Origin of the sequence: Candidatus Rubrimentiphilum sp., from assembly GCA_035710515.1 — a bacterium.
GTDB lineage: Bacteria > Vulcanimicrobiota > Vulcanimicrobiia > Vulcanimicrobiales > Vulcanimicrobiaceae > Rubrimentiphilum.
The window spans coordinates 630,874-688,317 of the sequence record DASTDE010000004.1 but is presented as its reverse complement, the minus strand read 5'-3'; the positions used below and the strand labels follow the sequence as shown (position 1 = coordinate 688,317).

58 protein-coding genes (2 of these 58 cut by a window edge) are annotated in these 57,444 nt (G+C 62.9%); 36 read left to right on the top strand and 22 right to left on the bottom strand.

Features of this window, described 5'->3' with window-relative positions:
• Positions 1 to 1,433, top strand: partial view of a cytochrome b N-terminal domain-containing protein gene (locus VFO29_12435; protein HET9394315.1) — the 3' portion only. Its footprint begins 7 nt before the window's first position; the window shows 1,433 of its 1,440 coding nt (coding positions 8-1,440); its start codon lies beyond the left edge, outside the window; its stop codon occupies positions 1,431 to 1,433.
• An 8-nt stretch (positions 1,434 to 1,441) separates the two neighbouring features.
• Complete coding sequence (locus tag VFO29_12430) at positions 1,442 to 2,173, top strand: phytanoyl-CoA dioxygenase family protein (protein ID HET9394314.1); 732 nt, start codon at positions 1,442 to 1,444, stop codon at positions 2,171 to 2,173.
• On the opposite strand, the gene VFO29_12425 is transcribed toward VFO29_12430, so the two are convergent.
• Entirely contained in the window at positions 2,170 to 3,825 is a 1,656-nt protein-coding gene (locus VFO29_12425) for a glycosyltransferase family 39 protein (GenBank protein ID HET9394313.1), read from the bottom strand. The two genes, VFO29_12430 and VFO29_12425, sit on opposite strands and share 4 nt — an antisense overlap.
• Positions 3,826 to 3,869: 44 nt before the next feature.
• On the opposite strand from VFO29_12425, the gene hemC reads away from it, so the two are divergent.
• From hemC to VFO29_12385, 8 genes are read left to right on the top strand one after another with little or no spacing between them, the layout of a single operon-like run.
• Entirely contained in the window at positions 3,870 to 5,747 is a 1,878-nt protein-coding gene (gene hemC / locus VFO29_12420; GenBank protein ID HET9394312.1) for a hydroxymethylbilane synthase, read from the top strand.
• On the top strand, positions 5,744 to 6,730 hold the full coding sequence (gene hemB / locus VFO29_12415; protein ID HET9394311.1) for a porphobilinogen synthase: 987 nt from the start codon (positions 5,744 to 5,746) through the stop codon (positions 6,728 to 6,730). Before hemC ends, hemB begins: the two co-directional genes overlap by 4 nt.
• On the top strand, positions 6,711 to 7,298 hold the full coding sequence (locus tag VFO29_12410) for a molybdenum cofactor guanylyltransferase (GenBank protein HET9394310.1): 588 nt from the start codon (positions 6,711 to 6,713) through the stop codon (positions 7,296 to 7,298). Before hemB ends, VFO29_12410 begins: the two co-directional genes overlap by 20 nt.
• A complete protein-coding gene (hemL, locus tag VFO29_12405; GenBank protein ID HET9394309.1) occupies positions 7,295 to 8,599 on the top strand; it encodes a glutamate-1-semialdehyde 2,1-aminomutase in 1,305 nt (434 codons plus the stop codon). The genes VFO29_12410 and hemL overlap by 4 nt, the downstream gene beginning before the upstream one ends.
• A complete protein-coding gene (locus VFO29_12400) occupies positions 8,596 to 9,288 on the top strand; it encodes a redox-sensing transcriptional repressor Rex (GenBank protein ID HET9394308.1) in 693 nt (230 codons plus the stop codon). Before hemL ends, VFO29_12400 begins: the two co-directional genes overlap by 4 nt.
• A complete protein-coding gene (hemA, locus tag VFO29_12395; protein ID HET9394307.1) occupies positions 9,279 to 10,565 on the top strand; it encodes a glutamyl-tRNA reductase in 1,287 nt (428 codons plus the stop codon). Before VFO29_12400 ends, hemA begins: the two co-directional genes overlap by 10 nt.
• On the top strand, positions 10,552 to 12,051 hold the full coding sequence (gene cobA / locus VFO29_12390) for a uroporphyrinogen-III C-methyltransferase (GenBank protein ID HET9394306.1): 1,500 nt from the start codon (positions 10,552 to 10,554) through the stop codon (positions 12,049 to 12,051). The genes hemA and cobA overlap by 14 nt, the downstream gene beginning before the upstream one ends.
• Positions 11,943 to 12,824: a DUF92 domain-containing protein gene (locus tag VFO29_12385; GenBank protein ID HET9394305.1), complete on the top strand. Its 882-nt coding sequence runs from the start codon at positions 11,943 to 11,945 to the stop codon at positions 12,822 to 12,824. The genes cobA and VFO29_12385 overlap by 109 nt, the downstream gene beginning before the upstream one ends.
• On the opposite strand, the gene VFO29_12380 is transcribed toward VFO29_12385, so the two are convergent.
• A complete protein-coding gene (locus VFO29_12380; protein ID HET9394304.1) occupies positions 12,806 to 13,063 on the bottom strand; it encodes a glutaredoxin in 258 nt (85 codons plus the stop codon). The genes VFO29_12385 and VFO29_12380 overlap by 19 nt on opposite strands.
• A 69-nt stretch (positions 13,064 to 13,132) precedes the next feature.
• On the opposite strand from VFO29_12380, the gene VFO29_12375 reads away from it, so the two are divergent.
• A complete protein-coding gene (locus VFO29_12375; protein HET9394303.1) occupies positions 13,133 to 13,894 on the top strand; it encodes a hypothetical protein in 762 nt (253 codons plus the stop codon).
• A 120-nt stretch (positions 13,895 to 14,014) separates the two neighbouring features.
• On the opposite strand, the gene rocF is transcribed toward VFO29_12375, so the two are convergent.
• Both rocF and VFO29_12365 read right to left on the bottom strand, forming a co-directional pair.
• Complete coding sequence (gene rocF / locus VFO29_12370; protein ID HET9394302.1) at positions 14,015 to 14,887, bottom strand: arginase; 873 nt, start codon at positions 14,885 to 14,887, stop codon at positions 14,015 to 14,017.
• Complete coding sequence (locus tag VFO29_12365; GenBank protein HET9394301.1) at positions 14,884 to 16,539, bottom strand: AI-2E family transporter; 1,656 nt, start codon at positions 16,537 to 16,539, stop codon at positions 14,884 to 14,886. The genes rocF and VFO29_12365 overlap by 4 nt, the downstream gene beginning before the upstream one ends.
• Positions 16,540 to 16,614: 75 nt before the next feature.
• Between VFO29_12365 and VFO29_12360 the strand changes: the two genes are divergently transcribed.
• From VFO29_12360 to VFO29_12335, 6 genes are all read left to right on the top strand, one after another.
• Positions 16,615 to 17,643: a BMP family ABC transporter substrate-binding protein gene (locus VFO29_12360; GenBank protein HET9394300.1), complete on the top strand. Its 1,029-nt coding sequence runs from the start codon at positions 16,615 to 16,617 to the stop codon at positions 17,641 to 17,643.
• Between the two features lie 41 nt (positions 17,644 to 17,684).
• Complete coding sequence (locus VFO29_12355; protein HET9394299.1) at positions 17,685 to 19,085, top strand: ABC transporter ATP-binding protein; 1,401 nt, start codon at positions 17,685 to 17,687, stop codon at positions 19,083 to 19,085.
• Positions 19,082 to 20,125, top strand: coding sequence for an ABC transporter permease (locus VFO29_12350; GenBank protein HET9394298.1), 1,044 nt, complete (start codon positions 19,082 to 19,084; stop codon positions 20,123 to 20,125). The genes VFO29_12355 and VFO29_12350 overlap by 4 nt, the downstream gene beginning before the upstream one ends.
• Positions 20,122 to 21,024: an ABC transporter permease gene (locus VFO29_12345; GenBank protein HET9394297.1), complete on the top strand. Its 903-nt coding sequence runs from the start codon at positions 20,122 to 20,124 to the stop codon at positions 21,022 to 21,024. Before VFO29_12350 ends, VFO29_12345 begins: the two co-directional genes overlap by 4 nt.
• Before the next feature lie 52 nt (positions 21,025 to 21,076).
• Complete coding sequence (locus VFO29_12340; GenBank protein HET9394296.1) at positions 21,077 to 22,696, top strand: hypothetical protein; 1,620 nt, start codon at positions 21,077 to 21,079, stop codon at positions 22,694 to 22,696.
• 170 nt (positions 22,697 to 22,866) lie between these two features.
• Positions 22,867 to 23,862, top strand: a complete 996-nt coding sequence (locus VFO29_12335; protein HET9394295.1) for a serine hydrolase — start codon at positions 22,867 to 22,869, stop codon at positions 23,860 to 23,862.
• Here the strand turns inward: VFO29_12335 and VFO29_12330 are convergent.
• The gene (locus VFO29_12330) at positions 23,852 to 24,799 is read right to left on the bottom strand and encodes a branched-chain amino acid transaminase (protein ID HET9394294.1); all 948 of its coding nucleotides are present in this window, start codon (positions 24,797 to 24,799) and stop codon (positions 23,852 to 23,854) included. The genes VFO29_12335 and VFO29_12330 overlap by 11 nt on opposite strands.
• 119 nt (positions 24,800 to 24,918) lie before the next feature.
• Here VFO29_12330 and VFO29_12325 point away from each other — a divergent pair, with 119 nt between their 5' ends.
• Both VFO29_12325 and fdhD read left to right on the top strand, forming a co-directional pair.
• On the top strand, positions 24,919 to 27,222 hold the full coding sequence (locus VFO29_12325) for an alkaline phosphatase family protein (GenBank protein HET9394293.1): 2,304 nt from the start codon (positions 24,919 to 24,921) through the stop codon (positions 27,220 to 27,222).
• 9 nt (positions 27,223 to 27,231) lie between these two features.
• On the top strand, positions 27,232 to 28,071 hold the full coding sequence (gene fdhD, locus VFO29_12320; protein HET9394292.1) for a formate dehydrogenase accessory sulfurtransferase FdhD: 840 nt from the start codon (positions 27,232 to 27,234) through the stop codon (positions 28,069 to 28,071).
• Here fdhD and polX read toward each other — a convergent pair.
• The gene (gene polX, locus VFO29_12315; GenBank protein HET9394291.1) at positions 28,061 to 29,791 is read right to left on the bottom strand and encodes a DNA polymerase/3'-5' exonuclease PolX; all 1,731 of its coding nucleotides are present in this window, start codon (positions 29,789 to 29,791) and stop codon (positions 28,061 to 28,063) included. The two genes, fdhD and polX, sit on opposite strands and share 11 nt — an antisense overlap.
• A gap of 29 nt (positions 29,792 to 29,820) precedes the next feature.
• Between polX and VFO29_12310 the strand changes: the two genes are divergently transcribed.
• The 5 genes from VFO29_12310 to VFO29_12290 all read left to right on the top strand — a co-directional run bounded on the left by VFO29_12310 (position 29,821) and on the right by VFO29_12290 (position 32,889).
• A complete protein-coding gene (locus VFO29_12310) occupies positions 29,821 to 30,927 on the top strand; it encodes a hypothetical protein (protein ID HET9394290.1) in 1,107 nt (368 codons plus the stop codon).
• A complete protein-coding gene (locus tag VFO29_12305; GenBank protein HET9394289.1) occupies positions 30,927 to 31,487 on the top strand; it encodes a hypothetical protein in 561 nt (186 codons plus the stop codon). The genes VFO29_12310 and VFO29_12305 overlap by 1 nt, the downstream gene beginning before the upstream one ends.
• Complete coding sequence (locus VFO29_12300) at positions 31,487 to 32,083, top strand: hypothetical protein (protein HET9394288.1); 597 nt, start codon at positions 31,487 to 31,489, stop codon at positions 32,081 to 32,083. Before VFO29_12305 ends, VFO29_12300 begins: the two co-directional genes overlap by 1 nt.
• Before the next feature lie 93 nt (positions 32,084 to 32,176).
• Complete coding sequence (locus VFO29_12295) at positions 32,177 to 32,656, top strand: DUF2975 domain-containing protein (GenBank protein ID HET9394287.1); 480 nt, start codon at positions 32,177 to 32,179, stop codon at positions 32,654 to 32,656.
• The gene (locus tag VFO29_12290; GenBank protein HET9394286.1) at positions 32,656 to 32,889 is read left to right on the top strand and encodes a helix-turn-helix transcriptional regulator; all 234 of its coding nucleotides are present in this window, start codon (positions 32,656 to 32,658) and stop codon (positions 32,887 to 32,889) included. Before VFO29_12295 ends, VFO29_12290 begins: the two co-directional genes overlap by 1 nt.
• 5 nt (positions 32,890 to 32,894) lie before the next feature.
• On the opposite strand, the gene VFO29_12285 is transcribed toward VFO29_12290, so the two are convergent.
• The 3 genes from VFO29_12285 to VFO29_12275 are packed head-to-tail and all read right to left on the bottom strand — an operon-like array spanning position 32,895 to position 34,747.
• Positions 32,895 to 33,458: a type 1 glutamine amidotransferase domain-containing protein gene (locus VFO29_12285; GenBank protein ID HET9394285.1), complete on the bottom strand. Its 564-nt coding sequence runs from the start codon at positions 33,456 to 33,458 to the stop codon at positions 32,895 to 32,897.
• Between the two features lie 33 nt (positions 33,459 to 33,491).
• On the bottom strand, positions 33,492 to 33,983 hold the full coding sequence (locus VFO29_12280) for a hypothetical protein (GenBank protein HET9394284.1): 492 nt from the start codon (positions 33,981 to 33,983) through the stop codon (positions 33,492 to 33,494).
• Positions 33,980 to 34,747, bottom strand: coding sequence for an SDR family oxidoreductase (locus VFO29_12275; GenBank protein HET9394283.1), 768 nt, complete (start codon positions 34,745 to 34,747; stop codon positions 33,980 to 33,982). Before VFO29_12275 ends, VFO29_12280 begins: the two co-directional genes overlap by 4 nt.
• A gap of 56 nt (positions 34,748 to 34,803) precedes the next feature.
• Between VFO29_12275 and VFO29_12270 the strand changes: the two genes are divergently transcribed.
• A complete protein-coding gene (locus VFO29_12270; GenBank protein HET9394282.1) occupies positions 34,804 to 35,208 on the top strand; it encodes an acyl-CoA thioesterase in 405 nt (134 codons plus the stop codon).
• On the opposite strand, the gene VFO29_12265 is transcribed toward VFO29_12270, so the two are convergent.
• Positions 35,194 to 35,958 (bottom strand): 3-hydroxyacyl-CoA dehydrogenase, encoded by a 765-nt coding sequence (locus VFO29_12265; GenBank protein ID HET9394281.1) that lies wholly within the window; start codon positions 35,956 to 35,958, stop codon positions 35,194 to 35,196. The two genes, VFO29_12270 and VFO29_12265, sit on opposite strands and share 15 nt — an antisense overlap.
• A gap of 149 nt (positions 35,959 to 36,107) precedes the next feature.
• Here VFO29_12265 and rpsO point away from each other — a divergent pair, with 149 nt between their 5' ends.
• Entirely contained in the window at positions 36,108 to 36,377 is a 270-nt protein-coding gene (rpsO, locus tag VFO29_12260) for a 30S ribosomal protein S15 (protein HET9394280.1), read from the top strand.
• A 6-nt stretch (positions 36,378 to 36,383) separates the two neighbouring features.
• On the opposite strand, the gene VFO29_12255 is transcribed toward rpsO, so the two are convergent.
• The gene (locus VFO29_12255; GenBank protein ID HET9394279.1) at positions 36,384 to 36,980 is read right to left on the bottom strand and encodes a hypothetical protein; all 597 of its coding nucleotides are present in this window, start codon (positions 36,978 to 36,980) and stop codon (positions 36,384 to 36,386) included.
• A 97-nt stretch (positions 36,981 to 37,077) separates the two neighbouring features.
• On the opposite strand from VFO29_12255, the gene VFO29_12250 reads away from it, so the two are divergent.
• Positions 37,078 to 38,472, top strand: coding sequence for a carotenoid oxygenase family protein (locus VFO29_12250; GenBank protein ID HET9394278.1), 1,395 nt, complete (start codon positions 37,078 to 37,080; stop codon positions 38,470 to 38,472).
• Here VFO29_12250 and VFO29_12245 read toward each other — a convergent pair.
• On the bottom strand, positions 38,466 to 39,503 hold the full coding sequence (locus VFO29_12245; protein HET9394277.1) for a hypothetical protein: 1,038 nt from the start codon (positions 39,501 to 39,503) through the stop codon (positions 38,466 to 38,468). The two genes, VFO29_12250 and VFO29_12245, sit on opposite strands and share 7 nt — an antisense overlap.
• 94 nt (positions 39,504 to 39,597) lie before the next feature.
• Between VFO29_12245 and VFO29_12240 the strand changes: the two genes are divergently transcribed.
• Positions 39,598 to 39,930 carry a DUF3566 domain-containing protein gene (locus VFO29_12240; protein HET9394276.1) on the top strand — a complete coding sequence of 111 codons (333 nt, stop codon included), beginning with the start codon at positions 39,598 to 39,600 and terminating at the stop codon, positions 39,928 to 39,930.
• On the opposite strand, the gene VFO29_12235 is transcribed toward VFO29_12240, so the two are convergent.
• From VFO29_12235 to VFO29_12190, 10 genes are all read right to left on the bottom strand, one after another.
• A complete protein-coding gene (locus VFO29_12235; GenBank protein HET9394275.1) occupies positions 39,931 to 40,899 on the bottom strand; it encodes a transketolase C-terminal domain-containing protein in 969 nt (322 codons plus the stop codon).
• On the bottom strand, positions 40,896 to 41,744 hold the full coding sequence (locus VFO29_12230) for a transketolase (protein ID HET9394274.1): 849 nt from the start codon (positions 41,742 to 41,744) through the stop codon (positions 40,896 to 40,898). Before VFO29_12230 ends, VFO29_12235 begins: the two co-directional genes overlap by 4 nt.
• 43 nt (positions 41,745 to 41,787) lie before the next feature.
• Positions 41,788 to 42,702, bottom strand: coding sequence for a HAMP domain-containing sensor histidine kinase (locus tag VFO29_12225; GenBank protein HET9394273.1), 915 nt, complete (start codon positions 42,700 to 42,702; stop codon positions 41,788 to 41,790).
• On the bottom strand, positions 42,699 to 43,367 hold the full coding sequence (locus VFO29_12220) for a response regulator transcription factor (protein ID HET9394272.1): 669 nt from the start codon (positions 43,365 to 43,367) through the stop codon (positions 42,699 to 42,701). The genes VFO29_12225 and VFO29_12220 overlap by 4 nt, the downstream gene beginning before the upstream one ends.
• A gap of 4 nt (positions 43,368 to 43,371) precedes the next feature.
• Positions 43,372 to 44,502, bottom strand: a complete 1,131-nt coding sequence (locus tag VFO29_12215; protein HET9394271.1) for a hypothetical protein — start codon at positions 44,500 to 44,502, stop codon at positions 43,372 to 43,374.
• Positions 44,492 to 44,944 carry a plastocyanin/azurin family copper-binding protein gene (locus VFO29_12210; protein HET9394270.1) on the bottom strand — a complete coding sequence of 151 codons (453 nt, stop codon included), beginning with the start codon at positions 44,942 to 44,944 and terminating at the stop codon, positions 44,492 to 44,494. Before VFO29_12210 ends, VFO29_12215 begins: the two co-directional genes overlap by 11 nt.
• Positions 44,941 to 45,504 carry an SCO family protein gene (locus VFO29_12205; protein ID HET9394269.1) on the bottom strand — a complete coding sequence of 188 codons (564 nt, stop codon included), beginning with the start codon at positions 45,502 to 45,504 and terminating at the stop codon, positions 44,941 to 44,943. Before VFO29_12205 ends, VFO29_12210 begins: the two co-directional genes overlap by 4 nt.
• Positions 45,498 to 46,121 (bottom strand): hypothetical protein, encoded by a 624-nt coding sequence (locus VFO29_12200; GenBank protein ID HET9394268.1) that lies wholly within the window; start codon positions 46,119 to 46,121, stop codon positions 45,498 to 45,500. The genes VFO29_12205 and VFO29_12200 overlap by 7 nt, the downstream gene beginning before the upstream one ends.
• A gap of 63 nt (positions 46,122 to 46,184) precedes the next feature.
• Entirely contained in the window at positions 46,185 to 47,003 is an 819-nt protein-coding gene (locus tag VFO29_12195; GenBank protein HET9394267.1) for a tetratricopeptide repeat protein, read from the bottom strand.
• Positions 47,004 to 47,007: 4 nt separating this feature from the next.
• A complete protein-coding gene (locus VFO29_12190) occupies positions 47,008 to 47,253 on the bottom strand; it encodes a hypothetical protein (GenBank protein HET9394266.1) in 246 nt (81 codons plus the stop codon).
• A gap of 34 nt (positions 47,254 to 47,287) precedes the next feature.
• On the opposite strand from VFO29_12190, the gene VFO29_12185 reads away from it, so the two are divergent.
• From VFO29_12185 to VFO29_12150, 8 genes are all read left to right on the top strand, one after another.
• On the top strand, positions 47,288 to 49,084 hold the full coding sequence (locus tag VFO29_12185; protein ID HET9394265.1) for a carboxypeptidase-like regulatory domain-containing protein: 1,797 nt from the start codon (positions 47,288 to 47,290) through the stop codon (positions 49,082 to 49,084).
• The gene (locus tag VFO29_12180; protein HET9394264.1) at positions 49,081 to 50,874 is read left to right on the top strand and encodes a carboxypeptidase-like regulatory domain-containing protein; all 1,794 of its coding nucleotides are present in this window, start codon (positions 49,081 to 49,083) and stop codon (positions 50,872 to 50,874) included. The genes VFO29_12185 and VFO29_12180 overlap by 4 nt, the downstream gene beginning before the upstream one ends.
• On the top strand, positions 50,871 to 52,301 hold the full coding sequence (locus VFO29_12175; GenBank protein ID HET9394263.1) for a choice-of-anchor tandem repeat GloVer-containing protein: 1,431 nt from the start codon (positions 50,871 to 50,873) through the stop codon (positions 52,299 to 52,301). Before VFO29_12180 ends, VFO29_12175 begins: the two co-directional genes overlap by 4 nt.
• Positions 52,302 to 52,341: 40 nt before the next feature.
• Positions 52,342 to 53,592, top strand: a complete 1,251-nt coding sequence (locus tag VFO29_12170; protein HET9394262.1) for a DEAD/DEAH box helicase — start codon at positions 52,342 to 52,344, stop codon at positions 53,590 to 53,592.
• 79 nt (positions 53,593 to 53,671) lie between these two features.
• Positions 53,672 to 55,891 (top strand): polyribonucleotide nucleotidyltransferase, encoded by a 2,220-nt coding sequence (gene pnp, locus VFO29_12165; GenBank protein HET9394261.1) that lies wholly within the window; start codon positions 53,672 to 53,674, stop codon positions 55,889 to 55,891.
• Positions 55,892 to 55,993: 102 nt separating this feature from the next.
• A complete protein-coding gene (locus tag VFO29_12160; protein ID HET9394260.1) occupies positions 55,994 to 56,461 on the top strand; it encodes a hypothetical protein in 468 nt (155 codons plus the stop codon).
• Positions 56,458 to 57,294, top strand: coding sequence for an SDR family oxidoreductase (locus VFO29_12155; GenBank protein HET9394259.1), 837 nt, complete (start codon positions 56,458 to 56,460; stop codon positions 57,292 to 57,294). Before VFO29_12160 ends, VFO29_12155 begins: the two co-directional genes overlap by 4 nt.
• Position 57,295: 1 nt before the next feature.
• Positions 57,296 to 57,444, top strand: partial view of a menaquinone biosynthesis decarboxylase gene (locus tag VFO29_12150; GenBank protein HET9394258.1) — the start only. 1,333 nt of this gene lie beyond the right edge of the window; the window shows 149 of its 1,482 coding nt (coding positions 1-149); its start codon is at positions 57,296 to 57,298; the stop codon falls past the right edge of the window.

Genomic DNA, 57,444 nt, shown 5'->3' with positions numbered 1-57,444 from the left:
ATTGGATAGACCGCCGCACCGGGTTCGTCACCATGGCGAAAGATTTTCTCACCGAGGACGTCCCCGGCGGCGCCAGCTATTGGTACGTCTTCGGCAGCGCGACGCTCTTTGCGATGATCGTGCAGATCGTCACCGGCATTTTCCTGACGTTCTTCTACGCGCCATCGGCGATGACGGCGTGGGAATCCACCAAGTACATTTACGCACATCCGTTCCAGCACACCGTGCTGAGCATTCACTACTGGGGCGCGTCCGCGATGATTGCCCTGCTGTTCCTGCACTTACTGCAAGTGGTGATTTGGGGCGCGTACAAGTCGCCGCGCGAGATCCAGTGGATCGTCGGCGTGCTCTTGCTGCTCACGACAATGGTGCTCGGCCTCACCGGCTATCTGCTCCCGTGGGACATGGACGCGTACTTTGCGTCGCAAGTCGCCATCAATCTCACGCTCAACGTACCGTTCATCGGCGGCTGGATTCAACAGTTCGCGCAGGACGGCACTACGATGGGAACGCTCACCATCAACCGGTTCTTCGGTTTGCACGTCTGGCTGATGCCGGCGGCGCTGGTTGCGCTGGTCGGCGCGCATCTGGCGATCTTCCGCCACAACGGGCCGGCCGGTCCGCCGGTCGAGGATCCGCGGCCGTTGCGCAAGGGCCGTTTCTGGCCGGATCAGCTCTTCATGGACACGGTCGCATCGCTGCTCGTCTTGATCTTTATCGTTGCGCTGGCCACGTTCTGGCCGCCGTTCCTGGACGCAAAAGCCGATCCAACAGTGGCGTTCACGCCGTACCCGGCTTGGTATTTCCTCGATCTCTTCGGCTTGCTCAATATCGTTCCAGGCAATTTGGAGATCATCGGCGCGATCATCATTCCGGGCTTTGCAACGACAGTACTGTTTCTTTTGCCGTGGATTGACCGGAGCACGACACGCGTCTTAGGCTCGCGCAAGTTTATTTTATGGGTGCTCGCCGTCTCGCTCGCGATCATCTGGGGGTTGACGATTTGGAGTCAGCTCTCGATCATGGGCAAACAGTCCCAAGCCGCGGCCAGCGCACCGCCGGCGGCCGCTAACGCGCCGGTTAGTACCTCCGCGAGCGTGAGCCCCGCTGCCAAAGCCGGACAGAAAGTCTATACGACAAACTGCAGCTCGTGCCACGGCGCCGCGGGCGCGGGAATGCCCAACGTTGCTCCGCCGCTGGCCGGCAACGCGTTCGTCACGGGCGATCCTAAGCAAGTGATTCTCACCGTACTCAACGGAAAAAACGGCGCAATCCAAGTCAACGGCCAGAATTACAACGGGATAATGCCGCCATGGAAGGCGACGCTCTCGACGAACGACGTCGCCAATGTCGTTACGTACATCCGCTCGGCACTTGGATCGAACAGCGCGAGCGCGGTCAGCGCGTCGGACGTAGCGAAACTCAAAAAGTAAACCGCGGCATGGAGAGCGCCGAGACCGAGGCGTTGCTGCGCTCGCTGGGCGCCGATGAATCGCAACTGACGGATGCCGAACGGGCCACGCTGGATACGGACGGCTACGTTATTGTCGATCTCTTGAATGCCGAGCAGCTCGCTAAGGTTCGAACCGCGATCGACAGACTGATCGCGCAAGCCAGGCTCGATCCGACGTGGCGCGCCGGAGGTACGCTGCATCTGATCGACCTCGTCAACGATCCCGCGTTCGACCCGGTTTGGAAGTCGCCGCGGCTGCTGGCTGCAATCGCACATATTCTCGGCTACGATCTGAAAATCGGTTCGTTGGCCTACCGCGCGCCCAAGCCCGGCTACGGCGCGCAGACGCTCCATGCGGATTACATGCAAGTGCACAGTGGCGAATATATGGCGGCGACGGCGATCGTCGCGCTCGTCGATTTCACCGCGGAAAACGGCCCGACGCGCATCGTTCCGGGCTCACACCGGCAAAGAAATACCCCGACGCCGGCCGATGCCGACACGCCGCATCCGAGCCAACGTCTCATGCAATGCAAGGCCGGATCGGCCATTGTTTTTAACGGCCACGTGCTGCACTCCGGCACGCGCAACGTGTCGAACGAGACGCGCCACGCGTTACAGATTACCTTTGCAAAACGCGGCGCTGCAATCGCCGGCACCGCGCGGATCGAAAACCCCACGCTCGAACGCGTGGGCGACGCCGCATTCCTTTTCCTTTAGCTACACGCCGGCCCGTCGTACAAGTACAGGTTCGCCTCACCCCAATTGGAGACGAGGTGCCGCGCACGTCCGAACGTCTGCGAGGTGAACGGCCGGTGCCGCGGAGCGACCAGCCAGGTGCGGGGCGATCCGCAGATCACGTTGCGCGGATCGGCGCCGTCGTCGGCGCGGCGCGCATCGGGCGACGCCAAGACGTACACCACCGGCTGCGTATAGAACACGAGGGCATTGCCGCCGGAGAAATTTTGTATCGCCACGGCGTCCCCGGGTTGACGATCGCGATCGATGACGGCGGCGAGATGCGGCACGGGCTTGAACTGCTCGGCTTGCGGCAGAACCAGCAGCCCGAGAAAGCCCAGGGCAAAAACCATTGAGACTGCCAGCACGTACGGCGCCGCTTCCGCACGCTTGCGATTGAGCAGGACGATGAAGGCCGCGATCGATCCCGCGAAGATCGCCGCGCCCACCCAGATCAAACTCCGCGCCGCCACATAGAGCTCCGTTGTCAAACGGTTGTCGCGCGAAAACCAGACGATCGCTATCGCGAGCAGCAGAATCGTCAGTGGTACGGCGGATGTCGAGATCAACGCCGAGCGGCTACGTACGCGCTCGACGACGGATTCAAAATAAAGCGCTACCAGCAGTGCAAAGGCCGGAAGTTCCAGCGCGACATAGTTCGGCAGCTTCGTGCGCGCAAAGCTAAAGAAAATAAACGGCACCAGCACCCAGACAATGGAGAGCCGGACGAGCTGCTGCAAACCTCGCTCGGGAGTCGTCGCGGCCGGTTCGCGCAACTGTTTGATTCCAAACGCGAGCGCCGACGGAAAGAATGCGATCCACGGAAAGAATCCCAGGATCAGCACGGGCACGTAATACCAAAGCGGACCGCCTTGGTTTTCGATCGTGCCCGTGTAACGGCCGAACGTGTAATGCCCGAGCAGTTGCGCGACGGCGCCGCCGCCCGCGCGCATCCACAGCGCGGCAAACCAAGGTGCAACGATCACCACAAAAATCGCCAAGCCCGCAGCCCACGCGCGCCAGCTCGGCGGCCGCGCATGCGTAGCGCGGCGCTCCCACAGGTAATATGGAACCATCACGAGCAGCGCGGCAACCGGCGCCACCGGGCCCTTCGCCAGAAAGCCGAACGCCGCCGCGATCCATCCATAGATGAAATAACTGTCGCGTCCCGTTTGCACCGCGCGGAACCACCAGAAGATCGCCGCCGCGACGCCGAGGTCCAGGAGCGCGTCCATGATCGCCAGCCTGCCGACGATCGCTTGCATCAGGCACGTGGAAAGAATGAGGCTCGCATAGACGCCGGCGCGTGCGCCGGCTTGGCGCGCCACCGCATACGCCGTCATCGCGCCCATGGCAATGGTCGCCAGAGCAGCAGGCAACCGCAACGCAAAAGTCGTGACGCCGAAGATTTTCGCGCAGATCGCCGCCAGCCAAAAATAGAGCGGCGGCTGTACGAACCACGGCGAGCCGTTCAGATGTAAAACGACCCAGTCGCGCGCCAGGAAGATCTCCCGGGCCACCTCGCCGTAGGCGGTCTCGCTGTTATCCCAAAGCGTGCCGCTGCCGAGTCCGGGGAGGGTCGCCAGTGCGGCGATAGCCGCTCCTATTAACGCGGCGCGGACGGGAGGTCGCATGCGCTGCAGTTTTGGGCAGTCATCCAGCGAAGTCATGCGCACCGATGTCGTTTCCGATCACACTTTACGTTCGCGGCCGCCTGGCAGTGGTGGCCGGCGGCGGCGAGGTGGCGCGCAAAAAGAGCGCGGCGCTTCACGCGGCCGGCGCGCGCTTGCGCGTGGTCGCGCCCGATATTGCAGACGATCTGCGCAAATCGGCGGCGCAACATGGGTTCGAGCTGCACGAGCGCGCCTACGCCGTGGGCGATCTGGAGGGAGCATTTTTGGCCATCGCCGCGACCGGCGACGATGCGGTCAACGCGGGAATCTGCGCGGACGCGCACCGGCTCGGTGTCCTCGTCTGCGATGCGTCCAAACCCGAACGCGGCGACTTCGCGATGTCGGCAACGGTACAGATCGGCGACCTGACGTTTGCAGTCGACACCGGCGGTGCAGCTCCGGCGTTTGCCAAGCGGCTGACGGGCGAACTGCGCGAGCATTTCGGCGAATCGTATGCAGCCGCCATAAAAACGCTTGGACGGATGCGCGAGTACGTCAAATCCGAAGTACCAAAAGACGAACGCGCCGGCGTGCTGCGCGCACTGGCGGAGCTTCCGGTCGAACAGCTTGCGGCGATGAGCGTCGACGCGGTAGTCTGCGCCACACGCGGCAGTACGCTCGCCATGATACAAGCGCGCACGGTCGCCGCCAAACTCGCGCAGCGCGGCGTCGCAACCACGTTCTTGAACGTCACGACGACCGGCGACCGCATTCGCGATCGATCGTTTGCCGACATAGGCGCGGAGAATTTATTCGTCAAGGAACTCGAAATTGCGCTGCGCGAGCGGCGCGCGCGGTACGCCGTTCATTCCGCCAAAGATCTGCCCAGCTCGATACCGGACGACATGCAGCTCGCCGCGATCTCTTCACGCGAAGATCCACGCGACGTCTTCTGCAGCGAACGTTTTGAAACGTTCGACGCGCTGCCGGCAGGCGCGCGCGTCGGTACGTCAAGCCTTCGGCGGCGCGCGCAACTCGCTGCGTTGCGCAGCGATCTGCAGTACGTCGATCTGCGCGGCAATGTGGATACACGTCTTCGCAAGTTGCGCGAGGGCGAGTATGAAGCAATCGTCTTGGCAGCCGCAGGTTTGCAGCGCTTGCACGCGACAGCCAAACATATGCGGCCGTTCACGATCGCGCAGATGGTGCCGGCCGCGGGTCAAGGCGCGCTCGCGGTCGAGCTGCGGACAGACGACGAGCTTGCGCGCGAGGTCCGGGCCGCCGTCAACGATCCGCAAGCCGAACTCGCGATCGTGTGCGAGCGTGCCGCGCTGCGCGCACTGCGCGGCGGTTGCCAGGCTCCAATCGGCCTTCATGCGCGGTTCGAAGACGGACAGCTGGAAGCGACCGGCGCGGTGGCGGCGCTCGACGGCTCGCGTATTATTCGGACGCAGCTGCGCCGGCCGGTCGAAACGGTTCCGCAAGCTGAAACGCTGGGGGCGGATGTGGCCGCCGCGCTCGAGGCGCAAGGCGCGTCCGAAGTCCTCGGCGCGCAGCGTGCGGAGCAGCCGCTACGCGGCAGGCTCGTGGTTCTGCCGCGCACACAGGAGCAAGCCAGCCGGATTGCCGCCGCCTTGCGGGCGGATGGGGCGGAAGTGGTCGAGATGCGCTCCGGTGAAGCGGAACCTTCGGGCCTGGGCGAACGCGAACCGGATATGATCGTTTTCGCCTCGAGCGGCTCGGTGAGCGCCGCCTCGGCGTACTTGGCGCGAGTCCACCGTTTCGAACGGCGGCCGGCCATCGCCGCGATGGGCCCGGCCAGTTCGGCGGCCGCGCACGCCGCCGGCTTCACCCCGGACCTGGTTGCGCCCGAGGCGGAAATCGACGCGCTCGTCGGCGCAATCCGCTCGCACTTGAACTCCAAGGAGCATTCCATTTCATGATTCGCACGAAACTGCGGCAAGCGATCCGCCCGCGCAGACTGCGCCGCAGCAGCGCCATGCGCGCACTCGTGCGCGAGCACCGGATCGATCCGGAGCAATTGATCCAGCCGCTGTTCGTCGTGGAAAACAGCAATGACGCCGGACCGATCGCATCGATGCCGGGCATCGAGCGCTTCACCGTGGAAGGCGCCGTTCGCGAGGCGTTGACGCTTGATGCACTCGGACTGGGCAGCGTCTTGCTCTTCGGGATTCCCGAAACCAAAGATGCGAAGGCAACGAGCAACTACGATCCCGACGGCGTCGTCCAGCGTGCCGTGCGTGAAATAAAGCGTGCGCTACCACATATGGTCGTGATTGCCGATCTGTGCAACTGCGAGTACACCGACCACGGCCACTGCGGGATCATCAACGAACGCGGCGACGTGGACAACGATGCGACGGTCGAACTGCTCGTGCGCACGGCGCTCACGTATGCGCGCGCCGGCGTCGACGTCGTGGCGCCGTCCGACATGATGGACGGCCGCGTGCGCGCGATCCGTGAAGCGCTGGACGGCGAAGATTTCGAGGAGACCGCGATCATGGCGTACAGCGCCAAGTACGCGTCCGCATTTTACGGGCCGTTCAGGGACGCAGCCGGCTCGACGCCGCAGTTCGGCGATCGACGCACGTATCAAATGGATCCGTCCAACGTGCGTGAGGCGATGCGCGAGATGGCGCTGGATGTCGAGGAAGGCGCCGACATTTTAATGGTAAAGCCCGCGCTGGCCTACTTGGACGTCGTTCGCGCGGCGCGCGAGCGCTTCGATCTGCCGCTCGCGGTGTACAACGTCAGCGGCGAGTACTCGATGATCAAGGCCGCCTCGCTCAACGGCTGGATCGATGAAGAACGTGCCGTGCACGAGATGCTCGTCGGCTTTGCGCGTGCCGGCGCGGACATCGTCATCACGTACTTCGCCAAAGAGTATGCGGCCCGCAGCCGATAGCATCGCAGTCGTTATCTTAGCCGGGGGGCAAGCATCGCGTTTTCCGGGCAAGTTGGAGAGCGACGCCGGCGGCGTCCCGCTGCTGCTGCGCGTCTATCGCAACGTTCGATCGATCGGCCCGGTGTATGTTTCGGCCAACGCTCCCTTCGGCGAGGCGATCGCACGCGAACTCGATTGCCCGGTCGTCGCCGACCGGCGGCCCGGTCTCGGACCGTTAGGCGGACTCGTCTCTACCTTTGAAAAGGTTCCGCAAGCGCGCTGCTTTGCGGTTGCCGGCGACGCTCCGTTCCTCGACGGGGAGGCGCTCGGCGAGCTGCTGGCGGCATGGGAAGACGGGCTTGAAGCCGTCGTGGCCGAGCGCGACGGACGGGTCGAGCCGTTGTGCGGCCTGTACGCTCGCGCAGCCTTTCTGCGTGAGGGCGTCCGCGAACTCGAAACGGGCTCGGGAGCCGTGAGCGCGGTCGTCGAAAGACTGCGACACCGGCGCGTTCGCCTTTCCGACGAACGGCGGCTGGCCAATGTCAACACCAGCGCCGATCGCGATGCACTTTTAGGACTTTATCGTTGAGATTAGAACGGTCGATTTCGGCTTTCGCGCGCGCGCGCGACATTATCGCAGGCGGCGTTAACTCGCCCGTGCGCGCATTTCGCGCAGTCGGCGGGTCGCCGGTCTTCATGCAGCGTGGCTCAGGCCCATTTCTGTACGATCTGGATGGCCACGAGTATGTCGATTACGTCCTCTCGTGGGGAGCGTTGCTTCTCGGACACGCTCCGCCCGGCGTCGTCAAAGCGATCGTCCAAGCCGCCGGGCGCGGCAGCTCGTTCGGCACGCCGACCGAGGCCGAATCCGAACTCGGCGAGCTGATCGCGAGCATGATGCCGTCGATCGAGCGCATTCGTTTTACCTCGAGCGGCACGGAAGCGACGATGAGCGCGAGCAGACTGGCGCGCGCATTCACGGGACGCGACAAGATCGTCAAGTTCGCCGGCTGTTATCACGGACACGCCGATACGTTTCTGATCGCCGCCGGCAGCGGCGCGCTTACCAACGGCATTCCGAATTCACCGGGAATCACGACCGGCGTTGCGCACGACACGATCGTGCTACCGTTCAATGATGCGGACGCCGTCGCGCGCGCCTTCGATGCGAATACGGGAAAAATTGCGGCAATCGTCGTCGAGCCGTACGCGGGCAACATGGGTTTCGTTCCGGCGGCGCCCGGTTATCTGCGGATGCTGCGCGACCTCTGCGATACGCATGGCGCGCTGCTCGTCTTCGATGAGGTGATGACCGGTTTTCGCGTTGCGCGCGGAGGCGTGCAAGAACGCGAAGGCATCGTGCCGGATCTGACGACACTCGGCAAGGTGATCGGCGGCGGGCTTCCGATCGGTGCGCTGGGCGGTCGCGCCGAGATCATGGCCGAGCTCGCACCGGAGGGCGCAGTCTACCAAGCCGGCACTCTTTCGGGGAATCCGCTGGCGATGGCCGCGGGTATCGCAACGCTGCGCACGATCGCCGGCGATCCGACGCTCTATGAACGTCTCGAAGTGCTGACCAAACTTTTATGCGACGGCCTCGGTGAAGTCTTCGCAAAGCACGGCGTCGCTCAGTACAGCACGTATTCGGGCTCGATGCTCTGCACGTTCTTCACGCCCGGTCCCGTCACCGATCTAGAAAGTGCGATGCGTTCGGATACGGCAGCATACGCGAAGTATTTTCACGCGATGCTCGATCGCGGCATCTATCTGGCGCCCTCGCAGTTCGAGTCCACGTTCGTCTCCACCGCGCACACGACACGCGAGATTCAGCGAACGATTTCGGTGGCCGACGAAGCGCTCGCTCACCTCGCCACGGCGGCGGTTCGATGATCGATCCGATTCGCGCTCCGGTTCTCAAGGCCGGCGCGCTGCGGCTGGCCCAAAGCGAGGTCGCAATCCCGCGCCTCTTCGCCTACCATCGCGCGCTGGCGCAGGCTGCCGCGGACGGAAAGACCGTCATCACGTCGATCGGCCTGGCCGACTTGCTGGGGCATACTATATCGTCGACGCAGATCCGCAAGGATCTCTCGGCGCTCGGACCGCTGGGACGGCGCGGACAGGGCTATGCGATAAAACCACTGGTAGACCAGCTAGCCCTTGTCTTAGGATTGGAACGGGACTGGCGCATTGCGATCGTCGGCTTTGGGTACCTGGGACACGCGTTCGCCACGTTTTTGGCGGCGCGCGAGGAACGGTTCAAGGTTGCGGCAATTTTTGACAATTCGGCGGCAGTCGTCGGACAGATCTGGCAAGGAGTTTCCGTGGAGGACGTAGCCGGTTTGGAGAGCGCACTCGCGCGCATTGATGCGAATATCGGCGTTATTGCCGTTCCGGCCGAAGCCGCGCAATCGATCGCGGACCGCTTGGCCGGGAACGGCGTGCGCGCGCTGCTGAATTTCGCGCCGGTCTCGCTGCGCATGCGTCATCCGGTGATCGTTCGCAATATCGACCTTGCCGGCGAGCTCTCGATTCTCACGCATCGCCTGTCGTTTGCCGCAGCGGAGAACGAATGCCGTTAGTCTGTCTCGGCCTTTCGCACAACACGGCGCCGGTGGAAGTCCGCGAGCGTCACGTCTTTCCGGTTTCGCGGATGGGCGAAGCGCTGGTCGCGCTGCGCGACTACGAAGCCGTGCGCGAAGCGATGATGCTGCAGACATGCGGACGGCTCGAGATCTACGCGGAGCTTGACGACTACGAAGCCGGCGTCACGCAGCTCAAGTCTTTTCTGCAAAACTTCCGGCACTCGTCCGTCGATTACGATCTGGAATCGTACTTATATACGCTGCTGGGCCGCGAAGCGGTCGAGCATCTCTTCCGCGTCTGCACCGGACTCGATTCGATGCTGATCGGCGAAGCGGAGATTCTCGGGCAAGTCAAAGACGCATACGCGGCCGCGCAAGATGCTCACGCGATCGGCGAGACGCTGCACAAACTGCTGCGCGAAGCGATGAGCGCGGGCAAAGCTGCGCGCACGCAGACGCGCATCGGCGAAGAGTCGCCGTCCGTTGCTACCGCAGCGATAGAGCTCGCGAAGCGGCGGCTCGGATCGCTCGAAGGACGCGACGTGTTGGTGATCGGCGCCGGCAAGATGGGCAGCACCGCGGCCAAACGTTTCCGCAGCGAAGGTGCGCGCAATCTCGCCGTGCTCAGCCGGACCGTCAAGCGAACGCAGGAAGTGATCGCGCAGATCGGCGCCGGCGAGGCGCTCGAACCGGGCGAGCTGATCGCCGCTCTCGCAGCGGCGGACATCGTCGTCACCTCCACCGGCGCTTCGCATTTCGTGCTGACGCCGGAGAATGTAGGCGCGGCCATGGCGCACCGCCCGCAGCGGCCGCTTTTCGTCATCGACATCGCGGTGCCGCGCGACGCGCATCCGGGCATTGCGGAGATCCCGGGCGTTACGCTGGTGGACATCGACGGCCTCAAATCACACGTTGATGAAAAACTTGAAGTGCGCCGTGCCGCCATCCCGCAGGTCGAGGAGATCGTCGCCGAATACGTCGATCGTTTCCGGCAGTGGTATCGGGGACGCGCGACCGTTCCGGTCATTGCATCGCTCACGCAAAAAGCGGAGTCGGTGCGGTCCGCGGAATTAGATCGCCTCTTCGCGCGCTGCCCCGAATTGAGCGAGCGCGAAAAGATGCTGATCACCGGAGCGTCGCTCACGATTATCTCGAAGTTGCTGCACACGGTCGTGACGAGATTGCGCGAGAAGGCTTCGCTGAACAGCTCTGAGGCGATAGCGCACGCGCGTTTGCTCGAGGAGCTCTTCGAACTCGACGTTGCCGACCGGTAAGGTCTTTCTGGCGGGAGCCGGACCGGGCGACCCTGGGCTGCTCACCGTGCGCGCTCACGAAGTTCTGAAAACTGCGGACGTCCTGGTGTACGACGCGCTGGCTGCCGACGCAATTGTCGCGCTCGCGCCCGAATCGTGCGAGCGCATCTACGCCGGCAAACGCGGCGGCGATCACACCATGCCGCAGGACGAAATCGAAACGCTGATGATCGCCAAGGCCCGCGAGGGCAAACGCGTCGTGCGTCTCAAAGGCGGCGATCCGTTTCTCTTCGGCCGCGGCGGCGAAGAGGCGCAAGCGCTCCACGCCGCCGGCATTCCATTCGAAATCGTTCCCGGCATCAGTTCCGCACTGGCGGCTCCCGCGTACGCCGGCATTCCGGTAACGCATCGCGACCATAACACCATTCTGACGATCGTCGCCGGCCACGAAGATCCAACGAAGGACCGATCCGCGATCGACTGGTCGCGCCTCTCCGATCCGCAGCAAACGCTCGTCTTTCTGATGGCCATGGGCAATCTGCGCGACATCGCCGCGCAACTGATCGCAAACGGTTTGCCGTTGACGCAGCCGGCTGCCGTCATTCAGGATGGAACGCGGCCGTCGCAGCGCACTGCCACCGGCACGCTTGCGACCATTGCGGATGAAGCGGAACGTGCGGGTCTGCAAGCGCCTGCGATCGTCGTCATCGGCAGCGTGGTCGGATTGCGTTCGCAGATTGCCTGGTTCGAAAAGTTTCCGCTCTTCGGCAAACGCGTGCTGGTGACGCGGCCGGCGGGCCAAAACGACGACATGGTGCGCGAGTTGTTCCGCCACGGTGCGCAGCCGGTCGTCGCGCCCACGATCGCCATCGCGCCGCCCGACGATCTCCGCGCCGCCGAACAAGCCACCGTCAATCCCTCACGCTATGCCTGGGTGATCTTCACCAGCGCGAACGGCGTGAAGGCGTTCTTCGATCACCTCGATGCGCGCCGCGACGACGCGCGGACTCTGGGCGAAGCAAAGATCGCAGCTATCGGGTTAAAGACCTCGCAAGCGCTGCTCCAACGAAACATCTACGCGGACGCGGTGCCGCAGCGCTATGTTGCCGAGGATCTCGCCGATCTGCTGATCGCGTCATCGTGCAAGGGCGATGGTATGCTGCTGTACCGCGCGGCCGAAGCGCGCGACGTGCTTCCCGAGCGTCTAACCGCCGCCGGACGTCCGGTAGAGGTCGTGGCCGCGTACAAAACAGTTTTTACCGACGACCCGCTCTTCGCGCAGCGCGTGCAGCAGAGCGACATTTTGACGTTCACCAGCGCGAGCACAGTGAAGGGCTTCATCCACAACTTGGGCGGAGCTGCGAACGCGCGCGAAGCCAGCGACGGAAAGATCGTCGCTTGCATCGGCCCCATCACCGCGCAAGCCGCGCGCGATCAGGGCTTGGCCGTGCACGTCGTCGCCGAAGAGTACACCGCGCAAGGGCTCGTGGCCGCATTACAGTTGTAATTGCGATTGGGTTTGCCGGCGCCGTCGCGCTCGCCGCATGGCGCGCCCAGGCGCTGACGCTCGACGGAGCGTTCGCGGCTTGGTTTGTCGGCGCAGCCGTATTTGCGTCCGGGGACTGGCCCTTTGCGGTTGTCCTCTTTGCATTCTTCATCCCGGCGATCGCGCTCTCGCGTTCCGGAAAGCGGTTTAAAAAAGCGTTGGTTGACGTAGACAAACGCGGCGCGCGCGACGCGCGGCAGGTCTTGGCGAACGGCGGAATTGCCGCCGTGTGCGCGATCGGGTACGCATTCACGCATTCGATAGTGCTCGCGGCCGCATTCGGCGGCGCATTTGCGGCTGCCGCCGCCGACACATGGGGGACGGAGCTCGGCACGCTCGCGCGATCGCTGCCGCGATCGATTCTGGGATTCCAAACGGTCCCGCGCGGACTCTCCGGTGGCGTAACGCTCGCCGGCACGCTGGCCGAAGCCGGCGGAGCTGCCGTTGTCGGACTGTTCGCCTACGCGGTCGGCGTTGCGCCGCTGTGGATCGTTGCGCCCGCCGGTTTCGCGGGTGCGATCGCCGATTCGATCCTCGGTGCGAGCGTACAGGCCTTGTACTACTGCGCGCGCTGCCAACGCCGCTGCGAAACGAGCCCGCACGTATGCGGAAACAGGACGTCATTGGTACGCGGTTTGCGTTGGATCGACAACGATGCCGTCAACGCGCTTGCAACTTTAGTAGGCGCGCTCATCGCGGGATCGCTGGCGGCGGTTTACTTGACCGCCGTCTGACCGTAGGTTTCTTCGAGATACGGGATGATGACATCGTCGTCATCGAGTACGACCTTACCATCCACTAGCACCGGGACTCCCGTTTGTCCGGAAATCTCGCGCACGACGGTGCGTTGCGCGTGGCTGTCCGGAACGTTGACGATTTTGTACTCCAACTGCAGTTCGGCGAGTTTGTCCCGCACGCGGGTGCAGTATGGGCACCAGTCGGTTTGATACAGAACGATATCGGTCGGTCGCACGAGCGTTTCTCCAGAAAGGTCCCCGTCACAGAGCGGGTCGTATTCTCATTGACTCGAGTGTAAGGGGCTGTGATGCTTCAAACTGCCGGTTCCGGCCAAACGTTGCGGCGCGCGTTCGCCGCGTCGCTCGGCATCCATCTGGTCGTAGCCTTCCTCATTCCCATGTGGCCGGCGCTATTACCACAGGGCCCGGAAGCGGTCGAGACACTCTCCTTTGCGCGCATCGCGCACATTCACATCGAAAAGCATGCCGACGCGCGGCCGCTTCCCGTCGCGATGCCGCGAACGAACCGCCGCTCACCTACGGTGTCGTTCGAGCGGCGACACAGCGAGCTCTCGGCGAAGAATCATAATCCGCGCTCGCGTCCGACACCCGTGAACGGTCCGCAAGGCCGGGTCGCGGCGGCGCCGCGCCTGGTGCCGGCGCGGCAACCCGTGCCGCTGGTGGCGCGTGCGCCGGGAACGCGTCTACCGAAGGAACCGACGCTTCAGCGCGAGCCCGGAATCGTGCCGAACCCGCAAGGCACGGCCAACGTCACCATCGCGGGCAGCGGCGTGAACGATCGCGGCGGCGTCTCACCCTTCGGCGCCGAGCAACCGCCGGTGCTCGATCCGCGCGTCAAGACTGCGCTGATGCAACGCTTCAACGTGCACGTCACGTTGGTTATAACGGTCGACGAAGACGGCCACACGAAGAAAATCGAATTTCATCCGCCGCTCGACGATCAGACTCAAAAAGCTATTCAAACGATGCTGGCGGCTGCGACATGGGATGCCGCGGTGTGCGGCGGCGGCGTCAGTTGCGAAGGCGTCGCAACAATAAAACTATAGTATAGCTTTCGGGTCTAACCGGCGTATCCGCGCTGCGCGCTCCACGCCCCCCATCGGCAAAGCCGATGGGGTCCCCCGCCTTCGGCCTCCGCATCACGCACAAACAAAAGCGGTCTTTCGTTATAAAATCGCTTTACCAAGACCCGAGCTTATGAGCCCGACCGCAAGCAATGCGGTTTGATTGCGCGTGTCGAGAATCGGATTGATCTCGACCATTTCGATCGATCCGAGTTTGCCCGACTCCGCCAGCATCTCCATTGCAAGGTGCGCTTCACGGAAACTCAGGCCGCCTTTGACCGGCGTGCCGGTCCCGGGCGCTTCGCGCGGGTCGATCGCATCCAGATCGAACGAGACGTGCAGCGGCGTGTCGCCGGCGCCTGCAATCGCGATCGTTTCCTCCATGACGCGCGTCATCGTCATTTTGTCGACGTCGCTCATCGTAAATGCTTTGACGCCGGAACTGCGCAGGTTCTCTTTTTCGGAAGCTTCGAGATCGCGCAGGCCGATCTGGACCGTGCGCTTTGGATCTGCATAGCCGCGCTCCAGCGCAAACCACAGCGGCATGCCGTGCACGTTTCCGGAGTGCGAGCTCTTCGGACTGTTGATGTCGCCGTGCGCGTCGATCCACACCAAGCCCGCGGGCTTGCCGCGCGCCCGTTTCAGTCCGTCCAAGGTGCCGATGGCGATGGAATGGTCGCCGCCCAGAATAACCGGGAAACCGCCCGCACGAACCGAGCGCTCTACCAGCTCGGCCAGCTCGCCGCAGATCCTGTCGATCACGTCGAGGTACTTGGCGTGCTTGTCGTGCGGGTCGACCGCCTCGCGAATCGGCACGTGCAAGTTGCCGTGATCCTCAATGCGCTCGATGCCCAGCGCACGCAGCTGTTCGTGCAATTGCGCGTAGCGCACCGCATAGGGTCCCATGTCCACGCCGCGCCGGCTGGCGCCCAAATCCATCGGAACGCCGATGATGTCAACGCGCGGACCGCTCATGCTTGCGCCTGCGCGTCGGCTTCGACGGTCTCTTGCGACTCTTTGGTCAGGACAGGCCGCGCTTCTTCGCGGCTCACCGAACCCGGAATGACGTGCAGCAGCAAGACGCGGATGATTCCCGCGATCGGTACAGCGATGAACATCCCCGGCACGCCGTAGAGCTCGCCGCCGATAAGCACCGCCACAACGATCGCGCTGGGCGACAGTTTGATCGTACGGCTGACGATATTCGGCGCGATCACGTGGCCCTCGAGCTGATTAGCGATGAGAAACACGACGGCGACCTTCACCGCCATGCCCGTCCCGCCCGCCGAGAAGCCGATAATGAGCGCCGGAATGAAAGCGATCACCGGCCCGATGTACGGAATGAGATCCAGCGCGCCGGCCCCTGCGCCGATCAAAATCGCATAAGGCACTCTGAAGATCATCAAGCCGGCTGCGATGATTATCCCGATCGTCGCGCCGACCAGGAGCTGCCCGCGAATGAATCCGCCCAGAACTTCTTCCAGCTCGGCGAGCAAACCCAATGTAGCCTCGCGCCGCCGTTCCGGCACGAATCCCATGAAGAACCGTTTGATGATCTCCGAATCGAATAATAGATATGCGGCCAAGACCGGAATTGCGATGAGCGAGCCCAAAAAAGCCGCGGTACCGAGGATGACGGTAACGGCCCCGGCAGCCGCGCCGCCGCCGTGCTGCTGAAACCAGGTGACGGCCTGAGCCGGCAGCTGCGCGAGTTCCCGGCGAATCGAGTCGGGCGCACTTCCAAGCACAGGCGTCGACGGGCTTGTCAGAAAGTCCCGGGTTTTTGCAAGAATCATCGGCCCGTCATGCGTGAGTCTTGTGAGCTCTCCGGAGATCGCCGGAATGCCGTACGATAAGCCGATCGCGACGACCGCCGCAAAAATGGCGTAGACGACCAGGATGGCGAGAATCAGATGCAGCTTTCTGTTGAGCCATCGCACGAGCGGATAGATCAAGTACGCAAAAAAGATCGCGCCGATGATGATGAACGCGACAAATCCGATCCGTTCGACGAAATGGATGGCATAGTAAAGCATTACGCCGATCAAAACGATCGAAAGCAGAATCTTCCAGGCCATGTCGACGTTTTGCGCGGTGAGCCAGCGATAGGGTTCTTCGTCGGTGCCGCTTGCAGCCGCCGCACGTTCGCCGGCTTTTTGCGCTTCGATCTCTAAACCGATGAGCGACGCTTCCGCCGGCCAGCGATAGCGGATGTAGTGTGTTTCGAGGCGGGTCAGCATGTGCACGAAACCACGTATTGGCCGCAAAGCCGCGTTATGGCCGTCGTCGAGATCGATTAAGAAAAGCAGCGATCGATGACGCAACGGCAGACGTTCGCTCCACTTGCGCGCGCGCTCGACTCCTTCGGGCACGCGTTTCTGTAACGCCGCCAGCACGGCATCGTCGTCATCGCCCGCGGCGCGCACGATGCCGGTGAAATCCCGGTACGTTAAACCCAAAGCGCGCAGTAATCCGCGGTCGATGGGACTCTGACCGTAGAGATAGTCGCCGAGCGATCCCGCGATTGCCGCGCGCGCCTTGTCGATCAGGCGCGGCAGCCAGCGAATCCCGCCGAGTTCCTCCGACCAGCGCCGCGGCGCAGTTGTGTTCAGGTCTTTGGCGTGCACTCAGTTGCCCTTCGGGAGGCCTCTGACGGCCTCCGTTCGGAGGCTTCGGCCTGCGGTTGTGCGTACGATACCCCGATGAAGCACAAGGCGATCGTTTCTTTCGCTGTCGCTGCGGCGTTGCTGACGCTGGCCGCCTGCGGCCGCCACGGCGTGGGCGCGGCCCGGCCCGGACAACTCACGCTCGGTATGGTGACGGACATCGGCGGCCTAGGCGACAAGTCGTTCAACGACTCGGCCTACCGCGGATTGTTGGAGGCCGAGAAGTCGCTCGGCGCACAGAAGCAAGTGCTGCAGTCGCGTTCGGCCTCGGACTATCAGCCGAACCTGACCGCGCTTTCGGAAAAACATCTGGATATGATCTACGCGATCGGGTTCCTGATGAACAAAGATCTCGACCAGATCTCCAAGCAGTATCCGAAACAGCACTACGCGATTATTGACGCAGTGGTGCCCGATCCAAACGTCGTCTCGGCTACCTTTAAAGAGGAAGACGGGTCGTTCTTGGCCGGCGCGCTGGCAGCGCTCGTCAGCAAAACCCACCACATCGCGTTTCTCGGCGGCCAGGACATCCCGCTGCTTCGCAAGTTTGAAGTCGGCTACATCGCCGGCGCGCACCAGATCGATCCGTCAACGAAGGTTGACGTGAAGTACGTCGGATCGTTCGAGGACGTCGCGGCGGGCCAAGAACTCTCCAACGTGCTCTTCAACGGCGGCGCGGACATCGTGTACGCCGCGGCCGGCAAAGCGGGCATCGGTGCGATCGACGCGGTGAAGACGCGCGCCAACGCGTTCGTCATCGGCGTCGACTCCGACCAGGACAGCATGGCGCCCGGCAAAGTGCTGACGTCGATGGTCAAGCACGTTGACGTCGCGGTTTTCGATATCGCCAAAGCCGTTCAACAGAAAAAAGGGCTGCAAGGCCACCTGATCTTCGGTTTGAAAGACGACGGCGTCGGGCTGACCGACTTCAAATACACTCGCGCGATCATCGGCAGAGCGAACATCGAGAGAGTTGACGCAATCCGCCAGGACATCGTCAACGGAAAGATCTCGCCGCCCTCGACGCGTGAGGAGCTCGCGACCTGGAAACCGGCCAAGCTCTAAATCTTTCGGAGGCCGCGCTTCGCCTGCGCGGCATTCGAAAAGTGTACCCCGGCGTCGTCGCAGTGGACGGCGTCGACCTCGATCTGCTGCCCGGGGAGATCCATGCGCTGGTGGGTGAAAACGGCGCCGGCAAATCGACGCTCGCGAACATCGCCTTCGGAGCAGTTAAGCCCGACGCCGGAACCATCGAGGCCAACGGCACCGTCGGCTTAGTTCATCAGCACTTCGAACTCGTCGGCCGTCTGCGTGTGTGGCAGAACATCATGCTCGGCCGCGAACCGCGCAAAGGCGCGGTGGTGGACGTCGACAAGGCGCGGTCACGCGTCGCCGAACTCGCCGAACGCAACGGCTTGGCCATCGATCCTGACGCATTCGTTGAAGAACTGCCCATCGGCGTCCAGCAGCGCGTCGAACTGCTGCGCGAACTCGAGCGCGAGCCATCGGTACTGCTGCTCGATGAGCCGACCGCCGCGCTTGCGCCGGCCGAGATTGCAACGCTTTTCGCCACCGTCGTGCAGCTCGCCAAGCGCGGAACCGCGATCCTCGTCGTCACGCACAAATTGCAAGAAGTGATCGACTACACCACGCGCGTGAGCGTCATGCGGCACGGCAAGATTGTGGCGCACTTCGAAACGGCGGAGACCAGCGTTGACGCCATCGCGCGCGCGATGGTCGGCGGTGAGCTGCCGCAGGTTGCGCAACGGGACGCGACCGGAGTCGCGCCGTGCTTGGCCGTACGCGACGTCAGCGCCGGATCCGATACGACGACGATCGCGGACTTGTCGTTCGACGTGCACGCGGGCGAGATCGTCGGCATCGCCGGCGTCGAAGGCAACGGACAGACCGCGCTGGCCGACGCCATCGCCGGCATGATTCCGTACACCGGCAGCATCGAACTCGACGGCGACGCCGGGGCGCTGCGCCATCGCAAGAACATCGGCATCGTCCCGCAAGATCGCCACCACGAAGGCCTGGTGTTGAATTGGTCGATCGTCGAGAACGCGATTCTCGGCCGCCAGAATCTCCCCGGCATGCGCAAAGGCGCGCTGACCGATTGGCGCGCCGCGCGCGCCGACGCGGCGGCGATCGTCGAGCGTTTCGATGTGCGCGCCGCTTCGCTCGACGTGAGCGTCAAGACGCTCTCGGGCGGCAACCAGCAAAAGCTGCTCGTGGGCCGCGCGCTCATCGGCGATCCGCGTTTCGTACTCGCCTATCAGCCGACGCGCGGCATCGACGTCGGGGCCGCGGCGCTCGTGCAGTCGCGACTTATCGAAGCGCGTAATAGAGGCTGCGCGATCTTGCTGATCTCATTCGAGCTCGACGAAATTCTGGCGCTGGCCGATCGCGTGCTCGTCATGTTCCGCGGCAAAGTGACGGGATCGTTCACCGGCGCTGAGATCGACCGCGGCAAGATCGGGCGCTTGATGGCGGGATTGACGTGAGAGTCGTCCTGCGTTTGCTGGCCGGACCGGCCGGAGCGCTGCTGCTTGCGTTTGTTTTGGCCGCGCTGGCCATGTTGATCGCCGGCGTCAATCCGGTCGACGGATTCTACTGGCTGTTGCGCGGATCGCTCGGCGGCCGCCGCCCAATCGCCGAGACGCTGGTGCAAACTACTGCGCTGCTCTTTCCCGCGCTCGGAGTCTCGCTCGCATTCCGCGCGGGCCTGTTCAACATCGGTGCCGAGGGCCAACTGCTGATGGGCGGCTTGCTGGCCGGTGCGGTCGGCGCGCATTTCGCCGGACCGCAGTGGATGACGGTCTTCGTGCTGTTGCTGCTCGGCATGGTGGGCGGCGGAATCTGGGGCGGCATCGCGGGCTGGTTACGCGCGCGCTTTAACGCCAGCGAGATCATCTCGACACTGATGCTGAACTTCGTCGCGCTCTCGCTTACGGGATATCTAGTTGCGGGACCGCTGAAGAGCCCGCTCGCATCCGGCGCCGAGACCGCGCCGTTGCTTCCAAACAACTGGCTTCCCGCTTTTCCGACGATCTTCGGGATCAGCTTCGGCGACACGCGGTTGACGATTTCGATCTTGATCGCGATCGCAACGGCGCTCGTTATTCGCTTCGTCTTTACCCGAACGGTTTTCGGTTACGAGCTGCGCGCGGCGGGTGAAGCGCCCGAGGCGGCGCGCCGCAGCGGCATCAACATGCCGCGCATGACCCTCATCGCGCTCACCTTGTCGGGAGCGGTCGCCGGTTTGGGCGGAGCCGCGATCGTCACCGGCGTGCTGCACCGCTTTAATACCTCACTCTCGCCGGGTTACGGCTACACTGCCATTGCGGTCGCGCTGGTGGGCGATCTGAATCCGCTGTGGGTGTGCGTCGCAGCGTTCGGTTTCGGCATCCTGGAGGCCGGCGGCCTTATGATGCAAGCCAATGCGGGCGTTCCGAAAGACGCGATCCGCGTTATCGAAGGCTTGATCATCCTTGTTTTGGCCGCGCGGCGCTACTTCGCGTCGCGCGCGACGGCACCGATATGAGTTCCGGCATTTCGCTCGCGCTGACCCTTCTGTTCTTGACGCTGATCAAGTCGGTGCCGATCGTGTACGCGGCGCTGGGCGGCGTGATCTCTGAGCGTTCGGGCGTCGTGAACATCGGTTTGGAAGGCATGATGACCGCCGGCGCTTTCAGCGCGGTCGTCTTTACGAATATGACGGGGAGTCCGATCATTGGACTGCTCGCCGGCATCTTCTTCGGGGCTTTCCTCGGCTTCATTTTGGGATTCGCGGCGACGTTCTTTAAAGTCGATCAAATTGTGGCCGGCGTCGGCATCAACTTGGTCGCGTTGGGCGGAGCAGCATACGGCTTGGTGCTGATCTTCAATCAGCCTGGCGCGAGCCCGCAAGTCAACCAACTCGGATCGGGAGGCGTTCCGTTCCTGCCGCAAGTGACGACGGGCGAAGCCGCATTCATCGTGCTCGCCGTACTGTGCGCGTTCGGTTTGAATTGGTTCATCTATCGCACGCCGTGGGGGCTGCGCATTCAAGCATGCGGCGAAAATCCGCGCGCGGTTACCGACGCCGGTTTGGATCCGCTGCGGTTGCGTCTCTATAGCGTGATCGTCAGCGGCGCACTCGCCGGCTTGGGCGGCGCGTTCTTATCGATTTGCGAAGTCAACCTGTATTCCGACGGCATGACCGCGGGACGCGGATTCATCGCGCTGGCGGCTGTGATCTTCGGACGCTGGACTCCGTGGGGCGCGACCGGCGCTGCCGTCTTCTTCGGCTTCTTCGAAGCGCTGCAATACGTGCTGCAAGGTCGTATCAGTTGGCTTCCCAGCGACGCCATGCAGGCGCTTCCATATCTTGCCGCCCTCTTTGCGATAGCGGGTCTCGTAGGTCGCGTGCGCGCGCCCGCGGCAGACGGAGTACCGTACTAAAGCTTTCTCGCGTTTGTCACGCGAATGGACCTCAATCCGTAATGGATACAAAATGATTATCGCGTCTGCGCCGCCGGCGATTGTCACGCGACAGGTCGATTCAACGCTCGATCGGCGCGGCGGAACTATACAAATACCCAGTGCCGACGGAGTAAGCGCGCAGCTCGTCTATCCCGCCAGTGACATGCCTGATGGTGAACACATTCACATCGAAGCCAACGGGCCGGTCGGAGTAGAACTTTTGGGCGTCCAGCCTTTCGGCGGCAACGCCAACTACGCGCCCTATTATCAACTCACGATCGCGCTGAGCGGACCGGCTGGCGTCGTTCATTTCTACGGCACTCCGAAGCTCATTCTGAACATCGCCAAACCGATGCCGACCGCGCATTATGGCCTGCAAACGAGAATCGCCAGCAACTACAACATACAGACAGGCGCAACCGGCGGCACCTCCGAGCCTCAGTTCGATCTGGCTCATCTACCGTCGATATTCAAAAACGGAGTGCTAACCGTCGATCTGCATAATGCCTCGTTAGTAGTAAATATTAGCGCGATTCAACTCGCGACGACGATCGAAGGTCGCGTCGAGGACGCGCTAGACAAGCTCCAAGCTTACAGACGCTCCCGCGCGCTAGATGATTTGCGAACCGCGATTTACGCGATGCAGGGAACACTCGATGTGCACCTGTTTCGAGTGGGCGCTTTCACTTTGAAGCGTCGCACGTTCGTCAGTGGGTGGGCGCAAGTGCTGCGCGCGATCGAAGATGCGTACGACCCAAAGTTTGATCCCGACAAACGCCTGCCCTGTCCGCAGCTGCGGCTCGACAATCGGGCTATGAGCGTCCTTATCCCGGGATATTGCGATCTGACTCGCACGCAGGAGCAGAACGCCGCGGTTCGTGCTAAAGAGTTACAAGATCTGGAACGTTATCGGGTCAGCTACGAAGACTATCGCAAGGTCAAGCAACTCGATGATCTCTCAACAAGCATTTTTGAAACGAGCCTTGATCTTCTTGGCAAAGTTGCTCCCTGCGGAGCGCCTTCGGATTACGCCGCGCTCGACCGGATCTTCGTAGAGTCAGGCATCAGCGATTCCAGGCGGATCAAAATCGAAGCCATGCTGCGAGATCCGTCCTTAGATTACATCACGCTGCCCGGACAAGCCGTACACGCGCTTAGCACATCGCTTGGAGGTGAGCTCGCTAGCCTCGACAATGTGGCGCTCGCGAGTCAGCAAGTTGAGGTCGGCACTAAGAACGGTAAAATCAATGTTATTCTCGCTCGCGACCATAATGGAAACGTATTGACCTACCAGGTCGACGAACAGACGGGCGCTGTGACCGACCTGAAAGGGATGATGCCGTTTTCTTTTGACGGTAACGGTATAGGCATGTCCGCGCTTGACGCCAAAGCTCTGATTATTCTTTACAACAAGATGCTTTCGGGGGCGCTCGACGTGCTAGCGCCTCTTGAAGATCTCCGTTCAGCAAACTTCACGATCCAACAGCGCAACTTCGATCGATCCCATTCGAAACCGGACACAACATACTATGAGGTTTATCTACCGCGGACCGTGCCGAGAAATGCCGATAACCTGCCTTGCGGATATTATCGAAATTACCGGATCGAGACATCAACCTGGAGCGTTGCAGTCGAGCCCCTTAATTGTTGAGCACAGCGTAGCAGCGCGCATCCGGCCCTTTAAAGCCCGCCTCGACAGGCTCGGCTGTGGTTCGACAGGCTCACCATGACACTAGGGCTCGGGATGACACGCCGGGCCAGAGGATGACAGATTAAGGACTGCCTCGAAGTTAGCCGACAATAACAGCATAGGAGCCAACCGTGCGGCATATCCTAGCTATTTTTGCGGTGGCGGCGATCGCGGGTTCGTACGCTCAACCGGCAAACGCGATGTCATTGCCCGCGCCGCTTGCAGATTTGCAGGCTACGATGGCGCGCGCATGCGGCCGCGCCCCGGGTCACGTCGCCATGGAAGTCAAGGACCTCGGAACGGGCTTGGTCTCCTCGATCAACGCTAACGCGGTGATGCCGGCCGCCTCCACGATAAAGATTCCCGTCATGGTGGAAGTGTTCAAGCAACTGCAGGCGGGCAGCTTCGATTTGAATCATCGCGTGACGCTGATGCCCCGCGATCGCGATTGGGGTTCGGGCGCGATCGCCGACGCGCCGGTCGGCTCGACGTTCCCGGTCTCGGAATTGCTGACGCAAATGATCGCGGTCAGCGATAATACTGCCGCCAATATGTTGATTCGCTTGGTCGGACGCACGCACATCAATGACACGATGCGGGAGCTCGGCTTGCATCATACGCGGCTGTCAGATTATATTCACACGGCCGGCTGGAGCATCCGCAACACGTTACGCACGAGTCCCGCGGACATGGTGCGCTTGCTGACCGGCATGGCGCAAAACAAACTTGTCGATGAATGGTCGTCGCAACAGATGATTGCGATCCTCGAACGGCAAGAGATCAATTCGCTGATTCCCGCGTCGTTGCCTGAGATTCCGATCGCACATAAGACCGGATCGCTCGATGACACGCTCAACGACGTCGGTATCGTCTATGCTTCAAACGGCGCGTATGTGATTGCCGTCATGACGACGCATCTCCCAACGCTCTCGGCCGGACGGCGCTTCATCCGCCGCGTTTCGAGCATGGCATACTCGCATCTTCAGCAGTTCGGCAAATGGCGTGCGCTCAATGGTTTCGATGGCCCGGCGCAGCCGCCGGTCGCGACCGAATCGAACGATGACGTGCCGATGTGGGCGCCGCAGACCCCCGTCCCGGCTACGCCCAACCCCGAGTCTACGCCGTAGCGACAGCCCGGCCGGCGTAGACCGGCGTCAGCAGTTCCCGGTATTTCGGCTCTTGGCCGTGGACGAACCGGTCGTAGAAACCGGCGAGTTTTCGAGTTACCGGGCCCATTTGTTCGTCAGCCACAGCGCGCCGGTCGACGGATTTCACGTGAACAATGCCGACCCCCGTGCCGGTGAAAAAGATCTCTTCGGCCCCGTAGAGTTCGCTGCGGTCAATCGCGCGTTCGACGACTTCGATACCAAACTCGCGCTTTGCAACGTCGAGGATTAAGCGCCGCGTGCAGCCCTCCAACACGTTCTGCGACGGATCCGGCGTGAGCAGCACGCCGTTTTTAACTAGGAAAATATTTTCGGCCGAGCCCTCGGCCAGGTGACCGTCGTGCGAAAGCATGATCGCCTCGTCGTAGCCATTGGCAATTGCTTCGCTCTTCGCAAGCGCGCTGTTCACATAGAGCCCGGTGATCTTCGCGCGTGGTGGTGCAGCCGAATCGTCGGCACGGCGCCATGAACTGGTTCCCGCGGCCACGCCGCCGGCATCCAGGTAATCCATGTTGTATGGAATTGCGACAATCGCAAGAGATTCATGCACGTTATGTAGGCGCACGCCGATGTCTTCGGCAGACTTGAACATGCATGGCCGAACGTACGTGTTGCTTTCAAAACGGTTGCGCGCACAGAGATCCGACGTGATTTCGATCAGTTCGTCGACGGAGTGCGGCATTTTCATCAACAGGATCTTCGCGCTGATCGCCAAGCGTTCGAAATGTTCGCGCAACTGGACAAGATAGAGCTCGCGATCTCCCGGCGCCCAATAGCCCCGAATGCCTTCGAAGCACCCGGTTCCATATTGCAGTCCGTGGGTCAAGAGACCGATTTTGGCGTCGTCGTAGTTCCGGAATTCGCCGCCGGCGTATACGGTGAGTTCGCTCAGGTTCACTTTTCGCGGCTCCTTATCGCAGGCTCGATTCCGGTATACCCCGCCCCGTCCTCCGGCCAAGCGGCCAATGGCAGACTCCCGGCAGGGGCTCCCCTGCGCCATAAGGAGAAACGACCCGCATGCTGCGACGGTTCATCTTTCTTGCCGCCCTTGGGGCGGCCGCATTTGGGGTTGCCGCGGGCGCGGCCATTGTGCAGACGGTATTGCCGAGCGGGTGGCGCCTAACGCCCCCTGCCGGCGCGCTGGCGACCGTGGGCACCATGCCGCAAGGCATTGCGCTCTCACCCGACGGTAAAACCCTGGCCGTCGTCGAGTCCGGCGTCGATCCCGCCGCGCTGCGTCTGCTCGATGCAAAAACGCTGCAAACGATCAAGTCGATCCCGCTCAGCGGTGCGTTTGGGAAACCGGTGTGGTGTACGCCGTTCGTCTGCGTTCCGGGCGCGGCAACCGATGCGATTCAAGCCGTCGACATCGCGCGCGGCGTCGTTCAACCATTTTCGCTTGCCAAAGGCGCGTGGCCGGTTTCCGTCTCGCTGATCTTCATGCGTCAGGGCACGCAGACAATTCCGCTCGCCGTCACAGCCGACGATCACAATAGCCCGGTAGGCGGCACGATAACGATCGCTCAGATCTCCGCCAGCCCAACGGTCGCACAACGCGCGATCGCCGTGGGCTCGCATCCGGGCGCGGCCATCGGTACGGGGAATGGCAAATTCGTCTATGTCGCGCTGCGCGGGCAAAGCTCGGTGGCACTCGTTGACGCGGCAGCGGGCCGCGTCATCCGACAGATCGCCGTCGGATCGCATCCCTGCGACCTTGCGATGTCAAGCGATGGATCCAAACTCTACGTCGCTGTATGCGACAACGATTCAGTTGCTATCATAAATACGCGTACGAATAGGCGAATCGCAAACATCCCCGTTGGAATGAAAACCGCACGCGTGAACGGGTACGGCGCTAATCCGAACGCGCTGCTTGTTCACGGAAACGATCTGTTCGTCAGTCTCGGCGGCGAGAATGCCGTCGCGCATCTACGCAACGACCGCGTCATCGGCTATATTCCTGCCGGCTGGTATCCGACAGGTCTTGCGATGGGCGCGAGCGGGACGCTCTACGTCAGCAACGGCAAAGGCGAAAAGTCTCCGGCGAACCCACAGTTCGATCCGCGAAAGCGCAACAGCCCCGGCTACGTCGCCGCGATAACCGTCGGCTCGGTGCGCGCCATTCCGCGAGCCGCCTACGAACGCGTTACTGCCATGACCGCGCAGGCCCTAAGCGATCTCATGCCGCTGTGGGCGCCGCGGGCGGCTGCGGCGACGATCGTGCGCCCGCACGGCCCGATCTCGCACGTCATCTACGTCATCAAAGAAAACCGTTCGTACGACCAAGTGTTGGGCGATATCCCCAAAGCCAACGGCGACGCATCGCTCGTCATGTTCGGGCGCGCGGTCACGCCGAATCAGCATGCCATCGCGCAACGGTTCGGCGTCTTGGATAACGCGTACGCGGACGCGCAGGTGAGCGCCGACGGCCACAACTGGGCTGACGCCGCGACTGCGAACGATTATCTCGAACGTATGTGGCCCGTAAATTACGGCAACCGCCGCGCGGGCTACGATTCCCAAAACGGCGTGGGAGCGCCGGTGCCGCATTCGGGTTACCTGTGGGATGCGGCCAAGCGCGCAGGCATCACGTATCGCGACTACGGCGAGGACATGTCGATCAGCGCGGGGCCGCCGATCTCATCAACGGATCATCCGTCGCTGCAGGGGCACTACGACTCCGCTTCCGTTGGGTGGAATCTCAAATACAGCGACCAGAATCGCTTTAATGAGTGGAAGCGCGAGTTCAACGCCTTCGTCGCAAACGGAAAGCTGCCGCAACTCGAGATCCTCTATCTGCCGAACGATCACACCGCCGGCACGAGGGCGAACGAACTGACGCCGGAAGCGTACGTCGCAATGAACGACTGGGCCGTCGGACAGCTCGTCGATACGGTGTCGCATTCCCGGTATTGGAAATCCACCGCAATCTTCGTACTCGAAGACGACGCGCAGAATGGCCCGGACCACGTGAGCGATCAGCGTTCGACGTTTTACGTTGCCAGCGCCTACGCGCGCGGCGGCGTCGATCATTCGCATTACTCGACGGTGAGTTTCGTGCGTACCATAGAACTGCTGCTTGGGCTCCAACCGCTTTCAGTCGCCGACACCACGACGCAGCCGCTTTACAACACCTTTGCGACGCGGCCGGTCAACGCGAAGCCGTATACCGCAATAAAACCGGGCATCGACATGAACGCGCTCAACTCGAAAGCCGCCTACGGTTCGGCCATCAGCGCACGGCTGAATTTTAGTAGGCCGGACGCCGTCGATCCGAAGGTGCTCAACGACATCCTTGAACACGCGGTTCGCCGCCGGTAAGCAATCGCGATGATGGCGGAACGGCCCGGTTTGACGACGCCGGCGGCGGTCACCGCGTTCGAGAACGGGGATCGTCGCGAGATCGTTGACGATCTCGCGACCGAGGAGCCGCTCGAGATTCGCTTGGCTGCCGGCAGCGAGACTCGCAGCCTAGCCGTCACCATGCGCACGCCCGGCAGCGATTTCGAACTCGCGGCCGGTTTTTTATTTTCCGAGGGCATTGTCGGTAAGCGCGACGATATTCTCAGCATCGCCTATTGCGTCGATCCGGCAATCGACGCCGAGCAACGTTACAATATCGTAACCGTCGAACTCGCCGGCGCCATGCCGCCGTTGGAACGGCTCGAACGTCACTTCACGGTAAGCAGCGCGTGCGGTGTGTGCGGAAAGGCGAGTATCGAAGCGCTGCACATGCACGCGGAGCCGTTGCAAGGCGACACGCGCGTCTCCGCTGCGCTTATTGCGAATCTGCCGGAACGGATGCGAAGCGCGCAACGTATCTTCGCTTCCACCGGCGGACTGCACGCCTCCGCGCTGTTCGATGCGCGCGGCGAGTTGCTCGCCCTGCGCGAGGACGTCGGGCGGCACAACGCGCTGGACAAGATCGCGGGGTGGGCACTCTTAAACGACCGCATGCCGCTGAGCGGCAGCGTACTTCTCGTCAGCGGACGCGCGAGTTACGAGCTGGTGCAAAAAGCCATCATGGCGCGCATTCCAATCGTCTGTGCGGTATCCGCGCCGAGCAGTCTTGCGGTCGAGACAGCGCGCGCTTTTAACGTTACGCTGTGCGGCTTCGTCCGGGGATCGAAGTGCAACGTCTACACGTCGCCGGAGCGGATTACGCCTTAGCGCGATCGCGCTTGGCGCGTACGAACTCCAGCACACCTTCTAATGTTCGCGCGTTCAGGACGTCGTCGCGCGTGAGACCAGCGCGGCGCGCTTGGCCGATTGCCAGATCGATGTTCGCCAGCTGCGTGACATCGTGCGCGTCACTGTCGACAGTGAGCGTCACGCCCAAACTCTTCGCGCGCCGCGCAAGGTTTGCGGGAAGATCAAACCGCTTGACCTGGCCGTCGATCTCGAGCGCCGTGCCGGTGCGCGCGGCCGCCGCAAAGACCGCGTCGTAGTCGAAGTCGTATCCGCCGAAGCCTTCGATCGTTCTGCCGGTCGGATGTCCGATGATCGTCACGTACGGATTTTCAATGGCGCGGAGCAAGCGCTGCGTCATCTCGTCGCGCGACTGGCGAAACTCCGAATGGACGCTGGCGACGACGATGTCCATATCGGCGAGCACGTCGTCGGGGAAATCCATCGAGCCGTCCGGCAGAATGTCCACCTCGCTGCCCCAGAGCGTACGCACGCCGTAGCGATCGCCGAGCGTGCGGATGTGTTCGCGCTGTTCGCGCAGCTCTTCCGCGCTACAGCCGATCGCGCCACGCGCGGGCGAATGATCCGTTATCGCATGATAGGCGTATCCGCGTGCGGCAGCGGCGGCTATCATCTCTTCAAGCGTTTGACGCCCGTCGCTCCAGGTTGAATGCATGTGGAAGTCGCCGCGCACGTCCGCGGCTTCCAACAGCTCCGGAACCTCGTTGCGCAGGGCTAATTCGACCTCGCCGATGCCGCTGCGCAGTTCGGGCGGTATATATTGCATGCCGAGCGCGGCATAGACGCCCTGTTCGTCGCGACTGGCGGTGACGTCGCCGTTCTCCAGGTTCAGGATGCCGTTCTCGCTGACGCGCAAGTTCTTGCGCACCGCGTTCTCGCGAACTTGAATGTTGTGTTCGCGGCTGCCGGTGAAGTGCTGCAAGAGATTACCGTAGAGATGATCGGGCAAGACGCGCAGGTCGATCTGCAAACCGTCGTCGAGCCAGATGCTGCCTTTGGTCGGGCCCTCCGCCAGCACAGCTCGCGCGCGATCCCAGCGCACGAAGTGATCGATAACCGCGGCGGCTGCATCGGAGGTGCAGACGATGTCGATGTCGCCGACGGTTACTTCCCGCCGCCGCAGGCTGCCCGCGAACTCCAAGCGATGCACCGGCGGACCGGATTCGAGATAGGCGACGACTTCGCGCGCGATCTGCAGCGCGCGCGGCAGCGGCGTGCGCCGCAGCCGTCCGCGATACGCCAAGATGCCTCGCCGGATGTTCTCAATTGTTTTCGGTCCCATGCGCGGCGCTTCGGCGAGCGCGCCTGAATCGATGGCGCGTTCGAGGTCCGCCAGCGATCCGACGCCGTACTGTTCGAAGAGCATCGCCGCCGTCTTGATGCCGATTCCCGAAACGCCGAGCACTTCGAAGATCGTCGGCGGATAGCGCTGCTGCAAAATCTCCAGCTGCTCGCAGGTGCCGGTGCGCACGATCTCTTCGATCGTCGCGGCGATGGACTTGCCGATGCCCGGCAAACTCGTCAGTTCGCCGGCCGCCAGCAAATCGGTGACCGGCGGCGCATTCTCGAGGGTCGCCGCGGCGCGCTCGTAGGCCGTGAACTTGTAAAAGGTCTCGCCGGCCAGCTCCATGAGCTTCCGGATGCGCAGCAGGGTCTCGGCGACTTCCGTATTCGAGGGCACGAAGCGATTTTCAACGTATAGGCACTAACGTGCCTACCAGATTGCCGCCGGAAATATTTAACCTGCCTGTCGAGAAGATGCGCGACGGCTACTACTCCGACACGTATTTCAACCGCGCCAGGCAGATCCTCGAGCGCGACGGCTATCACCCGAGCGTGCGCATGCAGGTCTTTCAGCGCAGCGACGCGGTGCTGTGCGGCATCGACGAAGCCATCGCGATCTTGCGCCTCTGCTCCGGACGGCGTTTACCGTCGGGCGAGTGGGAGGACGGCTGGCAATCACTGCGCGTGCACGCGCTCTACGACGGCGACCGCATCGGACCGTATGAAACGATCATGACGATCGAGGGCGACTACGACATTTTCGCGCATTTGGAAACGTGCTATCTGGGCGTGCTGTCGCGGCGCACGCGGATCGCCACCAACGCGCGCGAGATCGTTGACGCGGCCAACGGCAAACAAGTCTTATTCTTTCCGGCGCGCTTCGATCATCATTTGATGCAAACGGGCGACGGGTATGCGGCGTACATTTCCGGCGCGTTGGGCGTCTCCACCGACGCGAATGCGGAATGGTGGGGAGCCGGCGGCATGGGGACGGTTCCGCACGCACTGATTGCCGCGTACGGCGGCGACACGGTATTGGCCACGCGCAAGTTTGCCGAATACATCGATCCCAACGTCAACGTGATCGCGCTGGTTGACTTCGATAACGACTGCGTCGAGACGAGCCTGGCCGTCGCCCGCGCGCTTGGCGACCGGCTGTGGGGCGTGCGCTTGGACACTTCGCAAACGCTGGTCGACAAGTCGATCTGGAATATGATGGGCACGTTCAGACCGACCGGTGTTACACCGCAGCTCGTCTTCAACGTACGGCGCGCGCTCGACGCCGAGAACTTCCAGCACGTGCACATCGTGGTGAGCGGCGGTTTCACCGCGCAGCGCATTCGTGAGTTCGAGCGCGATCGCGTTCCCGTCGATGCGTACGCTGTCGGCGGCGCATTTTTCCTCGGCGCGGGCAGCGGGCGAACCGAGTACACGGCCGACGTCGTCGCACTCGAGGCGGACGGCGCGTGGCGTGAGTGTCATAAGGTCGGCCGGCCGGAGCGCCCGAATCCGCGCCTGAAACTCGTTCAATAGTGCTGCTCGAAATGCGCGCGGCCGCGTTTGCGGATCGCGGATCGGCGATTGTTTCCCCGCAGGAGATCGAACTCGAAGAAGGCGGCCGGCTCGCGCATGCGTGTAACGGAAATCGCGCGGCCTCGATCGTCGCCATGATGGCCGCCGGTCTGGTGCGCGCGACAAGCGGGAGCGTTTTCGTCGGCGCCTTCGATCCGCGAATTCAGCCGGTGCAAGTCAAACGGCTGGCCGGATACGTCGCGCACGAAGCGCTGCCTCACGAATTCCAAACCTTCGAACGCTACATCGATTATCGCGCCGCGCTGTGGCGGTTGCCGCCGGCGGAAAGCGTCGTGCGCGCCCGCCATATTCTCGCGCAGCTGGAAGGCGTCCACGAAGCCTTCGCCTATCCGCTGGCCGGCGCGCTGATCGCGCAGCCCCGCCTGTTGGTTTTGGATCGACCGCAAGCAGTTTACGCGCCGCAGCTCGTTGAGGTCGCGCGCAACTGCGCTATCTTCTCGACGCATGGTTCCGACAACGATGCGGCGCGATTCGCCGATGCGTGCCGGGTGAGGGTCTAGTGCTGCAATCAACGACATGGGCAATCTCGGTAACCCGATTGCAGCGCACCGCCGGGCAAATTCTGTACGCCGCCGCAGCCGCAGCTTTGGTTGCGGCGCTGCAAATGCACGCGGATCTCGGCGCGCATGCGTTAGGGGGAGCACTGTTCGGTTCGCTTGCCGGAATCTATCTTGCTCTCGCGCAGCGTGGCCGCCGCATGCGCGACCTCGAGCTTTGCGAGCAATCCGCACCGCTTTATGCGCGCGAAGTAGCACGCAATACGGCGCTGGTTCCGTGCGTAGGCGTCATCATCGCGCTGGCGGTGTATTGGCTGGTCACGAGCATTTCATCGGGGCCGCGAGATTTGGCCGCCGCGCCAATTTTTCTCTCGATAGCTTGCGCTTGTGCGGTCTCCGTGGTGGCACTCGGCGCGACAGTCCGTACCGGCGTCCGGCAAGCGGCTTACATTCTGCTGGCCGGCGTCACCGCGGCGATCATCGTGGTCTTAGAGTATCCGCAGTTGCCGGCTGCGTTTCTCTTCTGCGGGATCGCAGGCTTCATCGGCCTGCGCCAATACGGCGAGGCCCTTGCAAAGTGGAGTCCGATCCCGTCCTGAGGGCACCTCTCTCCCCCCATCGCTTGACTTTAAGTAATACTTAAAGTAAAGTAATTCTAAAGCATATAATTTTAGACTTTAGTGGGAGATCCGATGCCGAAAACCGCCCTGCCCGTTACCGCCCTAGTGATCCGGATCGTCGTTTTGGGGCTCGCCCTGGCCCTGTTTTTCGAACAGCTCGGCGCGCGCCATTTACTCCATCTCGACGGATCGGATGGCCGTTTCATGACGACACCTGTCTACTGGGTGAGTCTCCTCGCGCCAATCTTTTATCTGGCGGCGTTGAAGGCGGCATCCGACGCCCTCGTCCGTATGGATCGCGGCGACGCCTTCGGCCCCGCAGCGGTCAGAGCGCTGAAGGAAATCGGCGGCTGCCTGATGCTCGGAGCTTTCATCGCCATCATCGTGCAGCCAAGCCTGATCTTCCTCATCGGCAACGGCTGGAGCGAAATGCAGGGCGTCAAGTTCGATCTCACCATCGAAAATCTGACGATTGCGCTGATTGGGCTCGTACTGATCCTGCTGGCGCGGCAAGGACAGCAGCTGCAATCGCAGCTGGATCAGTTCGTCTAATGCCGGTACGCGTTACGTTGGACGTCATGCTGGCGCGGCGCAAGATGCGCGCTCGCGATATCGCCGAGCAGATTGGCCTTTCCGAAACCCAACTCAGCCAATTGCGCACAGGCAAAGTCAAAGGAATGCGCTTTAACACATTATCCAAACTGTGTCTCGTCCTCGACTGCGCGCCGGGAGACATCCTCGAGTACGATCGGGACGAAACGGACCTACACGCGGGCGACGATTAGCGCGGCTAGACGATCGGCATCGGTATCGCGGTCGCGAGTTTCTCCACGATGGCGCGATTGAATTGTGCCAGATCTTCAGGCGTCCGCGACGTAACCCAGTTGCCGTCCTGCACGACCGGCTGATCGCGATAGAGGCCACCGGCATTGCGAATGTCGTCGGCGATCGAATGCACGCCGGTGAGTTGTCTGCCGCGAACGATCTGCGCCGAAATTAAGACTTGCGGTCCGTGACAGATCACGAACATCGGTTTCTTGACGGCGTCGAACTCGCGCACCAGGCGCTGCACGTCTTTGTTCGTGCGGATGTGATCGGGCGAGGTGCCGCCCGGAATCAGCAGCGCGTCGAAATCTTCGGCCGTAACGTCCGCGACGAGTTCCTCGGCCTTGACGCTCTGGCCGTCGTCCAATCCGCGCTTCCCGCGAATCTTCTGGCGCGACTTCTCGTCGATGCCGACGATGGTCACGATGGCGCCTGCTTCTTCCAAGGCGCGCCGGGGCTCGGTAAGTTCTGATTCTTCAAAGCCGTCGCCGACCAGCGCGGCGATGCGTTTTCCTTCAACTGATTGCATGCGCCTCGGTTTCTCTCCGGGGGCGAGCGGTGCCTACGAGGTCTGTCCTATCTGCTGCGAGGCCGCGCGAAGCAAGTAGGCCAGTTCCAGCTCGATCTTTCCGGGCGCGTCCAGGATGGGATCCTCGGCGATAGCCTTGATCGTCGGATTGCGGCGCGTCATGTCGCCTTCGGGGACCCGGTGGCGCGGATTGATTTCGCGCATGTAGATGCGCGCGTCGTACCGCAGCTGCCCTTCGGGCAGAAAATACAGCGGGTCCAAGCCGAACGCGTACAACTCGAGCGAGAGCAAGTGCGTGTGCTGCATGAACTCGATTGGCTTGGTGCGCAAGGCGAGAACCAGCCGCGCCAGCGCGCCGGTCGCCAGCCGCCGCGTGCCGGCATAGACTTCCCGCAGTCCCTCGGCGTCGAGGCCGGCGGCTTCCGCCAAACGTTCGTCCGGCAGTTCGCGTTCGGCCGCATACGCGCGCAGCGCTTCGCCGAATTCGGCGCCGCCCGCGGTTCCGGTTACGGGGTCCCAATTCATCCGAACACTCCCGCGGTCAACCCGCCGTCTATTGCGATCGTTTGCCCCGTAATGTAACCTGCCGGCTCGCCGCACAAAAACGTCACCAACTGCGCAAACTCTTCCGGCGATGCAATGCGCCCGATCGGCACGTCATTCCCGGCGCGTTCCATCGCTTCGTCGCCGCCGTAGATAGCGCGCAGCCGCGCAGTTCGCACGCGGCCGGTCGCAATCGCGTTGACCGTCACGCCGTCGCTCGCGATCTCGGACGAAAGTGTCTTGAGCGCCGAGACGAGCGCCGTGCGAAAAATATTTGAAAGCGCCAGATTCGGAATCGGCTGTTTGACCGAGGTGGACGTCAGTGCGACTATGCGTCCCCAATGGCGTTCCCGCATCGAGGGGACAACAGCATGCACGAGCTGCAGCATCGGGCGCAGCGTCCCCGCATACGCTTCGTCCCAGTCCGCGGGCTGCAACTGCGTAAACGTACCGGCTTTCGGACCGCCGCCGTTGGCGATCAGGATGTCGATCGCGCCAAAATCCGATTGCACCTGTGCGAGCATTTCATCGATCGAACCGGCGTCGCGCAGATCGACGGTATAACCGCGTGCATCCGGTGAGCCTTCAGCTCGCGCTTCTCCCGCCGCAGCCTCCAGCTCCGGCTTCCGGCGAGCCGCCAGCGCAACGCGCGCGCCCTCGCGCGCCAGCGCGAGCGCGCAAGCACGGCCGAGGCCCGAACTCGCGCCCGTTACGAGCGCGGTGCGTCCGCGTATTCCCAGGTCCATGCCAGCGGGGTTCGCCCCGCGGGGCTCCCGCGCTTTCAGCTGGAACCCTCGCGGCGATGGCGAGCAAAGAACCAATCGTCGAACGGCGCACGGAAGTCGTCTTTCCAACCGACGTGAATCACTACGGAACGCTCTTCGGCGGAAAAGCCGTCGCGATGATGGACATCGTCGCGTCGATCGCGGCTATGCGCGCCGCCCACAAACCGACCGTCACCGCCTCGATCGATCGGATCGACTTCAAAGAACCGATCCGTCAAGGCGATCTGGTCGAAACGATCGCGCGTGTGGTAAAGATCGGCCGCACGTCGATCACGTTGGAAGTCGAATTGTGGCGCGTGCTTCCCACCACCGGCAAGCGTACGCTTTCGACGGTCGGGAAGTTCGTGATGGTCGCGGTCGACCGGAACGGACGTCCGACGCCGGTGATTAGCCCGAAGAAACGCGCGTCAGCGCGGCGCTAAACGGATGGCTCCATCAAGGCGGATTACTTCACCGTTGAGGTATTGATTTTCGACGATGTGACGCGCGAGCCGCGCGTACTCTTGCGGACTTCCCAACCGCGGCGGAAACGGCGTCTGCTTTCCTAGCGACTCACGCGCAGCTTCAGGTAGCCCCGCGAGCATCGGCGTGTCGAAGATGCCGGGCGCGATGCTCATCACGCGAATCTGATGCTGCGCGAACTCGCGCGCGATCGGCAGCGTGATGCCGGCGACGCCGCCTTTGGACGCCGAGTATGCGGCTTGCCCGATCTGACCGTCGAACGCGGCCACCGACGCAGTACAAATGAAGACTCCGCGATCTTCGCCCGGCTCGACCGCGCGCTTGATCATTTCGGCCGCGGCCAAGCGAATGACGTTGAACGTTCCGATCAAATTGATGCTCACGACTTTCGTGAAATGATCGAGCGGCTGCGGACCGTCGCGGCCGACGACGCGTTCGGCCGTCGCAATGCCCGCGCACGAGATCGCCCCGTGCAAGCTTCCGAACTCACGCACCGCAAGATCGACCGCGGCACGCACATCCTCTTCCGACGTAACGTCGGTTCGCACGAACCGCACGCGCGCGCCGGCCTCTTTGGCGACTTGAGCGCCGTGCTCGTTCACGTCGCAGATCACGACGTTTGCTCCCGCCGCGGTAAACTCGCGCACGCAGGCGGCCCCCAGGCCCGAGGCTCCGCCGGTCACCAAGAACGTTTTTTCTGCCAATTCCATACGAGCGACCGCTTTAGACGCCGCCCGGCCGAAACCCGGGTTGCGCCGCGGGACCCGCGATGGTATGATTCCCCGGTCGCCGGGACGGACTAGGGCGCGAGCCGAGCCTGTACCCGAGCGAGCCTATCCTTGAATAAGGAGCCTCATTCGTGCCTATCACCAAAGATCAGAAATCCGAGCTGGCGGCCAAGTACGGCCGGTCCGCGACCGACACCGGTTCGGCCGACGTGCAAATCGCGATCCTCACGGCCTCGATCAATAAGCTGAACGAGCACCTGAAGGATCACAAGAAAGACCACCACAGCCGCCGCGGATTGTACCTTCAGATCGGGCAGCGCCGCCGTCTGCTGAATTACTTACAGCACAAGGACTTGGATCGCTACCGCAAACTGATCAACGAGCTGGGACTGCGCCGCTAACGATCGCTACGTTTTGGTGATCGTGAACTTGTACGTCCGAACCAGCTGATCTCCAACGAAACCGTCGATCCGCACCGGCAACTGCGTGCTCTGCGAGAGATAGAGCACCTCACGCGTCATGCCGTTGTCCTGTGAAGGATTGGCGACGTTCAGCGTTACCGCGGTGACAGCGTCGCCGTTTAGTACGGTCGTGCCGCTGTAAGACGTGCCGGCCGTTTGCTGCGCGTGCGACAGAATTCCCGGCAAGCTTAAATCCGCAACCGTGTAGCCGCGCAGCGACGTTACGAGCGGATCGTTTATGCTGACGTTCTTGCTCATGGTGATGCCGAATGCGCCGCTCTTGGATGCGCTGACCGTCGGTCCGCCGCTCCAGGTAACCGTCGCTCCCGCGCTCGGTCCTTGGTTCACGTGCATCGTTATCGACTGCGGTTTGCGGTACGTGTAGGCGAACACGGCATGTTCCGTATTGCCGCCCTTGGTTTCAAAGAGTTGGATCGTCGCCGTGTAGCCGTTGAGTGCAGACCATGCCTTCGCGAATTGATCGAGCGCCGAGTTCGAGGCGGCCGACGCGTTGGTAAGGCCAAATAAAAAGGCGAGAGCCACTGAAGTAGCTGCTATTCTCATGCCCTCCCCGTTCTTTTCCGGCCTAGGAATCCTTGCCCGCGGGAGTGCCGGCGAGACCCATGCCGAAGAGCCCGGGATGATCGCTGCTCTTACGCCGCGTGAGTTAACCTTTGCCGACGTCGACGGCGACATCGGCCCGATGACGCTGGCCCTTGAGGGCCGCCTCCCGGATTGGCTTCGCGGCTCGTTCATCCGCAACGGGTCCGCGCGCTACTCGTTCGGATCGCTCCAGTTCCGGCACTGGTTCGACGGCATGGCATTTCTGCAGCGGTTTGCCTTCGAGGACTCTCGCTTAACGTACACGGGCCGGTTCGTGCGCAGTGCGAGTTACCTGGCGGCGCTCGATGGGCGCGCCACGTATCAGAGTTTCGCGACGCCGGCAGCGCGCTCGTTCGGATCGTGGCTGGCGGGCTTGGCGTCGACGAACATCACCGACAATACAAACGTCAACGTCGCGCGCTACGGCGATGCGTGCGTGGCGCTCACGGAGATCGGCCTGCCGCGGCAGTTCGATCCGCTCACGCTGGACACACGCGAACCTTTCCCGTTCAACGACGCTCTCGGATCCGGCCCGACGACCGCGCATCCGGTTCGTCATTGTGATGCGTGGATCAACTATACGATGAAACTGGGCATGCGTAACGAGTACATGGTTTGGCGCATGCCCGACGGCGGGGCGCGCGAGACGCTGGCTCGCATTCCCAGCCAACGCCCGGCATACGTGCACAGCATGGGCGCGAGCGCGCGCTATGCGATTTTGATCGAATACCCGTACCGCTTCGATCCGCTCGCGATGATACTTCGCGGCAAACCCTTTATCGAAAACTTTGCCTGGGAGGGCGGCGAGACGCTCATTCACTTAATCGATCTTGCCGGGCAGGAACCGCCGGTGACGTGCGCCGCCGAGCCGTTCTTTTGTTTTCATCACGTCAGCGCGTTCGACGACGGCGACAGCGTCGTCATCGATCTCGTGGGTTACGATGACGCGTCGATCGTTCCGGCGCTGTACCTCAACGAAGTTCGCGAAAAGTCGCCCGTCGCGCCGGGTCTGTCGCTGCGGCGGTACCGCGCCCCGCTCAACGGACAGGATGCGGATCGCGAAACGCTTGCGAACACGCGCATCGAACTGCCGCGCGTGGACGTGCGCGCCGAACGTCCGCGTTACGTCTACGCGCCGCGCGTGAGTTCGGGCGACGCGTTCACCGATGCGGTGCTGCAGATCGACACGGTATCGAATGCGCAGCGCGTCTGGGAACGGCCGGACGAATCACCCGGCGAAGCGATCTTCGTTCCACGGCCCGGCGGACAGGACGAAACGGACGGCGCGGTGCTGTTCGCGTCATTCAATGCGCGCTCGCAGCAATCCGCACTCGTCGTCCTCGACGCCGCGACGTTTACCGAGATGGCGCGCGCGGCCGTGCCGGCACGCTTGCCGATCGGATTCCACGGCCAGTTCTGGGCCGGTTACTGAACGACGAAGCCCGAGATCTGCGCGGTCGTTGCGTCCGAGTAAGTAATCGTTCCGAAGCCCAAACCGTCCAGACCGAGTGTGCTGGCTGTTATCCCGTTGCTGATCTGCGTCACGCTGCCGCCGGTCGGCCCGAACGGACCGCCGGACATCGTCGCCACGGCGCCGGCATCGGCCGTCGTGTCGTTGAGCGCCACGCTGATCGCCGACGCCAGGTTGAACGGCCCAACCGTTACGGAGAATGTTCCGGCTCCGTTGATGACCGGGGAACCTCCGCCGGTAATGCTCCATGAGGTTGGTCCGGAAGCCGAAAGCGTCATCGTGCTCAAACCGGACGTGTAGCCTTGCAGCGTCGCCGCACCGCTCGTCACGTTTCCGCTTTGCGTTCCCGAGAAGCTGAAGGTATTTCCGAACTGCGTATTCAGCAGCGAAACATTCTGCAATCCGCCGAAGCCGCACGCGGTTGAGGCTCCGGTCGCGCTGCAGCTGAGTCCGAAGGCCGCTGTCGCGGGCGCCGATTGGTTGGGCGCCGCCGTTCCGTTGACGCTGAACGACGTTGTCGAGCCGCTCTTGGTGACCGTTCCGCTCAGCGTGTTATACGCGATGACCGAACCGGTCCGCGACGTGAACGTTGCCGTTCCGGTGAGAGTCGAAGTTGTCGCCGACGTTTTCGTCTGCGTGAGCACGACGTGCGCCAAAATCGTTACGCAGGTCGGCTCATAGAATCCATCGATCGTCGTTACCACCGTCGTGGACGTCGCGATCACGGAAACTTCCAAGCCGTTGTTGCACGGCGGCGGCCCTACCGTCGAAGCTCCGCCGAACGCCTGACTCGTGCCGTTGCCGAAGATCAGGGTCAGAAATCCGACACCGAATTCGGCCGCCAGCGCGGCCTGCGCCGCATTCCGCTGCGTGGTCACGGTCAGCGTGGTTTTCGGCGCCGGGGGTGCGGGCGTCGTCGAACCGCCGCCGCCGCACGCCGAAAGCGCTATGGTCAGGGCACAAAATAAAGACAAACGACTCTTGAATCGCATGCACGGCGCTTTCCCAAGCTCGTGGAGGTTCCCTTCGGAGGGAGGCCTAAGCCGCACGTAACTGCTTCGCTTCTATTCGAAGGGAGTTTTTTGTATGGTTACTCGCCTACGTCACGTTGCCGTCGTGCAGCTTGCCCTCGTCCTCGCCGTCATTTACGCATGCATTGGCTTGATTTATGGGTTGGTATGGTGGCTCGTCATAAGCCCAATCATGCTAGCCGGAATAAAAAGCACGATGGGTGGCACATCCGCCAGTGCGGGCATGTTTGCCGGCATGGGAGTATTCGCGGTAGTTTTCTTCCCGATCTTTTTCGCAATCGCGGGATTTATCGGGGGCCTGCTCTACGCGGCGCTCTATAATCTGGCCGCGCGCTGGACGGGCGGTGTTGAGATGACGTTCGAACAGGCTCCGGTCGCGACGGGTTAGCTACTTCCGTTTGATGACGCGGCGGACCGCCGCCGCGATCGCATCCGAACCCATGCCGTAGTACTCGATCAACTCGGCCGGATCGCCGGATTGTCCGAATCGATCCTGCACGCCGATGAATTCGATCGGCGTTGGACGCCGCTGTGCCAAGATCTCGGCGACGCGCGAACCCATGCCGCCGGAGACCTGATGCTCCTCGACCGTTACAACGGCGCCGCAGCGTTCCGCCGCCGCGACGACGGCCTCTTCGTCCATCGGTTTGACGGTATGATTGTTGACGACCATACACTGGATGCCGTCCTTCGCCAGTGTTTCGGCGGCGATCAACGCGTTGTACAGAAGAATGCCGCACGCGATAATCGCCACGTCGCCGCCTTCGTGGAACGTTTGAGCCTTGCCGAGTTCGAACGGCGTCGCTTCGGTGGTGACGACCGGCGTTTTTTCGCGCCCGAAACGCAAGTAGACCGGCCCGTTCATCTCCGCCACCGCGAGCGTCGCTTTCTTCGTTTGAATCGAGTCGCACGGCACCACGACGGTCATGTGCGGAATGCAGCGCATGATTGCGATGTCCTCGATCGCTTGATGCGTCGCGCCGTCGGGACCCACCGAAACGCCGGCGTGCGCGCCGGCGATCTTGACGTTCGTTTCATTCAGCGCCATGGTGGTGCGCACTTGCTCCCACGAACGGCCCGGATTGAACATCGCGTAACTGGCGATGAACGGAATCTTGCCCGCGCTCGCCAGGCCGGCGGCCATGGCGACCAGCAATTGTTCCGAAACGCCGATCTCGATGTATTGATCGGGCAGCGCTTCCTTAAAGCCCAGCATGCGCGTCGACTCCGAAAGGTCCGCGCAGATCGCGATCACGTTCCGGTTCTTTTTGCCCGCCTCGATGACGCCCTCACCGAAGCCGTTGCGCGTCGGAACCTGCTTGACGCTCTGCGGATCACTCAGTACGGCTAGGTTCATGCGATCCGTTCCCGTTCGGCTTGGAGCTCGCGCAGCGCCTGATCCGCCTGCTCTTTGTTGGGCGGCTTACCGTGCCAGGTGTAGTCGCCTTCCATATAACTGACGCCTTTGCCGGGCACCGTGTTGGCGATGATGACGCTCGGCTTGCGTTTGACCGCTCGCGCCTTGTCCATCGTCTCGATGAACTGCGCGATGTCGTTGCCGTCGCACTCGAAGACTTCCCAGTTGAACGCCCGGTATTTGTCGGCGAAGGGTTCGAGCGGCATGACGTCTTCCGTGCTGCCGTCGATTTGAATGAAATTGCGATCGACGATCGCGATCAAATTATCCAACTTGAATTTGGGAGCCGTCATCGCCGCCTCCCAATGCAGGCCGCATTGATGTTCCGCATCCGAGGTCACGACGTAGACGCGCCAGTCCTTGCCGTCCATCTTCGCGGCCAGCGCCATGCCGGTGCCTTGCGCCAGCCCTTCGCCCAACGGTCCCGAGGTCGTTTCCACCGCGGGCAGACGCACGCGTTCGGGGTGGCCTTGCAGCCGCGTACCGAATTTGCGCAGCGTCAGCAGTTCCTCGACCGGAAAGTATCCGCCATAGGCCATCGCGCTGTACCGGACCGGCGCGATGTGGCCGCACGAAAGCAGCAAGCGATCGCGGTCCTCCCACTCGGGCTGATCCGGCTTGTGGCGCAAGACGTGTTCGTACATCGCCGTAAAGACGTCGGCCATATCCAGCGGGCCGGCCGAATGTCCCGATCCGGCGGCCAGCAGCGATCGAATGATCCCTTGCCGGACGAGGTTCGCGTGCAGCTTGAGTTCGGTCAGACGGGCAGGCGAGAGCGCGGGCATATCTGGCCGTAGATACCCGCCAACGCGCGAGTCTCCTCGTTCCTTATTCTGCGATGGACGGCAGACGCACAACGAACTGCGCGCCGCCGCGCTCGTCGTCGCGCACGAATGCGTCGCCTTCGTGTGCGCGCGCGATCCAGCGCACGACCGCCAAACCTAAACCGCTGCCCTGGCCATCGCCGCTGAACGCTCGCTCGAAGATCCGCTCCCGGTATGCCGTCTCGACCGCGTCGCCGTCGTTGGAGATCAACAGGTCCACGCTGCTTCCGTTCTTGCGCGAGTCGACGACGATCGCGCTGCGCGCGTGCCGCAGCGCGTTCTCAAGCAACGTGCGCAGCAGCTCGCGCAGGCGGCGCTCGTCGCCGTTGACGATCGCGCTTTGCGCACGGTTGGCAATCAGCAGTCCGCGCTGCGCGGCGCGGGCTTCAAACTCTTTCGAAACGTGCTTGGCCAGCACCGCGACGTCGACCGGTTCGCGCTGCAGCAGCCGCGACGTAGCCGGCCGCGACAGCGTCAGCAATTCGCCGACAGTTTGCGATGCGTCGAGCGCCGCTTGCGCGATTGTGTCGAAGTCTTGCCCAAGGCGGTCGGGCGCTTCCGGCCGCGCTGCCTGTGCGACCGCTGCGATCGTCGCAAGCGGCGAACGCAAGCGGTGCGCGGCGTCGGCTGCAAATTCGCGTTCGCGCTCGCGCGCGGCCAGCAGCGGCGCAAGCGAAGCGCGCGCCAACAGCCACGACGCGCCGCCCACGAGCGCCAGCAGCGGAATGTCGAACGCCAAGATCGTCAGCGCCACGCGCGACATTGCCGTTGCGTAGGCACGTGCCGCTTCGGGCGTCCCGATCGCCGGCTGCAGCATCGCCTGATACTCGCGTCCCAAGAACGCATACGCGCCGGCGCTGAGCAGCGCGAGCACGATCGCGAAGACGAGCAGATACCGGAGCGCGAGCCTGCCGATCACGCTTCCAACTTGTATCCGACGCCCCAGACTGTATGAATGACTTCACCCGCGCCCGCGCGCTTGAGTTTGCGGCGAAGCTGACTCACGTAGACGTCGACGATGTTGCTCGTTCCCTCGAAGTCGTACTCCCATAAGTGCTCGAGCAGGCGTTCGCGCGAAAAAGCGATGCCCGCGTTGCGCGTCAGAAACTCCAGCATCCGGAACTCGGTCGCGCCCAACTGCAGCGGCTTGCCCGCTACCGTCGCCTCGCGTCCGGCGGCGTCGATCTCCAGCGCGCCCGCGCGAAGTTTTTCGCGAACGGGACGATCCGCGCGCCGCGTAACGGCGCGCAGCCGCGCGAACAATTCTTCTTCCACGAACGGCTTCACCAGATAGTCGTCCGCGCCGCAGTCCAATCCGCGAACGCGGTTCTCCACGGCGTCCAGTGCCGTCAGCATCAGGATGGGCGTCTGCACGCCGGCGTCGCGCGCCGCCTTGGCGAGCGCAAAGCCGTCGCGTTTGGGCAGCACGACGTCGACGATCGCCGCATCGTACACCTGCCGCAGCAAATGCTCCAAGCCCGCTTCACCATCCGCGGCGACGTCGACGGCATATTTTCTCCGTTCGAGCATCGTGCGCACCGCCGCGGCGACCGAGGCGTTGTCCTCGATCACCAGGATCCTCATGAACTTACAAGTTCGGCGGCCAGGGAAATCCCACTGTCAGCGCCGCACCGAGCCGGCCCGGACCGCCGGTGGGCTGTACCTGCTGCACCAGCAGCCGGGCGTGCTGCGTCACGTGGAACGCCGCGTAGAACACGACGTCGCGCGTGATGAACGGCGCAGCTTGCGCGTCGTACCGCACACCCAGATAGGCGTGCGGCGTCAGATAATACTTGACGCGCGCGTAGCCGCCGCTGCTGCCGGTGCGCGTTCCGAATCCGTCGGAGTTCGCATCGCTTCCCCACCATTGCTCGGCCTGCAGCTCGAACTTGCGCAGGTGCAGGTTCGCGAGCAGGCCGGCGCGCTGATAGGAATCGGTGAAGGCGTTCCGACCGGCGGGAACGATTCGACGCGATCCGGTGATGAAATCACCACCGGCCTCGAAACCGGATGTTAGCGGCGCACGCAAGAACATACCGATTTCAGGGGAATTCGCGGCGCTCGTCTCGCCGGTCGGAACAGGTTTGCCGCCGTACGCGGAGCCCTTGAACTCGCTAAGCGCAACGGTCAGATCGGCGCTAACCGATCCGATCCTGCGCTCGGCTTGAGCGCCCCAGCGTGGCGACGACAGCGGTAAATCGTTGAGGCCGACGTGCAGGCCGTAGTAGCCGTACGGCGCGAGATCGTCGAGCCGCTGGCCGGGCGATTGCGCCAGCGGCAGCTCGAAGAGGCCTAAACGATAGAGCGATTGCGTGTGCGCGTTGTAGGTCGCGAGATATCCTAAGTACAATCCCGCCGGACCGCCGCCCGCGCCCAAGTTATAATGTACGAACGCGCTTACCGCGCCGATGTCCGCGTTCGAGAGCACCACGCCGCCCGGAGCGAAGCGCCGGGTGCCCGCGGCGGGATCTTGCTCCCACTCGAGCTGGTAGCGAAATGCGACGCCGGTCGTCCCGTGTTTGGGAAGCGGCAGTTGGTAGCCGTGTTCGCGGAAAGAGAGCCCGAACGTGTTCAATTCCGGCAGCACGCTATGACATGCTCCGCATTGCAAACGGTAGCGCTGCGCAAACAGTGGAATGGCGCGCGCCTGACCGCCGATTGCCAAGGCAAACCACACGGCGAGTGCCCACGTCAGCGCGAACCGGACTTTAGTGCGCAACGATCACCGCCCGCATCGGCGCACCGTAGTGAAAGAAACAGCCGAACAAATACGTCCCCGCGTGGTCGACCAGCAGGGTCTGCGAACTCGCGCCGGCCGCGAGCGTTCCGCTGCTCCAGTTTTGTGAGATGGCGCTCCCGGTCTGCGTTTGGGCCGACGCCGTAAAGGGCGATCCCGCCGGAAATGTCGTCGCTCCCGTAATGAGCGTCGCAGTGTGCGCGAACCCGTCCGTATTGACGAAACGCAGCATGGTGCCGACCGCGACGTTGGTAGTAGCAGGTGCGTAACCGGCGGCCGTTCCCGCGGCCGTCTGCGAACTGCCGTCGAGCGTAAGATTTACATCCACGATTTGAGCACCGCCGCCGCCCGCCGCCGGTGTGGCCTGACCGCCGTTCGTGCAAGCCGTCAGCACGATCACTGCAATGCATGTCAACGCCCTCATTGCATAAGCGTGCGCCAGTTCGAGTGCACTTCGGCAACCAGCTGTGTGCCGAGATCCGTGGACGCCAGCATCGTTTTCCGTAAAGAGCCGCGCGCATCGATGAAATAGACGAACGTCGTGTGCACGTCGGCGTACCCTTTGCGGCCGCGCTGAGCTACGACGCCGAAGCCTTGCATCACGCGATGCACGTCCCGGACCGTACCGCCGGCGACGATCCAGACGCGCGGATCGGCGCGAAATGTGTGCGCGAGCGCGCGCATGACGGACGGCGGATCGTTTTCGGGATCGAGGGTTATCGTCAGAAGCCGTATCCTGCGATGCTCGCTCGCGAGCTGCCGCGCCGCTTGAGCAAACTGCGCGTTGACCAGCGGACAGGCGTCAGTGCAATGCGCCGCCACGAAGGTGACGACGAGCGGCGTGCCGGCCAACGACGCAAACGTAAAAGCGCGCCCCGTTTGATCGACGAGTCGCGGCAGCTGTTCGCGCGCGGAGGCCGGGAGGGCCAGCGCGGCGACCGTCAATACGATCGCCGCGCCGGCGTGCTTGAAACGGGTTAGCAATACGGACCGGTGCACCCGGTAATGCCGCCGCCACCGCCGCCGGCTTGCGGCGTCGCCTGCGGACCAGGCGTCGCGGTGGTGCTGACTTGGATCACGTCACGCATGCTGATCGCGTCCATATAATGGTAAGCGCAGCCGATGTAGTACGTGCCGGCTGTAGCGAGCGTCAGGCTCAGCGTCGCGCCGCCGTGAATGGTTCCGCTGGTGTATCCGGCTTGCAGCGTCGAGCCGCCCGATGCCGTCGTCGGCAGCGACGGACTGGCCGGAAAGCTGCTGGTGCTTAAGACGTTGAGCGTGTGATCGGTTGCGGCCGAAAGATTCTTGAGCGTTACGACCGTGCCGGGCGCAAATGCAATCGTCTGTGAGTAGATGTTTTGCGTATAGCCGCCGACGGTTCCGAACGACGGATCGTTCACGACGCCGATCGTTCCGTCCGGCTGCGCGAACCCGATGGTGAATCCGGCCACGCCGGTCGGGGTGTTGCCGCCGGTCGAACCGGCCCCGCCGTTGCCGCCCCCGCCGTATCCGCCGCCGCCGCCGCCACCGCCGCAGGCTGCCAGCGATGCGGCCATCGCAACTAGAACGAAAGCAGCAATCTTACTCCTGTATTTGTACATACGTTCTCCCGAAAGCGAGCTTCGGAAGAGCTTAGATCGCGGGAATGAAGAAAGTTTGAAGGTCTAGCGGGATTTGATGGCGTCGCGCATTGCGACGGCCAGGTTGCGTAAGGCCGGATCGCCGGACGCGTCGCCCGCCACCATGTCGAAGGCGACCCGCGCCTGCGTTCGTTTCCCTTCACGCAGCAGAACCGTCCCCAACGCGAAACGCGCACGCGCGTATCCCGGAGCCAGATCGAGCGCCAGTCCGAATTCACGTTCGGCGGAGTCGAAACGATTGGCGCGCGCTTGCGCCAAACCAAGATTGTAGTGAGCGTAGGCGTACGCCGGATTCGCGTGCAGCAGCCGCCCGAAGTCGTTCTCTGCCGTTGCATTGTCGCCCGATCGCAGCGCAACCAGTCCGCGTTCGTAGAGCGCGCGTGCCGAGTCGGGAGCGGCGGCGACGAAGCGATCCGCTACAGCCCGGGCATCGCGCAGGTCGCCGCGATTTAAGTCAACGGCGATCAGGTTTGCCATCGCTGCCAAGAAGCCGGGATCGCGTGCGATCGCATCTTGCAATTGCCGCGCTGCGTCGTCGAGGCGGTGCAAATTCGCGTAAGCGATCGCGAGATCGTAACGCGCAGTTGAGTTCTGCGGTTCAGCCGGCTGCAGCGAAATAACGCGCTCGAATTCGGCGGCGGCGGACTGCCAGTCGCCGCGCTGTTCGGCGGCCAATCCCAAATGAAACCGCTCGACGACTTCGCGCTGAACCGCCAGTGCGCGCAAAGCCGGAACGCTGGTCGTGCGCGGCACCGGCCTCGCGGACGGATACATCTGCGCGCGCGCATGCAAGAAAGAAGCAGCGAAGACGAACAACGCCAGCGGCAGCCAGGACCGTCTCACGATTTTAAGGCCGGGGAAGTTCCGCGTTTTGCCAAGCGCCGGCGGCGGCGGCCTGCTCAGGTTTGCAAGCCCAGCCTACCCGGCCGTTTTCGGTGATCGGTCCGAGCAGGGCCGGCGCAGCCGAAGGCTGCAGGGCGCCGTCGAGCATCGCTTCGAGTGACTGCGCACCGGCAAATCCATAAGCTGCGGCCAGCGTGCAAACGGCTAAAACCGCCGGCAGCACGAAGAGCCGAAACCATCGTCTTGACATCAGCTCTCAGTATAACCCAATCTCTGAAGAATCCGTGAAACGTCTCCTTACATTTCCGGCCCTCTTGCTTACCCTCGCCGCGGCGCCCGCGCCGCTGGTGGTCGGTTCGGTGCGGGACCAGACGGGCGCCCCCATCCCCGGAGCCACCGTGGCGGCAGGCGGCGTCCGGACGACGACCGCCGCGGATGGGACTTTTGCCCTGCAGGCCGGCGGCACGGACGCGATCCGCATCAGCTGCGCCTACTGCCTTCCGGCGATCGTACGCGTGGCCGGTTCCGAACCGGTGGTCGCGATCGTCCGCCGCTACCAGGCACTGCTCGGAACGGGCCCGTCGCAAGACGATCTGCGTTCGCTGCCATATGGCCGAGCCGAATCCGCGGTTTCCCTGCAGCCGTTCGTCGTCCTAAACGACAACCGCGCATTCTTGCCCGGCCCGCGTCTCTCCGATCGCGGCGCCTCGCGGCAGGGCGGCGTGATCTTAGATGACGGCATACCGAATTACGACATCGTCGCCAACGTCTCGGGCCTTCCGACGATGCCGCTCTTCACGCTGCGCCGTTCCGAAGTTTTTTCAGCCGGTGAAACGTCGTATTACGGCGATCAGGTGAGCGGCGGCATCTTCTCGCTAAGCGATCTGCCGCAGCAAGGACTCGACGCCTTTGCGATCGGCGGAAAAGAGGCGGCGTTTCGCGCCGCGTTCGCCGGAATGGGCGGAGCATACGCCGCGGCAACGTCGGGCAATGCGTTCGACACACGTGCGCGCGCCGCAGCCCAAGTGCAGACGGCGATCGGAACCGATTCGCTGGAAAGCACGTTCCTGGCGGCTCGCGCGAACATCAGGCAAGGACCGACGTCGATCGGGCAAGATATGGAAGGTTTTCGCGCACAGTACACGCGCATTCGCGACACCGCACTTGCGGCCACGCTGGTCGCCGATCGCGCCGGTTACGACACGAGCAGCCCGCTGACGGCGTTATGGACCGACGTCGCGGGCGAGTTGAACGTATCGTCGCAAACGCGCGTGCAAGTTTTTGGCGACTTCGGATTCCGCCGGTCGACGGGGCGCTATGCGGCCGACACGTTCGGCCTGCGCGTCGCCGGCACGGCCGGACAAACGCACCTGGACGTCGGAGCGCAGACGCACGGCGATCGCTACGACGTGCGCGCCGGAATCGGCGCGTATACGATCGCGTACAACGGCGGAGCCGGCGGAGCTGTTCTGCCGATGAGCGCACAAGCGATTTCGCCGTCGCTGTACGTATCGTACGATCTCTCGCCGCAATGGAATGTCGAGGTCTACGCCGGCGGCTCGTTCCGGCTCCCGACGCTGCTCGAAGCATACGCCACAAATGTCGCCGCGGGACCGTTGCCCATCGACCGGTACGCGCAGTTTACGCAGACCGTCAGCTATACCGATTTGCGCCGCTTGAAGATCTCGGTCACCTCCATGAACGAAAGCCTGAGTAGCCTCGACAACGGAACCGTGCGCGCCATAGGTTTTTCGTTCAGTTGGCAGATTGCGCCGGCGATTTCGCTGCGCGCTTGGACGCTCTACTTCAACGACCAAACGCAGGCGTACGAATCGCTGCTGCGTTTCGGCCGCCCCGCGCAATCGGGCACGCCGGGTTCGCTGTGGCTGACCTACGAGAACCCATCCGGTCTGCGGTTGGACGGGATCTACCGCGCGGATTTGCTCGATGCGCTCCCCAACCGGCACGTTGACGCATCGCTCTCCGCGCCGCTGGCCGATCGCATGCGCTGGTTCGTAGGCACCGAACGCCGGCGGGACACACGCTACGTTGACGCCGGAATAAGATTCGAGGGACCGTGAACAACGCTATCCGTCTTATTGCAATCGCCGCAGTGCTGACGCTCGGCTTGCTGCCGGTCGCGGCACTCGCGGCCGATCAAGAGGTCCACGGCATCGTCGTCGATCGCGACGGCAAAGGCATCGACAAAGCGGACGTGCGCTTCTTCACGCTGGACGCGCGCGAGATTGCGCACGGCCGCACCGATAAGAACGGGCGCTTTTCGATAAGCATTTCCTCACCGCCTGAGACCTGGAGCATCGGCGCGTCCGGCTATCAAACGCAAACGTTGCGGTTTCTCGATCTCTCGCGCACGATCGTGCTGTATCCACGCGACACCAAAGGCCCGCCCAAGATCGAAGGCGCGGATTTGGCGGTCCTCCCCTATCAGGACGCCGGGTACGCGTTCGGACTCGTGCCGTTCGCCGTAATACAAGGCGGCGGCAGCATTTCGGTCGGCGATCGCGGCTTGAGCGGCAGCGCGAACGCGCTCGAGAGCAACGGCACCTCATTCGATCAGGTGCCCGCGCACTATCTGTCGTTCGGCGGCATTGCCGACGCGTTCCATGCTTATCGCTACACGAGCGGCGCGGCCGGGCATTACACGCTCGGTTTCGATCGCGCCGAGGGCAGCGTCGGGCAAGCCGGCGGCGGTTCGCTGCAGATCGCCTCGGTGCAAGGCCGTTTGGGCGACGAGGCGCTGGGATACGGCACCAGTAGCGGCGATCTGACGCAGATCTCGCGGTTCGATTTGGTGTCGCGCAGTTCGATGGGCGCAGGCACGATTTTTTTCAAAGCCGCAAACAGTTTTCTCACCGACTCGTCCGGCAGCACGCCGGCGCTCAGCAACGAATCGAGCTCGGAGCTGCGGCTCGACGAGCCATGGCTCGGCTCGACGGCCACGTTCGAACTCAAAGCCAAGCGTAAGACCAAGAATAAGTTGAACGATTACTTGGAGTACGACAGCGAAGTCGTGGGCGAGTTCCGGCTGCGCAACGACGGCGCACTCTTCGGGAACGACATCGGCGTGAAGCTGACGCGCGACACCGGCGTGCGCAATTACAATCCTAAAGTGTACAGCGGCGTGGCGAACGAAAGCCGGATCTTCGCAAGCGAAACCTACAACGGCAACCGGTTTTCGGCGTTGGCTTCGGCCGCGTGGTACGGGCTCTTCGACGCGGGCGTAACGCACAAAGTGCCGGCGGGCGTGAGTCAGCACGCCAACGGAGTCGCGGTTTCGCTCGGCGCCGTTTGGCAGCTCGGCGATCGCTTCGCACTCCAAGCCACGCGCGGCAACGTCGAAGACACACCGTCGGTGAGCGACCAGTTTTTTGGCGATCCGATTCCCGGACTCGTTCTCAACCGAAGCAATCTTACGCAGGGCTCGCTGCTCTATCACTCGCCGGGCGGATTCGTAGCCGAGCTGACTGCGTACACCGAAAAATACACCACGGCGCTTCCGACGACGCGCCTGAACGGCAACGGCGTCGCGATCGACTGGCCGATCGCGCGCGACTGGCGCCTGCGCGCGTGGACGCTATCGCTGCGCGACACCGCCGCCGGCGTGAGCCAAAGCGATCTCGGACCTTCGTTCGGCCGCGACGTCGCCTGGCTGACGTACTATGGCGGAAGACGGACCCGCTTCGACGTAATCTACCGCCGCGAAACCGATCCGGTTGAAATGGGACGCTACATTGACGCCGACGCCGCGCTTTCGATTGCGCCCCACATCACGCTGATCGGTACGATGGAGCATCATCACGCCACATCAACCTATGGTTTGAGTCTGAGCATCGACGCACTGAAAGAATGAAACTCCGGCTGGTCTTTTGCGCGCTGGTTTTGACCGCGGCCGCCACCGGCTGCAACGGCGGATCATCGTCGCTGCCATCGCTGCCGGGAGCCGCTCCTACGCCGCGCTCGACGCCGCCGCCGGTCGACGCCGTCTTCTCGCACCAAAACTACACGAAGTACATGTTTCATAACTACACGCAAGCGAACGAACTGCCGACGTCGCCGCCTAAAGACGGCGCGCTGCCCAAAGGCTCGCTGACGCTGGTCGCCGGGCAAACGCCGATGCTCTATGGCCGCACGGCGGCGGGCGGCGACCACGAATGCGGCACGGTCTTCAGCACCGGCTTGAACTTCGGAACGAGTTACCAGCTGGTCTACAAGTTCGGCGGTTCCGACGGCTGCGATCCACGGCACGACGCGATGGTTCCGATCAACGGCTCGCTGTATTTTACGACGCAAGGCGTCAGCGACTCCGGAACGTCGTATAACTCCGGCGACATTCACGCGCTCGTTCCCGGAGGCACGCCGTCGATCGTGCTGGCGTTTGCCGGCGGGCCTGCACAGGGAGCGGAGCAGCACAGTTCGCTCACGCTCGATCAACAGTTCGGTAACGTGCTGTACGGCCAAACCGCTAAAGGCGGCGCTAACGGTAAGGGACAGATCTACGCGATCACGCCCAGCGGTTCGACGTATTACGATATTCATGACTTCGCGAAAAGCGAAGGCACGGAGCCGCACGGGCGCATCATTCAACTTGGGACAACGCTGTGGGGAATCTCGCGCACCGACGGCGCCGGCGGCGGGGGAACGGTTTTCTCGCTCGTCCTTTCATACGTGAACGGCATTCCGCAGGCGCAGCCGGTGCTCAACGTCGTGCACGCATTCAGCGGCGGCGGACCGGATGCGTTCTTTTCGGATCACGGATATCTCACCGCCGTGACGGAAGGCGGACAGACGGTTCTGTACGGTCTGACGCAATGCGGCGGCGCCGGCACCGGCGGCGACAGCAATCATTGCGGAAGCGGCAACGGCGACGGCGCGATCTTCAAAGTGGTGCCGCATCAAACCGCGGGTCAGTACGACGGCACCGGAGCATACAGCGTCTTCTATGCTTTCCAGGGATTGGACAACAACGACGGCGCAGATCCGTTCGGTTCGCTCTACTATGATTCGACCAGCGGCTATCTCTACGGCACGACCGCCTACGGCGGGTCGAGCGACGATGACGGCACGGTCTTCCGCTTCATGCCGGGCGTTCCGTCGTCGTACCAAGTGATCTATCACTTCACCGGAAAGAACGGCGACGGAGCCAAGCCGATCGACAACGTCATCATCTTCAACGGCTTGATCTACGGCATGACGGTGTACGGCGGAACGACCGACGATTCGGTGGACGGCACCAAGGGAGGCGGAAACGGCACGATCTTCGCAATTCCCACGCCGTAGCGACCTTTGCGTTTGACGCGTACGGCGGTTGTGTGCCATAGTGAAGGCCACCCCGCGCGATCCTTCGTTTACGATTGAGCCGCGCTCTCTAACCGAAAGATCGTCCACCATCAACACATTCGACCAATTGGGCTTGCAGCCGGCGTTGCTGCGTGCCGTCCACGACCTCAAATTCACCGAACCGACGCCCATTCAAATCATGTCTATCCCGCCGGCGCTGGCCGGCCGCGACGTGCTCGCGAGCGCCGAAACCGGCAGCGGAAAATCGGCCGCCTTCGGCCTGCCGATCCTCAACAAACTTATCGATCTGCCGCGCGGGAAAACACGTGCGTTGATCCTGGCTCCGACGCGCGAACTGGCGGAGCAAATTGCAACCCACTTGAGCGCGCTCGCCAAACACACGACTATTCGCGTCGCCGCAGTCTACGGCGGCGTCGGATTCGGTCCGCAGGCCACGGCCTTCAAACGCGGCAGCGACGTCATCGTCGCGACGCCCGGCCGCCTGCTCGATCACATCGAGCGCGGCACGGCCAAACTGAACGACGTATCCATGCTCGTGCTCGACGAAGCCGACCGCATGCTCGACATGGGTTTCTTGCCCGCTGTCCGGCGTATCGTACGGTTCGTCTCGCCGAAGCGGCAAACGTTCTTCTTCTCGGCAACGCTGCCGCCCATGATCTCCGGATTGATCCGCGAGATGCTGCACGATCCGGCTCGCGTGGAATTGGCTGCCAAGGCCTCTCCGGTTGCCGGCCTGACGCAGACGGTGTACGCGGTGCCGAACGAAAAGAAAACCGATCTGTTCCTGGAGCTGCTCAAAGACAACACGATCTATTCGGCCATCGCGTTCACGCGCACCAAAGCGCGTGCGAACCGGCTGGCAGCTGCGCTTGAAAAACATCGCATCCCGTCCGATCTGATCCACGGCGATCGCTCGCAGTCGCAGCGCACCCGCGCGTTGGAAAATTTCAAACGCGGCAAGCACCGCGTTTTGGTCGCGACCGACATCGCGGCGCGCGGCATCGACATCCTGGAGCTCGGTCACGTCGTCAACTACGACGTGCCGCGAGCCGCCGAAGATTACGTACATCGCATCGGGCGTACCGCGCGCGCGAAGTCGACGGGCGACGCGATCACCTTTGTGTCCTCAGACGAAGAGCCGCTGATGAAACAGATCGAGTATCTGCTCGGCAAGCGCTTGGACCGTTCGAAGAATCCGCTCTTTCCCGAAGCCAGCATCGAGCCGCCCAAGGCGCGAGTCGTCTACCGGTCGCGCCCGCGCCGGCGTTAGAGCCAGGGCGATTGGGGCGCCGTCCCGAACCGGGATGGCCTCATAATACAACGATAACAAGAATAATTAGGAGTAATTTGTGCCTGAATCCGTCTCATTAGAGATCGGCGGGCGCACGATGACCATCGAGACCGGCGAGCTCGCGAAGCAAGCGAACGGCTCCGCCCTGGTCCGTTATGGTGACCAAAATGTCGTGCTCTGCGCCGCCACCGCCTCCGAGAAACCTCGCGAAGGCATCGACTTTTTCCCCTTAACCTGCGACTTCGAAGAAAAGATGTACGCTGCCGGAAAAATTCCGGGCGGCTACATTAAACGCGAGGGCCGTCCGTCCGAACACGGCGTGCTGAGCTCGCGTCAAATCGATCGCCCAATCCGGCCGCTCTTCCCCGACGGTTTCCGCAACGACATCCAAATCGTCGCCAACGTGCTTTCGATCGATCGTGAGCTCGATGCCGACGTCCTGGGCGTTTGCGCCGCGGGCGCCGCGCTCGCGCTCTCCGACATTCCGTTCGACAAGACGGTCGCCGCGGTTCGCGTCGGACGCGATGAAAGCGGTGCGTACATCTGCAATCCGACGCTGCCGCAATACGAAACCGGCGGCATGGACCTCGTCGTCGCCGGCACCGCCGACGCCGTCATGATGGTCGAAGGCGGCGGCAACGAAATTAGCGAGGACGAGTTCCTCGGCGCGATCGAATTTGCGCACGAACAGATCAAACTGATCGTCGCCGCGATCGACAAGCTCGCGAAGAAATGCGGCAAGGCCAAACGCGAGTTTCCGCTGCTGCGCGTCAACAGCGATCTCGAAAAATGGATGCGCAAGACGTTCAAGGACGACGTCGCCAAGGGCATGCGCGTCACCGAAAAGCTGGCGCGCGAAGAGACGCTCGGCAAAATCACGGTCGATCAAGCCATCGCGCGGTGCGACGATCCGGCCGTGAAAGCGCTGCTGGAAGATCCCGTTCTGGCCAAAGACTTCAGCAAGATCCTCAAGTCTATGGAAGAGGACGAACTGCGCGTCATGGTCGTGGACGAAAAGATTCGTCCCGACGGCCGCAAGCCCGACGAGATCCGCGAGATCTGGTGCAAAGTGCACTACGTTCCGCGCGTTCACGGCTCGGGCGTCTTCACGCGCGGCCAAACCCAGGTCTTCACCGCAGCGACGCTCGGGTCTATCAGCGACGCGCAGCGGCTCGACGGTATCCTGGAGTTGGGTGAGCGCAAACGCTACATGCACTTCTACAACTTCCCGCCGTTTTCGGTCGGCGAGACGCGCCCGATGCGCGGACCCGGCCGGCGCGAAATCGGTCACGGCCACTTGGCGGAGCGTGCGCTCGTGCCGGTGCTGCCGCTCAAGGAAGAGTTTCCTTACACGTTGCGTCTGATCAGCGAAGTGCTCGAATCGAACGGTTCGTCGTCGATGGCGTCGGTGTGCGGCAGCACGCTCGCGCTCATGGACGCCGGCGTTCCGATTCGCGAACACGTCGCCGGCGTCGCCATGGGATTGATTCTCAAAGGCGACAAGTACGCAATTCTCACCGACATCCAAGGCATGGAAGACTCGCTCGGCGAGATGGACTTCAAGGTCGCGGGCACCAAAAAAGGCATCACCGCGATTCAGATGGACATCAAAGTCCAAGGCGTCACCGTGCAGATCATGCGCGAAGCCATGGCCGAGGCCAAGAAGTCGCGCCTGTTCATTATCGACAAACTGGCCGAAACGATCGCCGAACCGCGCACGGAGCTCTCGAAGTATGCGCCGCGCATGATCGTCGTGCAGATCGATCCGGCCAAGATCAAAGACGTCATCGGTCCCGGCGGAAAGATCATCAACAAGATCATCGAGGAAACCGGCATCGAGAAGATGGACATCGAGGACGACGGCAAGGTCTACATCACCGCGCTCGACGGCGAGTCGGCCGAAAAGGCCCGCGCGCAGGTCGAGGCGATCACCAAAGACATCGTCGTCGGCGAGACCTACATGGGCGAAGTGACGCGGATCATCGCCATCGGCGCGTTCGTGAAGATTCTGCCCGGCAAAGAAGGCCTGGTGCACATCAGCCAGCTCGCGCCGGCTCGAGTCGAAAAAGTCGAAGACGTCGTCAAAGTCGGCGACCAGATCATGGTCAAAGTGATGGAGGTCGATGGCCAAGGCCGGATCAACCTCTCGCGCAAGGCCGTGCTGGCCGGCGCCGCCGGGAACGGCGCAGTGGACGAGCCGGAGCCGATGCGCTCGGGCGGCGGATTCGGCGGCGGCGGAGGCGGACGCAGGCCTCGCAGGCCACGGCGGCGCGAATAGGTTTTAGTCCTGAGCAAAGCGATTCGAGCATCGAATCGCGAAGTCGAAAGGCCCGCAATTGCGGGCCTTTTCTCTTTGCTTCATTTATATAAGGGAGTCGCCATGAGCTCTCGCTTTCAAATCGTGCCGCTGTTCTTTGCCGTGCTCGCCGGTTTTGCCGGCGGCATGCTCTCGCAGCAATTGGTCCGGCCGGTGCAGGCCGCAAGTAGCGGCGTCGTCACGGCGCGTGACTTCCGCCTGGTCGATGCGAGCGGCAAGCTGCTCGCCGAGCTCGCGCCCGTGCGCCACAAAACTACGACCACCGAACTGATCATCTACGGAGCTAACCACTACCAAACGCAGTTGGGAACCGACGGTTTGTACTTCGGGCGCGGATACGGCGACGAAGACTTGGGCGTCGGCTATGCGTACGGAACATCACGTAAGCTCGGCGCCGCAATCTACTTTTGGTATCAGAAGCGCGGCCGCATGGGCTTAGGGCTCGACGCCGACAAAGGCGGCTCTCCGTCGGCGTGGATGTACGACGAGGGCGGCCACACGATCTGGGCCGCTCCGACGCCGGCTCCTTGAAGCAAGCCGTACTCGTTACCGGTGCGTCCACCGGAATCGGTTACGCCACCAGCGCGCTGCTCGCGCGTAGGGGCTTCACCGTGTTCGCGGGAGTGCGCAGCGATGCGGATTCGCAGCGGTTGTCGGCGCTGCCCGGCGTCGCCGCACTGCAATTGGACGTCACCGACGCGGAGCAGATCCGCGACGCCGCGCACGCCGTTCATGAAAGCGGCCTGCCGCTGCGCGGCGTCGTCAACAATGCGGGCATCGCAGTACCCGGTCCACTCGAGTTCTTGCCGATCGACGAGCTGCGCCGCGGGTTCGACGTGAATTTTTTCGGCGCGCTGGCGGTGACGCAGGCGTTCTTGCCGATGCTGCGCGCGGCGAAGGGGCGGATCGTTTTCATGAGTTCGGTTTCCGGACAGATCGCCGCGCCGTTCGTTGGGGCGTACAGTTCCTCGAAGTTTGCGCTGGAGTCGGCGAGCGACGCGCTGCGCATGGAGCTGCGCGGGTCGGGCGTTTGGGTTTCCGTCGTGCAGCCCGGCAACGTCAACACACCGATCTGGGAGAAAGGCCGCAGCAGCAGAAACGCGCTCATGCAGCGTGCGCCGCAAGAAGCGCACGACTATTACGCGCCGAAGATCGAGACGCTCCTGAAAATAACGCAAGACGCGGAAAAGAACGGCCTCGATCCCAACGCAGTTGCCGAAACCGTGCTGCACGCCCTGACGGCAAAAAGACCGCGAGCGCGCTACGCCATCGGCGCTCCGGCGGGATGGATGCGCCGGACGTTCACCCTGTTCCCCGAACGTCTGCGCGACCGCACGCTGATGCGGCGCATGGGATTCGAATAACATGACGTACGACTCACTGAGCGATTTCGTCGATGCGCTGGATCGCGCCGGCGAGCTGCACCGCGTGGACGTCCAAGTCGATCCCAACCTGGAGATCAGCGCGATCACGGACCGCGTCGTCAAACGCGGCGGCCCGGCGCTGCTGTTCAC

Excerpts from the sequence above, each read along its gene's own strand:
- VFO29_12430 (HET9394314.1), top strand. The coding sequence starts at position 1,442 with ATGGAGAGCGCCGAGACCGAGGCGTTGCTGCGCTCGCTGGGCGCCGAT.
- VFO29_12425 (HET9394313.1), bottom strand. The coding sequence starts at position 3,825 with ATGCGACCTCCCGTCCGCGCCGCGTTAATAGGAGCGGCTATCGCCGCA.
- hemC (HET9394312.1), top strand. The coding sequence starts at position 3,870 with ATGTCGTTTCCGATCACACTTTACGTTCGCGGCCGCCTGGCAGTGGTG.
- hemB (HET9394311.1), top strand. The coding sequence starts at position 5,744 with ATGATTCGCACGAAACTGCGGCAAGCGATCCGCCCGCGCAGACTGCGC.
- VFO29_12410 (HET9394310.1), top strand. The coding sequence starts at position 6,711 with ATGCGGCCCGCAGCCGATAGCATCGCAGTCGTTATCTTAGCCGGGGGG.
- VFO29_12400 (HET9394308.1), top strand. The coding sequence starts at position 8,596 with ATGATCGATCCGATTCGCGCTCCGGTTCTCAAGGCCGGCGCGCTGCGG.
- hemA (HET9394307.1), top strand. The coding sequence starts at position 9,279 with ATGCCGTTAGTCTGTCTCGGCCTTTCGCACAACACGGCGCCGGTGGAA.
- rocF (HET9394302.1), bottom strand. The coding sequence starts at position 14,887 with ATGAGCGGTCCGCGCGTTGACATCATCGGCGTTCCGATGGATTTGGGC.
- VFO29_12360 (HET9394300.1), top strand. The coding sequence starts at position 16,615 with ATGAAGCACAAGGCGATCGTTTCTTTCGCTGTCGCTGCGGCGTTGCTG.
- VFO29_12345 (HET9394297.1), top strand. The coding sequence starts at position 20,122 with ATGAGTTCCGGCATTTCGCTCGCGCTGACCCTTCTGTTCTTGACGCTG.
- VFO29_12340 (HET9394296.1), top strand. The coding sequence starts at position 21,077 with ATGATTATCGCGTCTGCGCCGCCGGCGATTGTCACGCGACAGGTCGAT.
- VFO29_12325 (HET9394293.1), top strand. The coding sequence starts at position 24,919 with ATGCTGCGACGGTTCATCTTTCTTGCCGCCCTTGGGGCGGCCGCATTT.
- fdhD (HET9394292.1), top strand. The coding sequence starts at position 27,232 with ATGATGGCGGAACGGCCCGGTTTGACGACGCCGGCGGCGGTCACCGCG.
- VFO29_12295 (HET9394287.1), top strand. The coding sequence starts at position 32,177 with ATGCCGAAAACCGCCCTGCCCGTTACCGCCCTAGTGATCCGGATCGTC.
- VFO29_12290 (HET9394286.1), top strand. The coding sequence starts at position 32,656 with ATGCCGGTACGCGTTACGTTGGACGTCATGCTGGCGCGGCGCAAGATG.
- VFO29_12285 (HET9394285.1), bottom strand. The coding sequence starts at position 33,458 with ATGCAATCAGTTGAAGGAAAACGCATCGCCGCGCTGGTCGGCGACGGC.
- VFO29_12280 (HET9394284.1), bottom strand. The coding sequence starts at position 33,983 with ATGAATTGGGACCCCGTAACCGGAACCGCGGGCGGCGCCGAATTCGGC.
- VFO29_12275 (HET9394283.1), bottom strand. The coding sequence starts at position 34,747 with ATGGACCTGGGAATACGCGGACGCACCGCGCTCGTAACGGGCGCGAGT.
- VFO29_12270 (HET9394282.1), top strand. The coding sequence starts at position 34,804 with ATGGCGAGCAAAGAACCAATCGTCGAACGGCGCACGGAAGTCGTCTTT.
- VFO29_12265 (HET9394281.1), bottom strand. The coding sequence starts at position 35,958 with ATGGAATTGGCAGAAAAAACGTTCTTGGTGACCGGCGGAGCCTCGGGC.
- VFO29_12250 (HET9394278.1), top strand. The coding sequence starts at position 37,078 with ATGATCGCTGCTCTTACGCCGCGTGAGTTAACCTTTGCCGACGTCGAC.
- VFO29_12245 (HET9394277.1), bottom strand. The coding sequence starts at position 39,503 with ATGCGATTCAAGAGTCGTTTGTCTTTATTTTGTGCCCTGACCATAGCG.
- VFO29_12240 (HET9394276.1), top strand. The coding sequence starts at position 39,598 with ATGGTTACTCGCCTACGTCACGTTGCCGTCGTGCAGCTTGCCCTCGTC.
- VFO29_12235 (HET9394275.1), bottom strand. The coding sequence starts at position 40,899 with ATGAACCTAGCCGTACTGAGTGATCCGCAGAGCGTCAAGCAGGTTCCG.
- VFO29_12230 (HET9394274.1), bottom strand. The coding sequence starts at position 41,744 with ATGCCCGCGCTCTCGCCTGCCCGTCTGACCGAACTCAAGCTGCACGCG.
- VFO29_12220 (HET9394272.1), bottom strand. The coding sequence starts at position 43,367 with ATGAGGATCCTGGTGATCGAGGACAACGCCTCGGTCGCCGCGGCGGTG.
- VFO29_12210 (HET9394270.1), bottom strand. The coding sequence starts at position 44,944 with ATGAGGGCGTTGACATGCATTGCAGTGATCGTGCTGACGGCTTGCACG.
- VFO29_12200 (HET9394268.1), bottom strand. The coding sequence starts at position 46,121 with ATGTACAAATACAGGAGTAAGATTGCTGCTTTCGTTCTAGTTGCGATG.
- VFO29_12190 (HET9394266.1), bottom strand. The coding sequence starts at position 47,253 with ATGTCAAGACGATGGTTTCGGCTCTTCGTGCTGCCGGCGGTTTTAGCC.
- VFO29_12175 (HET9394263.1), top strand. The coding sequence starts at position 50,871 with ATGAAACTCCGGCTGGTCTTTTGCGCGCTGGTTTTGACCGCGGCCGCC.
- VFO29_12160 (HET9394260.1), top strand. The coding sequence starts at position 55,994 with ATGAGCTCTCGCTTTCAAATCGTGCCGCTGTTCTTTGCCGTGCTCGCC.